Raw genomic sequence first — 56,835 nt, forward strand, 5'->3', positions numbered from 1 at the left:
AACACGGCGGCCACGGCGTGGCGCGCCCTGGTCAGCCGTCGCTTGTCGTAGGCCACCTCTGTCGGCATCGGCGCCGTCCTCCCCGGGGATCGTGGTCTGCGCGTAAACTATCAGGAACCCTGCCTGATAAATACCCTGCAGTGAGGCAGGCATCTGGAAGGATTCCGGCATGCCCGCATCCCCGAGCACCGCCCGGGCCATCAACGACCGGCTCGCGCTGCGACTGCTGCAGCAGCAGGGCCCGTTGACGGCAGGCCAGCTGAAGACGCTCACCGGACTCTCCCGGCCGTCCGTCGCGGACCTGGTGGAACGGCTCCAGGTGTCGGGACTGGTCCGGGTCGTGGGAGAGGCCGGCGAGCAGCGCCGCGGGCCCAACGCCCGGCTGTACGGGATCGTCGCCGACCGCGCCCACCTCGCGGCCCTCGACGTCCGCACCCAGGGCCTCTCCGTCGTGGTCGCGGACCTGGTGGGCACCACACTGGCCGAGGCGACGCTGCCCATCGGAAGCGACACGGGCACGGAACCGGCCGTCGAGCGGGCCGTGGCCCTGCTGGAGGGCGCTGCCCGCGAGGCCGGCGTCCGGCGTCTGCACAGCGTCGGCATCGGCGCGCCGGGGCTGGTCGACCCGGTCACGGGAGAGCTGCGGAACTCCGGCAAGCTGCCCGCCTGGCACCGCAGACTCGTCGCCGCCCTCCAGCAACGGCTCCCGGCGGCCGTGCTCGTGGAGAACGAGACCAATCTCGCCGCCGTCGCCGAACAGCGCCTCGGGTCCGCCCGCGGCCTGGACGACTTCGTGCTGCTCTGGCTCGGCCAGGGGGTCGGCGCGGCCGTCGTCCTCGGCGGAGCGCTGCGGCGGGGCGCGTCGGGCGGTGCGGGTGAGATCGGCTTCCTGCCGGTGCCCGGCACCGGAGGACTGCCGTCCGCGACGGGCTGCGACGCCGGTTTCCACGCGCTGGCCGGCGCGGCCGCAGTCCGGGAACTCGCCGTGCGCCACGGCATCGACGCGCCGGCCGAGGAGGCGGTACGGGCCGCGGCGGCGGGGGAGTGCCCCGACGGGCGGGGTGACGCCTTCCTCGACGCGCTCGCCGGGCAGTTGGCGGTGGGGGCCGCCGCGGTCGCCGCCGTGCTCGACCCCGGCTGTGTGGTCCTCGGCGGGGAGATCGGGTACGCCGGTGGCGCGGCCCTCGCCGGACGGGTGGAGGCGCGCCTGGCGGCCCTGTCGCCGCTGCGCACGGGCATTCGGCCGACGGAGCTCGGCGGTGAGGCCGTGCTGCGGGGTGCCCTGCTCGCGGCCCGGGACGCGGCCCAGGCGGAGCTCTTCGCGCCGGCGCCCTGAGGGCCTGCCTCTCCGCGGGCGTCCGCTGTGCCGCTGCCTCGACGGGTACGCGTGCCGGCGGGGAAGCCGTACCGCGTGAGGTGGTCGCCGACGACGCCGCGCTCCAGGTTCTCGGCGTGCCGCATCGGGCTGGAGCCGGCGGGCGGCTCCCCGCCCGCGGTGTCTCCGTCGTGCCAGAGGTCGTCGATCCCGACCGCGCCGTCACCGCCCCTGTTCAGTCCCGTGCCGGCGCTCATGGGGAGGGTGGAGTCACAACTGGCACCGGGGTGGGTCGTGTTGGCCCCGTGTGCGCACACCGGGCGGCTTTCTCCGCGGAAGTGACGCAGAGCCCGACAGGACTGGATCATTGCGGTCGATGGGTCTGGACCATTCCGGGGCGAGGGGCTCCTGTGAGCCAGCACACAGAGGGTCACCCGTATGGCCCGCGGTCGCCCGTGGCACACTGGGCCTGTATCAGCAGCAGCGCACTCCGGGGTCGGTGCAATTCCGAACCGGCGGTTACAGTCCGCGACCCGTCCGCAGCCAGCGGCCGGTTGACCAGGTGAAATTCCTGGACCGACGGTGAAAGTCCGGATGGGAGGCAGTGCGCGGCGGGCGGCTCTCGCGGTCCGCCGGCCGTAGCGGCTGATCGCCTTCGAAGGACACCTCCGGGGGCGATCGGAACCGTTGACGCCGGCGTTTCCCGAGGTGTTGTTCGCTCTCTGTCGACATCGACAGCCCCGGAGTCCGTGCCCGAAGAGGCAGGAGGACCCGGTGGCCACCGCAGCCGACACGCACGCCATGCGCCGAGCCGTCGCGCTCGCCGCCCGCGGTCTCGGCTCCACCAGCCCCAACCCGGTCGTCGGGTGCGTCGTCACCGACGCGTCCGGGCGCCGGGTCGGCGAGGGCTTCCACCAGCGCGCCGGCGGCCCCCACGCGGAGATCCACGCCCTCCGGGAAGCGGGCGAGCACGCCCGCGGCGGCACCGCGTACGTCACCCTCGAGCCCTGCAACCACACCGGCCGCACCGGCCCCTGTGCCCAGGCCCTGGTCGAGGCCGGGGTCGCCCGTGTCGTGTACGCGGTCGCCGACCCGAACCCGCAGGCCACCGGAGGCGCCGACACCCTGCGCGCGGCCGGTGTCCGGGTCGAGCAGGGCCTTCTCGAGGAGGAGGCGGAGGCAGGGAACACCGCTTGGCTCACCGCGGTGCGGCTGCGCCGCCCCTACGTCGTGTGGAAGTACGCCGCCACCCTCGACGGCCGGATCGCCGCCGCCGACGGAACCAGCCGCTGGATCAGCTCGGCCGAGTCCCGTGCCGACGTCCACAGGCTGCGCGCCGAGGCCGACGCCGTGGTCGTCGGCTCCGGCACCGCCCGGGCCGACGACCCGCACCTCGCGGTCCGCGGCATCGACGGCGCCACCCAGCCGCTGCGGGTGGTGCTCGACACCGACGCCCGGGCCGTGAAGCCGGGCGCCCGGGTCCTCGACGACGCCGCGCCCACCCTGGTCGCCGTCGCCGAGGACGCCGAGACCGCCCTCCCCGGCGTGCTGCGGCTGCCCCGGGAAGGCCGCGGCCTGTCCGTCCCCGCCCTCCTCGAAGCGCTGTACGCGCGGGGCGTCCGCGCCGTGCTCCTCGAAGGCGGCCCCACACTCGCCGGATCCTTCGTCGCCGCGGGCAGCGTCGACCGAGTCGTCGGCTACCTCGCGCCCGTACTCCTCGGCGACGGCCCCGCGGCCCTCGCGGGCGCCGGAATCACCACCATCACCGAAGCGTTGCGGCTCGACGTGGCCGAGACCGTGCGTCTCGGCCCCGATCTGCGCATCACCGCGACCGTCCCCAAGGGAGCCTGACAGTGTTCACCGGAATCGTCGAAGAGCTGGGCGAGGTCACCGCCGTGGAGAACCTCGGCGACGCCTCCCGCTTCCGAGTGCGCGGACCCGTCGTCACCGAGGGGGCCACGCACGGCGACTCCATCGCCGTCAACGGCGTCTGCCTCACCGTCGTGGAGACCGTCGACGGCGAGTTCACCGCCGATGTGATGGCCGAGACGCTGAAGCGCTCCGGCCTCGGCGCACTGGAGGCCGGCTCCCGGGTCAACCTGGAGCGGCCCATGGTCGCCGACGGACGCTTCGGCGGGCACATCGTCCAGGGCCACGTCGACGGCACCGGCACGATCGTCGAGCGCACCCCGTCCGAGCACTGGGAGATCGTCAAGGTCTCCCTCCCTGCCGAGCTCTCCCGCTACGTCGTGGAGAAGGGCTCCATCACGGTCGACGGCGTCAGCCTCACCGTCGTGGACGCGGCCCGGGACCACTTCACCGTCAGCCTGATCCCCACCACCCTCGCGCTGACCACGCTCGGCACCAAGGAGCCAGGCGACCCGGTCAACCTCGAGGTCGACATCGTCGCCAAGTACGTCGAGCGGATGCTCGGCGACCGCTCCCACCGTGCGGGGGGGACCGCCGAGTGAGCGCCGTCGACTGGCTGAACTCCGAGGCGTTCACCGCCTTCGGCCAGCACATCAAGTGGTCCGACATGACCGGCAACGTGATCGGGCTGATCGCGCTCGCACTTGGCTGGCGCCGCTCCATATGGACCTGGCCCGCCCAGTTCCTGTCCGGACTCATCCTCTTCGTCGCGTTCGCCCCGCATCTGACCGGCAGCGCCGGCAAGCAGGTGGTCGTGATGGCCGTGGCCGGCTGGGGCTGGTGGCAGTGGACCCGGGGCCGGGAACAGGCCCGGGACGGCTCCATCGCAGTCCGCTTCGCCACCTGGCCCGAGCGCGGCCTCATGCTCGCCGTGGCCGCCCTCGGCACCGTCGCCGTCGCCCTGCTCTTCACGGCCTACCCCACGCTGTCGTGGGACCCCTGGCCGGACGCCTACATCTTCGTCGGCACGCTCGTCGCCATGTACGCCCAGGCCCGCGGCATGGTCGAGTTCTGGTTCGCCTGGCTCCTGGTCGACCTCGTCGGCGTGCCGCTGAACTTCGCCAACGACTACGCCTTCTCCGGTTTCGTCTACGTCATCTACGGCGCGCTCGTCCTGTGGGGCCTGCGCGACTGGTGGCTCCGGTCCCGTACGACCACTGCTCTGGAAGGAGCGGCAGCATGAGCGTCCGCCCGTCTCCCACCACCGCCCTGCCCGACGCGGCGGGTCCCGTCGCCCCTTCGCCCTGGTTCCCGGCCGACGGCGGCGAGGAGGACCTCCGCCTCGACCCCGTCGAGCAGGCGGTTCGCGACATCGCCGCCGGCCGGCCCGTCGTGGTCGTCGACGACGAGGACCGCGAGAACGAGGGCGACCTCGTCATCGCCGCCGAGATGGCCACCCCGGAGATCGTCGCCTTCATGATGAGCGAGTGCCGCGGACTGATCTGCGCGCCCATGGAGAGCGAGGAGCTGGAGCGGCTCGAGCTGCCCCAGATGGTGGCGCACAACACCGAGTCGATGAGCACGGCCTTCACCGTCTCCGTCGACGCCGGGCCCGCGCACGGCGTGACCACCGGCATCTCGGCCGCCGACCGTGCCACCACCCTGCGGCTGCTGGCGGGCGGCGCGGCGGACGCGACCGACTTCGTCCGCCCCGGCCACATCTTCCCGCTGCGCGCCCGGCCCGGCGGTGTCCTGGTGCGCCCGGGCCACACCGAGGCCGCCGTGGACCTCGCCCGGCTCGCCGGGCTGCGCCCCGCCGGCGCGATCGTCGAGATCGCCGGCGAGGACGGGGTGATGCTGCGGCTGCCCGAACTCGTGCCGTTCGCCCGCAAGCACGGGCTCACGATCATCTCCATCGAGGACCTGATCGCCTACCGCCGCAGCGCGGAGCCGACCGTCCGCCGCGAGGCCGAGGTCGACCTGCCCACCGCGCACGGCGCGTTCACGGCCTACGGCTACCGCTCCACCGTGGACGGCGTCGAGCACATCGCGCTCGTCCACGGCGACATCGGTGACGGCGAGGACGTCCTGGTCCGCGTCCACTCCGAGTGCCTCACCGGCGACATCTTCCACTCGCTGCGCTGCGACTGCGGCCCCCAGCTGCGGGAGTCCATGGAGCGCATCACCGAGCACGGCCGCGGTGTGGTCGTCTACCTCCGCGGTCACGAGGGCCGGGGCATCGGACTGGTCTCCAAGCTCCGCGCGTACGAGCTGCAGGAACAGGGCCGTGACACGCTGGACGCCAATCTCGAGCTCGGGCTGCCCGCGGACGCCCGCGACTACGCCGCCGGCGCCCGGATCCTGGACGACCTCGGCGTACGCAGCCTGCGGCTGATGACCAACAACCCCGACAAGACCGCCGCCCTGGTGCGGCACGGGCTGAAGGTCGTCGACCGCGTGGCCATGCCCGTGCAGGCGGGCGAGCACAACCTGCGGTACCTGCGCACCAAGCGCGACCGCATGGGGCACGACCTGCCCTGGCTCGACTCCGTGACGGCGTCGACCTGCGGCAACCAGTAAGACCTGCGGTAACCAGTAGGAACAGGAACGAGGAGACACGTGAGCGGCAAGGGCGCACCCGAACTGTCCGTACGCAACTGCGGAGACCTCCGCGTGGCCGTCATCGCGGCCCAGTGGCACGAGAAGATCATGGACGGACTCGTCGACGGCGCCCTGCGTGCCCTGCACGAGCTGGGCATCGACGAGCCGACCCTGCTGCGGGTCCCCGGCAGCTTCGAGCTCCCCGTCGTCGCCAAGGTGCTGGCCGGCCGCGGCTACGACGCCGTCGTGGCGCTCGGAGTCGTGATCCGCGGCGGCACGCCCCACTTCGACTACGTGTGCCAGGGCGTCACCCAGGGCCTGACCCAGGTCTCCGTCGACACCGGCGTCCCCGTCGGCTTCGGCGTGCTCACCTGCGACACGGAGGAGCAGGCGCTCGACCGGGCCGGTCTGGAGGGCTCGAACGAGGACAAGGGACACGAGGCGGTCACCGCCGCGGTGGCGACCGCGGCGACGCTGCGTTCAGTATCCGAACCCTGGCGCTGAGGAGAGCCCACTTCCGCGTAGGGTGGGACCACCATGTCCAAGAAGACGTTCGAGGAGCTCTTCGCCGAGCTCCAGCACAAGGCCGCCAACGGCGACCCCGCGACCTCCCGCACCGCCGAGCTGGTGGACAAGGGCGTCCATGCCATCGGCAAGAAGGTCGTCGAGGAGGCCGCCGAAGTGTGGATGGCCGCCGAGTACGAGGGCAAGGAAGCCGCCGCCGAGGAGATCTCGCAGCTGCTGTACCACGTCCAGGTGATGATGGTCGCGCGCGGGATCAGCCTCGACGACGTCTACGCCCATCTCTGAGCACACTCGTCCCGTACACCCGAACACTCCCCGCACAAGCACCTACGCACCCGAAGGAAGCCCGTCTCATGCTGCGCATCGCCGTCCCCAACAAGGGTTCACTCGCCGGACCTGCGGGGGAGATGCTCCATGAGGCGGGCTACCTCCAGCGCAAGGACTCCAAGGAACTCGTGCTCGTCGACCCCGAGAACGAGGTCGAGTTCTTCTACCTCCGCCCGCGCGACATCGCGATCTACGTCAGCTCGGGCCGCCTCGACATCGGGATCACCGGGCGGGACCTGCTCCTCGACTCCGGCGCCAACGCCGAGGAGATCCTCCAGCTCGGCTTCGCCCGCTCCACGTTCCGCTACGCCACCAAGCCCGGAACGGCCTCCGGCGTCGAGGAGTTCGGCGGGCTGACGATCGCCACCTCGTACGAGGGCATCGTCGCCAAGCACCTCGCGGACAAGGGCATCGACGCGTCCGTCGTCCACCTCGACGGAGCCGTGGAGACCGCGATCGAGCTGGGCGTCGCCCAGGTCATCGCCGACGTCGTGGAGACCGGCACGAGCCTGCGCAACGCCGGCCTCGGGGTCATCGGCGAGCCGATCCTCACCTCCGAGGCCGTCGTGATCCGCCGTACGGGCGCCGAGGCCGACGACCCCAAGGTGCAGCAGTTCCTCCGCCGCCTCCAGGGCGTCCTGGTCGCCCGCTCCTACGTGATGATGGACTACGACTGCCGGGTCGAGCACCTGGAGAAGGCCGTCGCCCTCACCCCGGGCCTGGAGTCGCCGACCGTCTCACCGCTCCACCACGAGGGCTGGGTGGCCGTCCGCGCGATGGTCCCGGCCAAGGAGGCGCAGCGGATCATGGACGACCTCTACGACCTGGGTGCGCGCGCGATCCTGACGACGGCGATCCACGCCTGCCGACTCTGAGGACCGGGACGGCACGGAGCATGCACATGGACCAACAGGAGCTGCCCACGCTCCCGGTGACCTTCCGGCCCACCCGCACGCGGGCGGTCCTGCTGTCCGTCGGGACCGTGATGTTCGCGGTGATCACCGCGGTCGCCGTCGCGCTGGAGAAACTCAGTCCGGGGGAGCGGATCAGCTTCGTCCTGACCGCGGTGCTGTTCTTCGCCGTGCTGGCGCTGCTCAGCCGCCCCAAGGTCGTCGCCGACGACCGGGGCGTCACGGTCGTCAACCTGACCCGGACCCGCCGGCTCGACTGGGCGGAGATCCTCCGTGTCAACCTCCGTCCGGGTGACCCCTGGGTGTTCCTCGATCTGAGTGACGGCACCAGCTTGCCGGTCCTGGGGATCCAGCCCGGAATCGCCCGCCACCACGCCATCCGCGACGCCCGGGCGCTCCGGATGCTCGCCGAATCGCGAGGCACCGGCACGGACGACCGCTGAGCCCCTGCCCCTCGGGGCGGACTCGTGATTACTCTTGACCCGGAGGCGCCGAGTGCGCCTCCGCCTCACACCTGTGGGCCGGCCACGGCCCGTGAGGCACCCCTGCGACCCGAGGAGTGACCCCCTCCGGCAATGGACGGATCGTCCGGTAGTACCTGCGCCGCCCCCTCCCAGGAGGCGGCGGCATGATCATCCCGCTACTGCTGCTCTTCGCGGCATTCCTGCTCATCCTCGCCAACGGGTTCTTCGTGGCCGCCGAGTTCGGCCTGGTCACCGTGGAGCGCGCGGACGCCGAACGCGCCGCCGCCGAGGGCGACCGCCGCGCCGGGACCGTCGTCCGGGCCCTGCGCGAGCTGTCGTTCCAACTGTCCGGCACCCAGCTCGGCATCACCATCACCTCCCTCGTCGTCGGCATGCTGGCCGAGCCGGCGCTCGCCCGGCTGCTCGGCGGCCCGCTCGCCGCGGCCGGGATTCCCGGCGGGGCCGTCCCCGGCGTCGCCGTCGTGATCGGCATGTTGCTCGCCTCCGCCGTCCAGATGGTGGTCGGCGAGCTCGTCCCGAAGAACTGGGCCGTGTCGCGGCCTCTGCAGGTCGCCCGGTTCGTGGCCGGTCCGCAGCACCGCTTCTCGGCGGTGTTCCGGCCGGTGATCGCGCTGCTCAACGCCGTGGCCAACCGTCTCGTGCGGGCGTTCGGCGTGGAGCCCGCCGAGGAGCTGGCCTCCGCCCGTACCCCCGGTGAACTGGTCTCCCTGGCCCGTCACTCGGCCCGGGCCGGTGCCCTGGAGGAGGACACGGCGGACCTGTTCGTCAGGACCCTGTCGCTCGGCGGGCTCACCGCCCAGCACGTGATGACCCCGCGGGTGAAGATGAGCGCCCTGCAGTCCGACGCGACCGCGGCTGACGTCCTCAATCTGACCCGGGCCACCGGCCTCTCCCGGTTCCCCGTCTACCGGGACCGCATCGACGAGATCGTCGGCATGGTCCACCTCAAGAACGCCCTGGCGGTGCCGGCGCACGCGCGGCTGCGCACCCCGGTCGGCCGTATCGCCGTGCCCCCGCTGCTCGTGCCCGAGACCCTGCCGGTGCGGCAGTTGCTCGGGCGGCTGCGCAACGAGCAGCCCATCGCCGTGGTCGTCGACGAGTACGGCGGCACCGCCGGCGTCGTCACCCTGGAGGACATCGTCGAGGAGATCGTCGGCGAGGTCCGCGACGAGCACGACGCCGAGGCCGACGGCGTGCCCGAGCTGGCCCCGGCCCCGCCCGAGGACGGCAGCCCGGCCTGGGAGGCCGACGGCAGCTGCCGCGTCCTCACGCTGCGGCGGATAGGCCTCGACGTGCCCGACGGCCCGTACGAGACCGTCGCCGGCCTGGTGGCCGACATCCTCGGCCGGATCCCGGCGCCCGGCGACCGCGCGGAGCTGCCCGGCTGGCGGCTCTCGGTCCGCCAGGTCGACCGCTACCGCGCCGAACGGGTCAGGCTCGTCCGCACGGCGAACGCCAAGGCCATGGCGGAGGCCGCCCGGTGAGCGTCCTCCAGCTGCTGTTCGCGCTGCTCCTCGTGCTCGCGAACGGCTTCTTCGTCGGCGCGGAGTTCGCTCTCGTGTCGGTGCGCCGCAGCCAGGTGGAACCGCTCGCAGCCCAGGGCTCCTCCCGGGCCCGGCAGGTCCTGCACGGGCTCGAGAACCTGCCGCAGATGATGGCGGCGGCCCAGTTCGGCATCACCGTCTGCTCGCTGACCCTGGGCGCGGTCGCCGAGCCGACCGTGGCGCACCTGCTGGAGCCGGTGTTCCACGCCCTGCGGGTGCCCGAGGCGCTGGTCCACCCCCTCGGTTACGTGATCGCCCTCGCCGTCGTGGTCTTCCTGCACCTCGTCGTCGGCGAGATGCTGCCGAAGAACCTGGCCATGGCCGCACCGGAGAGGACCGCGCTCTGGCTCAGCCCCGCGCTGGTCGGGTTCGCCCGGCTGTGCCGCCCGGTGACCGCGGCGTTCGGCGCCTGTTCCCGGCTGGTGCTGAGGCTGTTCGGGGTCGAGCCGAAGGACGAGGTCGAGGCGGTCTTCACCAGCGACCAGCTGGGCCGGCTGGTCGAGGACGCCGGTCAGGCCGGACTGCTCGACCCGGAGGAGCAGGAGCGTCTCGGGGACGCCCTGGAGCTGGGCAGCCGCCCCGTCACGGACGTCCTGATCGCCCGGTCCTCCCTGGTCACGGTGCCGCCCTCGGTGACGCCGAGACAGATCGAGGAGCTGACCGTCCGTACGGGCTACTCCCGGTTCCCCGTGCGCGGCGAGGGCAGCGGGAGGTTCATGGGCTACCTCCACGTCAAGGACGTCCTGGACCTGGAGGACGACGAGCGGGCCGTACCGCAGCACATCTGGCGCCCCATGGCCACGCTGCGGTCGGAACTGCCGCTCGACGACGCGCTCACCGTGATGCGCCGCGCGGCCACGCATCTGGCCCAGGTCGCCGACGCTTCGGGACGCGTCCTGGGCCTCGTCGCCCTGGAGGACGTCCTCGAGATGCTGGTGGGAGAGGTGCGCGACCCGGCCCACCGTCCGGTGCCGCCCCCCGCGCCCGTCCGCGGCTCCCACGCGACGGTCCTGCGGGGCGGTCTGCGGACGGATCCGCCGCACCAGCAGGACGTGCGCTCCCAGCAGCCGAGCCCGAGCGGAGTGTGACGCCTCCGGCTCCGTCCGTCCGTCCGGAGCCGGAGGCGCCGCGACGGTGCCTCCGGCCACGGGCCGTTCCGGTCGCGTGATCCGGAGGGTTCACGGCCCGGTGGGGTCCTGGGGGCCGCGGTCCCGCGGACCGCGGCCCGAGAGCACCTCCCCGTACGCCTGCATCAGATCGGGCAGCCGCAGCGTCGCCAGGTCCTCGCGCGTCGGCGTGCCCGCGTACCCCGAGAGGCGCAGGTCCCGGTAGGCACAGCTCTTCTCGTACAGCGTGCGCAGGAAGCGGCCGTTGCCCAGTTCGTCGATCCAGCTCTGGTCCACCACATGGCCGCTGATCGACCGCAGCTCGTCCAGCGCCTCCTCGTCCCACAGGTCACCGTTGGCCGCCGCGAGCACCTCGCCGATCGCCGTCAGCTCCAGCGGCCGGTACGAGGGGAAGTCGACCCGGGTGGTGAACCGCGAGGACAGCCCGGGGTTGGTGGCCAGCAGCCGGTCCATGCCCTCCGGGTATCCGGCGAGGATGACCACCAGATGGTCCCGGTTGTCCTCGGCCCGCTTCAGCAGCACCTGCAGTGCCTCGTCCCCGTAGGCGTCGCCCTTGCTGTAGCCGGTGTTGGAGAGCGCGTACGCCTCGTCCACGAACAGCACGCCGCCGAGCGCGGAGTCGATCAGCTCATTGGCCTTCACCGCGGTCTGGCCCAGGAACTCCCCGACCAGGTCGGAGCGCTGCGCCTCCACCAGGTGGTCGCCGCCCAGCAGCCCGAGCGCGTAGAAGACCCGGCCCAGGATGCGGGCCACGGTCGTCTTGCCGGTGCCGGACGGGCCGGAGAAGACGAAGTGCCGCTTCGGGGGCTGGACGGGAAGGCCCTGCCCGGCCCGCAGCCGGGCCATGTGCAGCTGTGCGGAGAGGGCCTTCACCTGCCGTTTCACCGGCTCCAGGCCCACCATCCGCTCCAGCTCCGCGAGCGCCTCGGCGAGCAGCACCGGATCGGTGGGCCCGGACGGGAACGGCGGCGCCGACCGGCGCGGAGCCCCCGACTTCTCCCGCACCCGGTCGGCCGGGCCCGCGGCGGCCGCGGACCCGAGCGGAGGCTGGGGCTCGCTCCCGTAGCGCGGTTCGGGTACGAAGGGCGCCTCGGCCTCGGCCGGCTGGGCGTCCGCCGCGTCCTGCCCCGCACCCGCTCCCGCGCCCGCCAGCGACACGGTGGCCAGGCCGGCGACCTCGTCCGTCCCGTCGAACCCGTCGATGCCGTCGTAGTCGGCGATCGCGGTGAGCCGGGCCGAGGTGTCCATGAAGGCCGGGTCCACCCGGTGCACGGCCCGGTACAGCGGCAGCGCGGCAGCGCTTCGGCCGGTGCCCTCGTGGGCCCGGGCAAGCCAGTAGCGGAGTTCCTTGCGCTGGGGCTGCTCGCTGCGGCAGCGCATCAGCGCCGCGGACAGCAGCGGCTCCGCCTGCCCGTACATCTCCAGTCGCACCCGCGCCATGCCGGCGAACAGGCCGGCCTCGATCCCGAGCAGCGGATCGTCCACGAGCGGTTCGGTGTGCCGCACCAGCTGCTCCCAGTCCTTGACCAGGTAGGCGCGGCAGGCGTGCAGAAACCGGACCTGCGGATCGGCGTCGACCGGCGGCAGCCCCGCGAGCGCCCGGTCCAGCTCGGGCACATGGCGTCCGTCCAGCCAGTGGGAGGCGTGCGCGAGCAGGAGGTCGCGCGGGCTCTCCAGCACGGGTTGCACCCACCAGCCGAGCCAGTACCAGGAGTTCAGCGTGCGGCGGTGACGGCCCCGCTGCTCGCCGAAGCGCTCCCGGTTCCGGTACATCCTCAGCAGCGCGGTGGTGGTGTCCACACGCAGGGCGTGCAGTCCGAGCCAGCCGTCGGCCATCCCGGGGTCGAGCCGCACCGCGCTCCTGAACTCCTCCTCCGCCTGCGGGTACGCGCCCATGGTGTAGGCGTCCACGCCGCGCACCCAGGCGAGGTCGGCCGGGGCCGGTGAGCCCTGCGTGCCGATGTCCATCGGGTCCCCCACATACCTGCCCCCGTGCTGTCCCACCGGGCGGACGCCCGGCGGAGCGTGCCGAACCACCGTGTCGCGGACGGGAATTGACCGCACCGGGGTGCATCGTACCTGCGCAGGGGGCGGCTGATTAAGGGCGCGAGAGCAGGGCGCGTACGGTCACCCTGGGTGAGCGTGGAATGCCCGAGGAGTGCCGGGGGAACGTGCCGAGGGGCAGAACGAAGCCCCCGATCACGGGGGAACAACCGGGGGCTTCGCGTCCGGGCGACTCCGAAAAGCCGCACATTGAGAACGTAAGACCTGTAAGGGCCCTGGGTCAAGCGGAGTTGGGGCACCCGGCAGGGTGGATTTCCGACTGCTCAGTACGGTGGTCGGAGGTGGTCACATTCCGTGAGGGGATGGTTCACCCCTGCGGTCGCACCCGGCCCTGGCAGCCACTCGTACCCCTCGGGCAACTCGCGTACCAGGGTGTCGGCGAACGGGCGCGAGGGGTCGTCCGCGAAATGGCGGCTCTCCGCCACGGTCCAGCCGTCCCAGAAGCCGGAGAGCTCCGGTCCGTCGCGGCGCCGGCCGCGTATCCACGACTCCCGCGGGCCCCGCTCCATCCACAGCAGGGCGGCCAGATGGGGCCGCAGCGCCCGGCGGCCCGCGCCCACGCCCTCGACCAGGACGACCGGCGCCGCGGGCAGGGCGCGTGGCGCCCCGAAGCGGCGGAGGTTCCAGTCGTACGGGCGATACATCCCGCTCTCGCCACGCGACCACGGGTCGATCACCTGTTCAACCAATCGGCCGGTCCAGGAGAAGAGTTCGTCGTGGGTGGCGACGTCGTCGAGGCGCAGCACCGGCGCTCCACCGAGTGCCTCCGCGAGCCCGGCGGCGAACGTGCTCTTGCCGGAGCCCGCGTGGCCGTCGACCGCGATCAGCCGGACCGGGCCGCAGGAGGGCGGCAGTGCGCGCAGACCCGCGGCGGCGCGTTCGAGGGACAGGGGGCGGCTCATGGGGATCACCCTAAGGGGACGGCCGGGTCGGCCACCGGGCCGTCGCAGGACATGCCGCTGGTCGAGACCAATATTGGTCGGGGTGACGCCGTGCGAGTCACTGGCAGAAGTCTTTCCGGAACCGCGATAGTTGGCCCACCGACGCACCCCCGAGACCGCTTCCGGAGGTCCGATGACCACGTCTGCCTCGCGCAGATCCGTACTCACCGCGGCACTCGCGGCCGCGGCCGGGGGAAGCGCCCTGACCTCCGCCGCCACCGCGGCCGCCACCGGTGTTCCGGCGCCAGGCGCGGCCCCCCGTCCACTCGTGGACAACCGTTTCTGGAACTCCTGCACGGACTGGCGCAGCGGTGAGGGCGCGGGCACCCGCGCCGTCGCGGGCAGCCGCCCGGGACTGGTGATCGGCGCCCCGGCGGGCCGCACGCGGTACGCCGACCCCCACACCGGTCGCACCACGGCCTGGGAGTACGCGCGCTGGACCTCGCCGGAACACCGCCCCCGGGTGGCCGCCACCGAGGTCATCGCCTCCTGGAACGCCCGCACCCCGGCCGGAACCTGGCTGCAGACGGAACTGTCCGGCACCTACAGCGACGGCAGCACGACCCCGTGGTTCGTCATGGGCCGCTGGGCGGCCGGCGACGGGGACATCCTGCGCACCTCGGTCGACGGCCAGACCGACGGCAGGGGCCGTGTCTGGACCGACACCTTCTCGGTGAACGACCCGGCGAGCGGGCTGCGGCTGGTCTCCCACCGGATCCGGCTGACCCTCTACCGCAGGCCGGGGACGGCCCTCACTCCGACCGTGTGGCGCGTCGGTGCCATGGCCTCGGACGTCCCGGACCGCTTCACCGTGCCGGCCTCCCCGCCCCGGGTGGCCCGTGAGCTGGTGGTGCCTCGCTACTCGCAGAACACCCACCTCGGCCAGTACCCCGAGTACGACAACGGCGGCGAGGCCTGGTGCAGCCCCACGTCCTCGCAGATGATCGTCGAGTACTGGGGCCGCAGGCCGACGGCCGGGGAGCTGGCCTGGGTCGACCCGGACTTCGCCGACCCCCAGGTCTGCCACGCGGCCCGCCACACCTACGACCACCAGTACGAGGGCTGCGGGAACTGGCCGTTCAACGCCGCCTACGCGGCCACCTACCGCGAGATGAACGCCGTGGTCACCAGGCTGGAGTCGCTCGGACAGCTCGAGACACTGGTCGGTGCCGGCATCCCCGCCGTCACCTCCCAGTCCTTCGTGAAGGGGGAGCTGACCGGCGCGGGCTACGGCACCTCCGGCCATCTGATGACCGTGATCGGCTTCACCGCCGGCGGGGACGTGATCGCGAACGACCCCGCCTCGCCCAGCAACGAGGCCGTGCGCCGGGTGTACCGGCGGGCGGAGTGGGAGACGATCTGGCTCCGCACCAAGCGGTACGACGCGAACGGGAAAGTGGCGTCCGGCACAGGCGGCGTCTGCTACCTCTTCTGGCCCGAACGCCCGACGGCCGCCCAGCGCAAGGCCCTCGCCGCCCTCGGTATCGACTGACGAGCCACCGGCCGCGCCCGGGGCCGTGACCGGTGTCACTGCCCGCGGGCGGCGCGCCTGGCACTGTGGTCGGGGCAGGTCGCCCGCACCCCCGTGAGGGCGCGGCCGGGGCTGCCGGGGGCGACCGGAACCACAAGGACGACCGAGCGAGCCGACATGACCACGACCACCGCCGACACCACCGTCGCCCGGGCCCGCACCGGAGGCCCACAGGACGACGGCCCCAAGATCGTCGAGCACATCATGGGATGGGTGCTCGTGGTGGTCCTGGCGATGCTCGTCACCCAGGCAGGGCTCCTCTGACGGCCCGCACGCGCGTATGGGGGGCGGGGGGCCCGAACGGCTCCAACGCTCCGCCCCGGTGCCTGCCGCTCAGCCGGTCGACCGCGGGGACCCGCCGGTGCCCGGGGCGAGTCCGGTAGCCGTGCCGCTACGGAACGCCGGTGCACGGGGTGCACGCGGTGAGCGGGGGAGTGCGGCGCGGTCGGGCGCTCGTCCGCCCAGGCCCCACGAGGTGAATTCCGCCCGTGACGGACGGCGTCCGATGGGGCATACTCAAGCCGCCACAGCCGCTGGTCAGCCACTTCCGTGATCCGGGAGGGCAGCATCGGCGCACCAGTGACATCCGGCGGCGCCGCCCAACCCTTCGCGCGCGACCGCCGCAGCGCCCGACAGGGAGGAGAGCGCCGCCATGCCCGACCGCGCCCCGCAGCCGGTGGACCGCACACTGCCCACCGAGGAGGCCAGGGATCTGATCACCCTGGTCCGAGAGATCGTCCAGCGGGAGATCGCTCCACGCGCGGCCGAGGAGGAGGAAGCGGGCCGCTTCCCGCGCGAGCTGTTCTCCCTGCTCTCCGAGTCGGGACTGCTCGGTCTCCCCTACGATTCCGAGTACGGCGGTGGCGACCAGCCGTACGAGGTCTACCTGCAGGTCCTCGAGGAACTGGCCGCGGCCCGCCTCACCGTGGGCCTGGGCGTCAGCGTGCACTCCCTGGCCTGCCACGCGCTCGCCGGCTACGGGACCAAGGAGCAGCGCGGAGAACACCTCGCCGCGATGCTCGGCGGCGGGCTGCTGGGCGCCTACTGCCTCTCCGAGCCGTCGTCCGGTTCGGACGCGGCCTCCCTGCGCACGAAGGCCGAGCGCGACGGCGACGCCTGGGTCATCACCGGAACCAAGGCCTGGATCACCCATGGTGGGGTCGCCGACTTCTACACCGTGCTGGCCCGCACCGGCGGCGAGGGCGCCCGCGGCATCTCGGCGTTCCTCGTGCCGGGCGACGCCGAGGGGCTGAGCGCGGCGGCCCCCGAGAAGAAGATGGGCATGAAGGGCTCGCCCACCGCCCAGCTCCACTTCGACGGCGTACGCGTTGCCGACGCCCGCCGGATCGGTGACGAGGGGCAGGGCTTCGCGATCGCGCTCTCCGCGCTCGACTCGGGACGCCTCGGCATCGCCGCCTGCGCGATCGGCGTCGCTCAGGCCGCGCTCGACGAGTCCCTCGCCTACGCCACCGGCAGGAAGCAGTTCGGCCGCCCCATCGCCGACTTCCAGGGCCTGCGTTTCATGCTCGCGGACATGGCCACGAAGGTCGAGGCCGGCCGTGCGCTGTACCTCGCCGCCGCGCGGCTGCGCGACCGGGGCCTGCCGTTCTCGAAGGAGGCGGCGATGGCCAAGCTGTTCTGCACGGACACCGCGATGCAGGTCGCCACCGACGCCGTGCAGATCCTCGGCGGCTACGGCTACACCGCGGACTTCCCGGTGGAGCGGCTGATGCGCGAGGCCAAGGTGCTCCAGATCGTCGAGGGCACCAACCAGATCCAGCGGATGGTCATCGCCCGTCACCTCGCCGGGCCAGAGTCCCGCTGACCCAGCCGGTCCGCCCGCTCCACACCGGTGCCGCCGTGAGCCTGTTCCACTCCTGGTCACGGCGGCCCGGCAGGGTCCGTCCGGCGCTGGCCCAGCGGTGCAGCAGTTCGCGGTAGATCGGCGGATCGGGCGTATGCGGAACCGATTCTTCTTGATGTGACGTCATCAGCCAGCGGCGGCCCTGGCCGCCCTTGGGGTGCTGCGCGGTCATGCCCGTCCAAACGGCCTCCGGCCGCGCGGAGTCACCCTCGACGTCATTCGAGCACCGGTTCGCCCGCTCACCGGGGCGGGCGGGCCCGGCCCCGGCCGGGTGCCCTCCGGCGCGCACGCGCCGCAGGGCGAGATGTACGCGCCCCGCGGACGACCGTCGTACGCCCCGGACGTGACGTGCCGTCACATGTCCTTCGGTCGACGGGAGACGACGGAGGAACCGGACCGGACGATCCCGCACCGCGACAGCGGCGCCGTCGAGGGGCGGGGGAGATCCGGGGTGGCCGGGGAGCCGCCGCTCAGGCGGCCCGCCGCATCGGGGGCACCTTCAGGGGCCGCGAACCCGGGCCGCCCACGTGCGAGAAGGGTTGCGTCCGCCAGTCCAGCCCCTGAGGGAGCGTCAACAGCAGTGCCGTGTCCTGTTCCTGGACCTCGAGGGTGTCGTCCGCGGGGCGGGCCTCCACCGCCGCCCGGCCCGTCCCGGCGCAGACCGAGAGGACGAACGGGTTCCACGGCGTCGGGCACAGTGCGTGCTCGGGGAGCACGTGCTCGTCCGCGAGCAGCGCGATCGGCTGCGCGCAGTCCGGGCAGACGACCCGGTACATCTCGAAGGTCTCGTAGGAGTCGAGCTCGTCGTCCTCGTGGGACACGACGGAATCAGCAGGCTCCGGTTCGTGACGTCCGGTGCGCTTCAGGCTCTGCATGGAGAATCTCCCCCTCGGGTGGGCCGACCAGGCGCTTGCGGCCTCGACCACAGCAAGCACTTCCCTCCCGGCGCGCGGGGTAACCGCGCGGCCCCGGCGGACACGGCCCCATGCCTGTGGTGTTCGTCACATGCCTGCCGCAGGTGCCCTCCCGGGGGGCGGTCGACTGTGCCGGAGGGCGCCCGGGGCAATAGGTTGACCTGCATGGAGGAGCTGGATCGTCAGATCGTCGAGTTGCTCGTCAGGGACGGGCGCATGAGCTACACCGATCTGGGCAAGGCCACGGGCCTGTCCACCTCGGCGGTGCACCAGCGCGTGCGCCGGCTCGAGCAGCGGGGCGTCATCCGGGGGTACGCCGCCGTCGTCGACCCCGAGGAGGTCGGACTGCCGCTCACCGCGTTTATCTCGGTGAAACCCTTCGACCCCAGTGCTCCCGACGACATCGCCGAGCGGCTGGCCGGCGTTCCCGAGATCGAGGCCTGCCACAGCGTCGCCGGGGACGAGAACTACATCCTCAAGGTCCGGGTCGGTACCCCGCTGGAGCTGGAGGAGCTGCTGGGGCAGATCCGCTCGCTGGCCGGTGTCTCCACGCGCACGACGGTGGTGCTCTCCACACCGTACGAGGCACGGCCGCCGCGAATCTAGGCTGTTCCCATGAGTGAGAGCGCGACCCCGGCCGAACACCGCACCGTGCTGCTGCGCGGTGGCGAAGTCCACAGCCCCGCCGACCCCTTCGCCACGGCGATGGTGGTCGAACGCGGGCACATCGCCTGGGTGGGCTCCGAAGGGGCCGCGGACGCCTTCGCCGGGGGGGTGGACGAGGTGATCGACCTGGAGGGCGCCCTCGTCACCCCGGCCTTCGTGGACGCGCACGTGCACACGACGGCGACGGGCCTGTCACTCACCGGACTCGACCTCTCGTCCGCCGCCTCGCTCGCCGAGGCGGCGGAACGCATCCGGGCGTACGCCGGGACCAGGCCCGCCGACCGGGTCCTCATCGGACACGGCTGGGACGCCTCGCGCTGGCCCGAGCGGCGTCCGCTCAGCCGCGAGGAGCTGGACGGGCTCACAGGCGGCCGCCCCCTCTACCTCACCCGGATCGACGTCCATTCGGCGCTGGTCACCACCGCGATGCTCGACCTCGTGCCCGCGGTCCGCGGCACGGACGGCTTCCGCGACGGCGAGCCGCTCACCGGCGAGGCGCACCACGTCGTCCGGGCGGCCGCGTACGCCTCGGTCTCGCCAGGGCAGCGGGCAGGGGCCCAGCGTGCCGCGCTGCGGCACGCCGCGTCCCTCGGCATCGGCACCGTCCACGAGTGCGGCGGGCCCGACATCTCCTCCGAGGACGACTTCACGGGGCTGCTCAAGACGGCGGCCGACGAGCCGGGGCCGCGCGTCGTGGGCTACTGGGCCGACACGGACGTGGAGCGGGCCCGCGCCGTCGGGGCCGCCGGAGCGGCCGGAGACCTCTTCGCCGACGGTTCGCTCGGCTCGCACACCGCCTGCCTGAACGAGCCGTACGCCGACGCCCCGCACACCGGTGCCGCCCACCTCGACGCGGCCGCCGTCACCGCGCATGTCACCGCGTGCACCGAGGCCGGGCTCCAGGCCGGCTTCCACGCAATCGGCGACCGCGCGATCGGCGACGTCGTGGCCGGAGTGAGGGCCGCCGCGGACGCCCTCGGGCTCGCCCGGATCCGCGCCGCCCGCCACCGGGTCGAACACGCCGAGATGCTCACCCCCGAAACGGTCGCCGCGTTCGCCGAGCTCGGTCTGACCGCCTCGGTGCAGCCCGCGTTCGACGCGGCCTGGGGCGGCGACACCGGTATGTACGCGCAGCGCCTGGGCGTCGAGCGGGCCCGCACCCTCAACCCGTACGCCGCCCTGCTGCGCGCCGGGGTCCCGCTGGCCTTCGGCTCGGACAGCCCGGTCACCCCCGTCGACCCGTGGGGGACCGTCAGGGCCGCGGCCTTCCACCGCACGCCCGAGCACCGGATCTCCGTACGCGCCGCCTTCACCGCCCACACCCGCGGCGGCTGGCGCGCCGTCGGACGCGACGACGCGGGGACGCTGGTGCCCGGGGCCCCCGCGGACTACGCGGTCTGGCGCACCGGTGAGCTCGTCGTCCAGGCGCCCGACGACCGGGTCGCCCGCTGGTCCACCGACCCCCGTTCCGGGACGCCCGGCCTGCCCGATCTCACCCCCGGAAACACGCTCCCGGAGTGCCTGCGGACCGTGGTCTTCGGACAAACGGTCTACGTACGGCCGGGCGAGTGACATCGGGACGAATCCTCCCGGAGGTCGCCGCCGTGCGGGTTCCTCCACGACCTGCGGATCTTCGTCGCTGACCAGCCCGAACGGTCAATCGCCGCAGATCGCACGACTGTTGACAGAGTGCGCCCGTGGGCCGGTAGGTTCGGCAGGTCCACCACAGGACATCCGACCGGCCGGCTTCCACGCAGTCGTCGAACGCCGCTGGGCCAGGGGGTGGAGCGCCGCACCGGCACTCCACCACTGGGAGCCAGGTCCAGCGCCCGCGCCTCGGGGCGAGGGAAGGCCGCGGCCGGTGGGGGTCCCCCCTGCTCCCACGGAGCTCGGGGGAAGGTGCGACCCGGGTGGGGCCCGGCGTTCAGTAGACAACGGCTCTCGGTCGACCCGCAGCCAGCGGTTCCCAGGCCGGCCCGAAGGACGCCGGGCCCCACCCTTCGCCCCGCACCGTGCCGTCGTCGCCCCACCGGCGGCGCTCGCTATGGTGGGTCCCTGCGTACGGACGTTAAGGGGCAGCATGAAAGACGGCGGTCAGAGGCGGTACGGCCCGCTCGGCAGAGCCTTGGTGATCATTCCGACCTACAACGAGGCGGAGAACATCGAGCCGATCGTCTCCCGGGTGCGTGCCGCCGTGCCGGAGGCCGACATCCTGGTCGCCGACGACAACAGCCCCGACGGCACGGGAAAGATCGCCGACGAGCTCTCGGCCGAGGACGGCCAGGTCCACGTACTGCACCGCAAGGGCAAGGAGGGCCTCGGAGCCGCCTACCTCGCGGGCTTCCGCTGGGGCATCGACAACGGCTACGGCGTCCTGGTCGAGATGGACGCCGACGGCTCCCACCAGCCGGAGGAGCTGCCCAGGCTCCTCACCGCGCTCAAGGGTGCCGACCTCGTGCTCGGCTCGCGGTGGGTGCCCGGCGGGCGCGTCGTGAACTGGCCCAAGTCCCGGGAGTTCCTCTCGCGCGGCGGCAGCACCTACTCGCGACTGTTGCTCGGTGTCCCGATCCGTGATGTCACGGGCGGCTTCCGCGCCTTCCGCAAGGAGACCCTCGAAGGGCTGGGGCTGGACGGTGTGGCCTCGCAGGGCTACTGCTTCCAGGTGGACCTCGCCCGGCGGGCCGTGGAGGCGGGGTTCCACGTGGTGGAGGTGCCGATCACCTTCGTCGAGCGCGAACTGGGCGACTCCAAGATGAGCCGAGACATCGTCGTCGAGGCGCTGTGGCGGGTCACCGCCTGGGGCGTCGGCGCCCGGGCCGGCAAGATCATCGGCCGTAGGCCGTTCTGACGGGTCCCGGCCGCACGAGCCCCTGAGCCCTTGACCGCCGCTCCCGGCCCCGCGGCAGGTCCCCGGTACCGGGCCGGGCGTCGGTCCGGCAGACCCGGCGCGGTCGGTCGGACCGCCCCGACACCGGCCGCGGCCCCGGCCCGGCGTTCCCAGCCCGCCGGCCGGATTGCCGACCGGCCTTACGTCACTCCTGCCGCGACCCAGGCACACTGGGAGCATGACGACCGGCGCAACGACACCGACGGCCCCCAGGCGCTCGCGCGCCCGCACCTTCGTTCCCCTCGGCATCGCCGCCTGGCTCGTGCTGGAGATCTGGCTGCTGACCGTCGTGGCCGGCGCCGCGGGCGGGCTCACCGTCTTCGCGCTGCTCGTGGCCGGAGGCGTGCTCGGCGCCGTGGTGATCAAACGGGCCGGGCGTCGTGCCTTCCGCAGTCTGTCGGAGACCATCCAGCGGCAGCAGTCGGGCACGGCGAGCACCGCCGGCGCCGAGGACGCACGGAGCACCGGGAACGGCTTCCTGATGCTCGGCGGACTGCTCCTCATGCTGCCCGGCCTGGTGTCGGACGCGGCCGGTCTCCTGCTGCTCGTGCCGGCGGTCCGCACGGCGCTCGGGCGGAGGACCGAGCGGTCGCTGGAGCGCCGGATGCGGCAGGCGGGTCCCGGTTCCCTCGGTGACGCATTCCAGCAGGCCCGTATTCACCGCCCGGACGGAAAGATCGTGCAGGGTGAGGTCGTCCGGGAGGACACACCCGCGGGACCCCGACCCGAGCCGGGTCCGCGCCCGCCGCTGATGTCGTAGCCCCGCGGTCCCGCACGGTCTGCGGCCCCTCGGGACCGCGCCTGCGCGACGAAGCTGACAGGAATCCCTGGTGCCGGGCCGTCGCCGCCGGGCCCCGTGGACCCGTAGGGCAGGTGCCCGAGCCGTGTGCCCGGCGTACGGGAGCGCATACGAAGGAGCCGCGGGCTGCGGCACACGATGTGTGTGCGGCAGCCCGCGGCTCCTGCGCTATGCGCGAGTCGATGGTGCGCCCTTACGCGGACTTCCGGCTGTCGCGCGGGTGCACCGCGATGTTCATGGCTCCGGAGCGGAGGACGGCCAGCCGTTCGGCCAGCACCTCCTCGAGCTCCTCACGCGTGCGCCGTTCCATGAGCATGTCCCAGTGCGTACGCGCGGGCTTCCCCTTCTTCTCCTCGGGGCCGTCCCCGTCCACCAGGAGTGCCTGGGCGCCGCACGCCTTGCACTCCCACTCCGGCGGAATCTCCGCCTCGACCGAGAACGGCATCTCGAAACGATGTCCGTTCTGGCATGCGTACTCCACCGCCTGGCGCGGGGCCAGATCGATGCCGCGGTCGGTCTCGTAGCTGGTCACCACGAGGCGCGTGCCGCGAAGAGCTCGCTCACTCATGAATCGTGCCTCCCGGGCTTGTCGCCCACAGGACAGGTGTCGCTGTCGTCGTCATCCGGTCAACGTCCGGTCGGCGGTAAAGATTCCCGTTGCCGGTCATGCGTCGTCGCCCGTCGTGCCGCTGCTTTTCCAGGGTTTGGGTACCCACCAGTGCCCGGTTTGTCACATCTGGCAGAAAGTGTCACCCAGCGTTTGGAGCTTTTCAGCGCGCAGTAACGGTCCGCCTGGCAGGCCAAAGGCGTACACTACCGGCCCTTCGCTTCAACGTCTAAATCCGCTCCGGTACCGGGTTCCCCGCCGCGGCCACCGCACGCCTCACCGGGACGCGCGCCAGGAGCACGAATCCCAGTGCGAAGAAGATCACCAGGGAGATGATGGCAGTCCGGTAGCTTCCCGTCAGCTGGAACGCCAGACCGAACACCAGCGGCCCCAGCCAGCTCAGCCCCCGGTCGCTCATCTCGTACGCGGAGAAGTACTCCGCCTCCTTGCCGCGTGGGACGAGATGGGAGAACAGCGAGCGGGACAGCGCCTGGCTCCCGCCGAGCACCAGGCCGATCGCGGCGGCGAGTGCGTAGAACCACACCGGCGTCCGCGCGGGCAGGAAGTATCCGGCGGCGAGGATCGACGTCCACACGGCGAGCGAGCCCAGGATCGTGCGCTTGGCCCCGTGGACGCGGGCCAGCCGGCCCATGCCCAGTGCGCCGGCCACCGCCAGCACCTGCACCAGCAGCACCGCCGTGATCAAGGTGGTCTGGTCGAGGCCCAGCTCCTCGGAGCCGTACACCGACGCCTGGGAGATCACCGTCTGCACCCCGTCGTTGTAGACGAGGTACGCCAGCAGGAAGGACAGCGTCAGCGGATGGCGGCGCATGTCCTTCAGGGTCGCGACCAGTTGGCGCCAGCCCGCTCCGACCGCGCCCTCCGTGAGGCCGGGCGTCCCGTCCGCGGCCGTCCGGCGGTCCCGCAGGCGCCGCAGCGGCACCAGCGCGAAGGCGCCCCACCACACCCCTGCCGAGGCCAGGCAGACGCGGACCGCTTCCGACTCGGAGAGCCCGAAGGACTCGTGGCCGGTGTAGAGGACGAGGTTCATCACCAGGACCAACGCCCCCGAGGTGTAGCCGAAGGCCCAGCCGCGCGAGGAGACCGTGTCCCGCTCCTCCGGCCCGGCGATCTGGGGCAGGTACGCGTTGTAGAGGACCATCGAGACCGACAGCGAGGCGTTGGCGACGATCAGCAGGAACGCGCCGAGGAGATAGCGGTCCCCGTCGAGGAGGAACATGGCCGTCGTCGCCGTCGCCCCCAGATACGCGGCGACCGCCAGGAGCGGCTTCTTGCGGCCGGTGCGGTCGGCGATGGCACCCGCCATCGGCATCACCAGCACCGCCAGCACCACCGAGACGGACACCGCGTAGGGGAACACGGAACCGGCGCGGACCGGGATGCCGAGCGGGTGGACGAAACCGTCGGCGTCCGCCGCCGCCTTCGCCACCGCGGTGAGGTACGGACCGAGGAACACCGTCAGGACGCTCGTCGAGTAGACGGAGCAGGCGAAGTCGTAGAAGTACCAGCCACGCTGTTCGCGGCGGCGATCGGCGTCGTCCGCACCGGTGGTCCGGTCCGCGGTGTCGGCGGTCATGACCCGCCCCCCTCACTCGTCCCCGTGGGGAGACGTCACGACGCTCAGACCCAGACCCCCCGGTCGGTCATCACCGTACGCAGCATCTCCAGATGATCGGTCATGATGCCATCCACTCCCAGGTCCAGGAGAGCGGCCGTACGGTCCGGATCGTTCACCGTCCACACGTGCACCTGGAGCCCGCGGGCGTGGGCCTCGCGGACGAAGCGCCGGTCCACCACACGCATCCCGCCCTGCGACTCCGGTACCTGTGCGCACACCGCGCCGGGGCGCATCACCGCCGGGATCCCGAGCGAGCGAAGCCGCAGGCCGAGCACCCCGCGCACGCCGTACGAGGTCGCCAGCCCCGGGCCGGCGAGCCGCGCCGCACGCGACACCCGGCTCTCCGAGAACGAGCCCACGCAGACCCGGTCCCAGGCGTTCGTCCGCCGCACGAGGTCGACCAGTGGCGCCAGCGCGCCCTCGGCCTTGATGTCCACGTTCCAGCGGGCCTCCGGGAACTCCTCTAGCAGGTCCTCGAAGAGCGGCAGGGGTTCCTTCCCGGCCACCCGTGCCCGTTCCACCTCGGCCCACGGCAGCCGGTCGATCCGGCCGCGGGCGTCGGTCACCCGGTCCAGAGTCGGGTCGTGGAACGCGACGAGCCTGCCGTCCGCGGTGGTGTGCACGTCCGTCTCGAAGTAGCGGTAGCCGAGCGCGGCCGCGCGCCGGAACGCCGCCGCCGTGTTCTCCAGGCCGTCGGCCGTGCCGCCGCGGTGGGCGAACGGTATGGGGGCGGGGTGGTCGAGATACGGGTGCCTGGGGCGCGGTGCGGAAGTCACGAACGCAGTATCGCTCGTTCGGGTGACGATCCGGCGACGACCGTGCTTCCTCCACCGTCGGACGGGATGGCGAACACGCGCAGGAACAGCTGCGCCAGCGGGCCGATGGACAGGGCGTAGAGGACCGTGCCCGCGCCCACCGTGCCGCCGAGGAGGAACCCGGTGGCCACGACCGCGACCTCGATCGCCGTCCGGACCAGCCGGATCGAACGCCCCGTCAGCCGGTGCAGCCCGGTCATCAGCCCGTCGCGCGGACCGGGGCCGAAGCGGGCGGAGATGTAGAGGCCGGTGGCCGCGCCGTTGAGGACGATCCCGGCGGCCATCACCGGGATCCGCACGGCCAGGCCGTGGGCGTCCGGCACGACGGCGAGGGTGCCGTCCATGGCGATGCCGATGACGAAGACGTTGGAGACGGTTCCGAGTCCGGGCCTCTGGCGGATCGGTATCCACAGCAGCAGGACGACGGCGCCGACGACGATCGAGACGGCGCCGATGGTGAGACCCGTCCGCTCGGCCAGGCCCTGGTGCAGCACACCCCAGGGTTCGAGGCCGAGTCCCCCGCGGACCAGGAGCGCGGAGCTCGCCCCGTAGAGCGCCAGGCCGAAGTAGAGCTGCAGCAGTCTGCGGGGCAGATGCCTGCCCCGCAGACCGGACGTGATGGACAAGGTTCTGCCCCCGGTGGTGGAAGTGGACTGATGCATGACACTCTGTGGCGGGGACGGAGAGGTCAACCATGGCCAATCCGAGGAAGGTGGACTGATTGCGATGGCTCAGTGGACTTCGGCGGTGGGGGCGCCCGCGCTGGCCCGGCAACTGCAGGCACAGCAGCCGCGCCCGGCGGGCCCCGGCACCCGCAGACCGCCCGCGTACCGTGCCCTCGCGGACGGTATCCGGCTGCTCGTCCTGGAGGGCCGGGTCCCCGTCGCCGCACGGCTGCCCGCCGAGCGCGAACTGGCACTGGCCCTGGCCGTCAGTCGCACCACCGTGGCGGCGGCCTACGAGGCCCTGCGGAACGAGGGCTTCCTGGAGTCCCGCAGAGGGGCCGGCAGCTGGACGGCCGTGCCCGCCGGCAACCCGCTGCCGGCACGGGGGCTCGAACCGCTGCCCCCGGAGTCCCTCGGGTCGATGATCGACCTCGGCTGCGCGGCGCTGCCCGCCCCCGAGCCCTGGCTGACCCGGAGCATCCAGGGCGCGCTGGAGGAACTGCCGCCGTACGCGCACACCCACGGCGACTACCCGGCCGGCCTGCCCGCGCTGCGCCGGACGCTCGCCGACCGGTACACCGAGCGCGGCATCCCCACCATGCCCGAACAGATCATGGTGACCACCGGTGCCATGGGCGCCATCGACGCGATCTGCCACCTCTTCGCGGGACGGGGCGAGCGCATCGCCGTCGAGTCGCCGTCGTACGCCAACATCCTCCAGCTGATGCGCGAGGCCGGCGCCCGGCTGGTACCGGTCGCGATGGCCGAGGGGCTCGCGGGCTGGGACCTGCCCCGCTGGCGTCAGGTCCTGCGCGACGCCGCACCCCGGCTCGCCTACGTCGTCGCCGACTTCCACAACCCCACCGGGGCGCTCGCGGACGAGGACCAGCGGCGCCGGCTCGTCGACGCCGCCCGGTCCGCCGGCACGGTGCTCGTCGTCGACGAGACGATGGCCGAACTCCGCCTCGACGACGAGACCGGGATGCCCCGGCCCGTCTGTGCCTTCGACCCGGCGGGCTCGACCGTCCTGACGGTCGGCTCGGCGAGCAAGGCCTTCTGGGCGGGCATGCGGATCGGCTGGGTACGGGCCGCCCCGGACGTGATCCGCTCCCTCGTCGCCGCGCGTGCCTACGCCGACCTGGGCACCCCGGTCCTGGAGCAGCTCGGGGTCAACTGGCTGATGGGCACCGGCGGTTGGGACGAGGCAGTGGCCCTGCGCCGTGAGCAGGCCCGCCGCAACCGGGACGAGATGGTGACGGCGCTGCGCCGGGAGCTGCCCGACTGGGAGTTCGAGGTCCCGCACGGCGGGCTGACGCTGTGGGTCCGCGCCGGCGGTCTGTCCGGTTCCCGTCTGGCGGAGGTCGGTGAACGGGTCGGCGTGCGCGTCCCCTCCGGGCCGCGGTTCGGCGTGGACGGTGCGTTCGAGGGTTACGTCCGGCTGCCGTTCACCGTCGGCGGACCCGTCGCCGAGGAGGCGGCGACCCGGCTGGCGGCGGCGGCCCGGCTGGTGAGGACGGGCGTGACCACGGGCACGGAGGCACCGAGGACGTTCGTGGCGTAGGGGGGTCTTCCCGGCGTTCGGTTCTTCGCGGTACGGGCCGGTGGGCCCGACGGCCGGGGGACCCGCGTGGCGCCGTGACGAGGACGATCCGGGAGGGGCTCTCCGTCGACGCTGCCGCGGCCGGGCGCGAGGGCTGCGCCCGGCCGCGGCGGGAGCCGATGCGCTGGGGAGGGCCGGCGGGGCGGCGGCGTGAGCGTGGGGGCGGGGTGGGCCGGGAGACGGAGGGCCGGCCCGCGCCCCCTGCCGGGCGTGGTCCCGGCGGCGCGTTCAGCCCTCCGCGGGCACCGGTGCCGAGGAGGCGCGTACGGGCGCGCTCGCCGCCGGTTCCGGGACGGGACCGGTGCGCGGACCTCCCGCAGCGCCGTTTGGGAGTTCCTCGTGCGGCCCGGTCGGCGTCTCGCCGTGACCCGCCGGCTCGGTCTCCCGCTCCGTGCCCCGCCCGCCCCCGGGCATGTCCGTCGCCCCGGTGTTCTGCCTCTCCGGGAGCAGACGCAGCACGGCCTGCCGGTGTGCCTCGCTCGCCGCCTCGTCGTACGGGTCGGGCGTCGCGGGCACCTGGAGCCTGAGCACCGCTCCCGTTCCCATCCGGGCGTAACCCCGGCCGGGCGGCACGTCGGAGGTGGGGGTGGTGTGCGGGGGAGCGCCGAGCACGCCCTTCACCTGCTCCGGCGTGGTCGGGCCGAGCACGAGCCGGGCGCGTGTGTGCGTGCGCACCGTCTCGTTCAGGAACTCGAGGCTGTCGAACTGTTCGGCGACCACCACGGTCACGTGCGCGGCCCGGCCGTGCCTGAGCGGGACCTGCAGGAGCTGCTGGGGGTCGGGCCGGTCGTCCGCGGCCGCCAGATGCCCGAAGACGCTGGGCCTGTCCACCAGGATGCACAGCGGGCGCCGGGTGTCCTCGGGCGCGGGGTGACCCGCCTGCCGCGCCCGGTTGGCCGCGATGAGCCGGCGCTCCGTCTCATGGGCCGCCCACTCCAGACCGGCCAGTGCCCCGGCCAGTCCGCACTCGACGGCGAGCACGCCTTCGCGGCCCGTCAGACAGGCGTACTCGCCGGTGCCACTGCCCTCCACGACGAGGACGTCCCCGTGCGGCAGCGCCTGCAGGGCGAGGGAGCGCAGCAGGGAGGTGGTGCCGCTGCCGGGGTGTCCGACGGCCAGCAGATGCGGCTCCGTCGAGCGCGGGCCGGTGCGCCACACCACGGGGGGCGCGTCCCTCGTGGCGTCGCCGTCGAGGACGGGCACGGTCCGCTGGACGGAGTCCGGGTCGGTGAAGCCGAGGACCAGTTCGCCGGGAGCGGTCACGAAGCGCTGGGCGGCGATGGTGGTCGGCAGCGGGGGAAGGACGCTCATCAGCAGCTGGTTGGCCTCCTCGTCCCAGGCGAACAGGTACTCGCGGCCGCGGCCCGACTTGGCGTGGAGCAACTGCTCGATCCGGGCACGGGCCTCTGCCTCGCCGTCGGGGAAGTACGCCGGGTACTTCACCCGCAGCCGGGTCAGCCTGCCGTCCCCGTCGAACTCGTGGTCGCTGAGCGCCTTCGACCACTCGCCGCCGTGGGCGAAGAGCGGACTCGGATCCTCCGGGACGGAGAAGTACGGCACCAGGGCGTCGTGGAGCGCCTGGAGTCGCGCGACCTGCGACTCGTCGGGTCCGGTGCGCACCGGCGTGCGCTCCCGTCCCTTCCAGGCCGCGACTCCCATCAGGCCGATCAGCCCGAGCAGCGGCCCGTACGGGAGGAGGGCGACGGCCAGGACGCAGACCGCCGCCAGGAACAGCGCGGGGCCACGCCGGTCCTTGGGCGTGTCGGCCCACTTGCGCAGTCCGGCGGCGGCCAGCAGCCGTAGCCCGCGGCTGATCGTGATGAGCGGATGGAGGACGTCGGTGGCGTTGTCGGCGGCCGTCCGCGCCAGCTCACGGCTGCGAGCGATCCGGTCGTTGGCGCTGATCGGAATGCGGGGGAGTGGTCGCCGGGCCACGTGGTTCTCCTGCTCCTCAGAAGTGTGGGAGGGGTGGTGCGGGGAGGTCAGAACTTGATCCCGCCCAGGAGGCTGGCCAGGCTCGCGCCTCCCGCGGTGATGCTCGGGGCGATGGCCGTGCCCGCGAGGTAGAAGCCGAAGAGCGCGGAGACCAGCGCGTGCGACGCCTTCAGTCCGTCCTTCTTGAAGAACAGGAAGACGATGATGCCCAGCAGCACGACGCCTGAGATGGACAGAATCATGAGCGGTTCTCCTGGTTGAGGGGACAGTCACCATGAGTCCTTCCATCCTCACAGAAGGTATCTATACGACAAAAGGTGCATTCGGGTGAAAGTTCGCCTCTTTCACTGGACCGGCGGATGACGGATCATTGCCGAACGGGTGTTGATCTTCGCGGTGCCACTTCGCGTGATCTTCGCCAGGTGCCGCGGGATCTTCCTCACGGGTCCTGGGGAGTGATGCCCCGTGGGTGGCGCAGTACCCTGTCGGTTCGCTCGTGCGGCGCCGCCCCGCCCTACGAAGCAGCAGGTCAAGCCCCTATCGGGGGTCCGGGACGCACCGGGCGCCCGTTGTCAGCGCAGTGAAAGGCGGTCCTTCGGATGAGTGAAGCCCCGGATCCCGAGGTGGTCGAGCTGGCCTCCAGGATCTTCGACCTGGCACGCCAGGGAGACGCCGAGGCCCTCGCCGCCTACGTGGACGCGGGCGTCCCGGCGAACCTCGCCAACGACAAGGGCGACTCGCTCGTCATGCTCGCCGCCTACCACGGCCACGCAGGCGCGGTGACCGCTCTCCTGGCGCGCGGTGCCGACGCGGACCGCGCCAACGACCGCGGCCAGACACCTCTCGCCGGTGCCGTCTTCAAGGGCGAGGACGGGGTGATCCGGGCTCTGCTGGACGGTGGAGCCGACCCGGAGGCGGGAACTCCGTCCGCGGTGGATACCGCGCGGATGTTTGGGAAGACAGACCTCCTGGAGCTGTTCGGCGCCCGGTGAACGGGAGTTGAACGCGAGGCGGAACAGTCGCCCTAAATGTGGTCGCGGCGACGAAATGGCTGGGTCATCATGACGTCGGGCCCGCAGGGGGCCACCGACGAGAGGCAGAGGAAGATGGTTTGCACCAAGCGGAAGACGACGGGCAGCCGATCATGTTGCCGCGTGGCCTAGGCGAACACACCCCCGGTCGCGTCGACAGCTTGATGTGAGGCACTTTCCATGTTCGAACCAGTCATAGCGCCGAGCGGCACCTTGCTCGGCCTGCTGCAGAGGGGCCGCGGCGACGGCACGCTGCACGCGCTCGCCGCGCCACGCGCCGAAGCCCTCGCTGCCCTCAACCACTGCGTGCTCCACGACCCCCGCCACGACTGGCAGGTGGAGAACCGCTCCCTCTACTACGCCCGCCTCTTCCTGGACCTGGGCGGGGGCCTCGACGAGATCGAGGCCCACCTCTTCGCCGCCGAGGACCACCTCGACACCGAGGACACCCGGACCGGGCTCGCGCTCTCCGTGCTGGGCCACCTGGCCTCGTACGGACGCGACGACTCGCTGGTGCTGCTGCGCAGGTACGCGGCGACCGGCGCCAACTGGGCCTGGGCCCTCGACGAGCTCGCCCTGCGCGACGACGACTCCGGGCTCCGCTCACTCGCGGGAGCCGTGCTCGGCCGCTTCCCGGCCACCCCGGCAGGCGACGCCGAGCTGGCCGCCGCCGTGCGCGACGCGTTCGAGCCGAGGCCGTGGCGGCTCTGGGCCGAGGACCGCCGGGAGGCGGTCGGCGCCCGGGTGCGCGCCGCCCGGGAACGCGGGTCCTTCGACCGCTGGCAGCGCCAGATGCGGCCCACGGGGCCGCGCCCCGGCTGGAGTGTCGAGTCGGTCCTCGACTGGGCCCAGCAGAGCCTGGAGCGCGGCAGCGCTCTGCACGTGCCCGCGGCGCGCTGTCTCGGCGCCGTCGCCGGACCCGACGACCGGCCGCTGATCGCCGAGGCCGCACGCGGTGGGCCCGACGGCGCACGCTGCGCCGCCCTGCACTACCTGGCGGAGATGCGCGATCCCGCCGTCCTCGATCTCATCGAGGCCGCGGCCGCCGACCCTTCCCGTACCGTCGCCGAAGCCGCCGTCGCCGCGTTCGAGCGGATGTGCGGCGGCGACGCCGTCGACCGGGCGCGTGGCTGGATCCACCGTCCCGACGCGCTCGGCGCCTCCGCCGCAGGCGTCCTCGCCTGTCGGGGCGGCGCCCAGGACAGCGAGCTCGTCCTCGGCGCACTCCGCGAGACCGTCCGCGCCGAAGGACCCGACGCCCCCCTGCTGTGGGTCCTCGTCGACGGCACCGGCCGGCTGGGCATCGGCTGCGCCGCACCCGTGCTGCGCCACGTCTACCGCGAGACCGCCTCCTCCCAGTTGCGCGGCCGCACGGCCCGCGCCCTGGCCGCCACCGACCCCTCCTTCGCGACCGGCTTCGCCGTCGAATGCCTGTGGGACTGCGAGGAGACCACGAGAGAGGTCGCCGCACTGCACGCCGAGACCGGTGACGCACGCGTCGCCGAGCGTCTCCGCCGGCTCGCCGCCGACCCGGCGGAGGAGGCCGAGGTGCAGACGGCCGTCCGCAGCCGTATCGCGCCGGAAGCCCCTCCACGCTGACCTGACGCGCCGCGGTGCCCGCTGACCGGCGCACCGCGGCGCGTGGAGCGGAGCAACCGGCGAACCGGTCCGCGCCGGGCCACCACCGTGCGGTGCGCTGACGGGCCGCGGGGCGGGCCGAGCGAGGGCCGGTCCGGGCGAGCGGGCCAGGTCGGCTCGCCCGGCTCGGCGGCGGTTCGGGCTCCCTTGCCCCTCGGCTCGTCGGCGACGCGCGCCTCCCGCCGCTGCCGAGGAGACCGGCGGCCGAAAACACTGTGGGATCGTGGCCGGAACGGGCACGCCGGGGCAACGGGGGGCAGGTCCGGTGGGTACACGCCGGTCGGGGTCAAACGCTCATGGGACGTTCGACGCGCGGAAAGATCCACGTTGGCCGCGCCACCCCCGGCGGGACGAGAACACGATTATGCGTGTCGTCATCGTCACCGAATCCTTTCCACCCGACGTCAACGGTGTGGCGCACTGCGCCCTGCAGACCGCCCGGCATCTCGCCGCGCGCGGCCACGACCCCCTCGTCATCGCCCCGGCCGTGGCCGGACCCGACGCCGCCGCCCCCTGCCCGGTCGTGCGCGTGCCGTCCCTGCCCCTGCCCGGCTACCCCCAGGTCCGGGTCGCGCTGCCCAGCCGGCGGCTGGCCGCGGCGCTCACCGCGCACCGGGCCGATGTCGTCCACCTCGCCAGCCCGTTCGTGCTCGGCGTGCGCGGCATGGGCGTCGCCGCCAGGCTCGGGCTCCCCGCCGTCGCCGTCTACCAGACCGACCTCGCCGGCTACGCCCGTACGTACATGGGCGCGGGGGAGAACACGGCCTGGCGGCGCATCCGCACCGTCCACACGGCCGCGGACCGGACCCTGGCACCGTCCAGTGCCGCCGTCCGCGACCTGGAGGAGCACGGCGTGCCGCGGGTGCGGCTGTGGCCGCGCGGGGTGGACACCGTACGGTTCCGGCCCGAGCTGAGGGACGAGTCGCTGCGAAGGGAACTCGCCCCGCGCGGCGAGACGATCGTCGGCTACGTCGGCCGGCTCGCACCGGAGAAGTGCGTCGAGCTGCTCTCCGGGGTCTGCGCGCTCCCGGGTGTCAAGGTCGTCGTCGTGGGCGACGGGCCCAGCGGCGCCACGCTGCAGAGCTCACTGCCGGGGGCCGTGTTCCTCGGCCGTCGCACGGGCGACGACCTGGCGAGGATCTTCGCCTCGCTCGACGTGTTCGCCCACACCGGCCCGTACGAGACGTTCTGCCAGACCGTGCAGGAGGCCATGGCCAGCGGCCTGCCGGTCGTCGCGCCCGCGGCCGGCGGCCCGCTCGACCTCGTCGACCACGGCCGGACCGGTTTCCTCGTACCCCCGCACGACGCGGTTGAGGTGCGGGACGCGGTGGCGGCCCTCGTGGCCGACCCGGCGCGGAGACGGGCGTACGGCCGCGCCGCCCGGGCCACCGTGGAGGGCAGGACCTGGGCCGCCGTCGGCGACCAGCTCCTGGGCCACTACGCCGAGGTGCTCCGCGAGCGCACGGCGGTGGCGGCATGAGCGCGGCGGGCGGCACGAGCGGCGCCGGCCGCGCGGTCCGAACCCACGGCGCACACCGCGCGGACGACGCGCGCGGGCTGCGGATCGTACGGCTCGCCAACTTCGTCACACCGTCCTCCGGCGGGCTGCGCACCGCGCTGCACGAGCTGGGACGCGGCTATCTGGCGGCCGGCCACGAGCCGGTGCTGGTGATCCCCGGCGACACCGAGAGCGACGAACGCACGGCGCAGGGGCGGGTCGTCACCGTGCCCGGGCCCGAGCTGCCGGGCACCGGCGGGTACCGGGTCCTCGCCGGCCGGACCCGGCTGCGCACCCTCCTGGAGGAGCTGGCCCCCGACCGGCTGGAGGTCTGCGACCGGACCACGCTGCGCTGGACCGGGGAGTGGGCACGGCGCCGCCGCGTTCCCTCGGTCATGGTGTCCCACGAGACCGCCGACGGCGTGCTGCGCACCTGGGGTGTCCCCGGGGCGTTCGCCGAGGGCGCCGCCGACCGGCTGAACAGGCGCAGTGCCTGGTCGTACTCGCGGATCGTCTGCACCACGGAGTGGGCCGAGCGCGAGTTCGTCCGGATCGGCGCGCGGAACGTGGTGCGCGCGCCCCTCGGCGTCGAACTCGACCGCTGCCGGCCGGGACGCCGCAGCCGGGTGCTCCGCGCCCGCTACACGGAGGGCGCCGACGTCCTGCTGATGCTCTGCTCCCGGCTCTCCGTGGAGAAGCGTCCCGGCATGGCCCTGGACGCACTCGCCGGGCTGCGCGGGAGCGGGGTGCGGGCGGCCCTCGTGGTGGCGGGGGAGGGCCCGCTGCGCGCCGGACTGGTCCGGCGCGCGCGCGAGGAGCGGCTGCCCGTGCACTTCCTCGGCCATGTCTCCGACCGCGAGGCCCTGGCCGACCTCCAGGCCGCGGCGGACATCTGCCTGGCGCCCGGTCCCGCCGAGACCTTCGGGCTGTCCGCGCTGGAGGCGCTCGCCTGCGGCACACCGGTCGTCGCCAGCGCGTCCTCGGCCCTGCCCGAGGTCGTCGGCGACGCGGGGATCGCCGCCCACGACAGACCGGAGGCCTTCGCCGACGCGGTCCGGGAACTCCTCGCCCGCGCCGAGGGCCCGCGCCGCGCCGCCGCCCGCGCCAGGGCTGAACTCTTCGGCTGGAACCGTGCGGTCGCGGCCTTCCTCGCCGCCCACGACGCCCCCACCGGGGTCGCGGGCCGCCCGGGTACGGCGACATGACCACCGAGCTGGTCCCACCCCTCCGCGCTGCGGCGGCGGACGTCGGGCGCGGTACGGACATGCCCGCCCGGGACGACGGGCACACGCCGGCCGGGCCCGGTGCGGGCGATGCGGCTGTGGGAGTGGGGACCTCGCCCGGCGCCGGGGAGACGCCAGTCGGCCTGGTGGCCGTCGCCGGTTCCGCGGGCGTGACCCTTGCCGAGGACCCGGTGGCCGTTCCTCCCGGCTCCGAGGACCGGGCGGCCGCGGTGCTGACGCCACCCGTGGCGGGCGGCTCGGTCCGTCGCGGACGCTCCGGCGGCGAACCGGCCGCCGGCCCCGTACCCGGGCCGTGTGCCGGTGCCCGCGCGGGCGACCTGTCCCGGGCACTCGTCCCCGCGTCCGGAGCGGGTTCGGTGTCTGCGGCTGTGGGTGTGGTGTCCGGTGCGGGTTCGGTGCCCGGAGTCGTGGGCGTTGTGCCCGGTGCGGCGATCGCGCACGCGGCCATGACCGCCGGGCGTGTTCCGCGCTTCGCCGCCCTCGGCGATTCGCTCACCGAAGGCGTCGGCGACCGCGTCGACGGGGCGTGGCGCGGCTGGGCCGCGCTGCTGGCCGAGGGGCTCGGCACGACCGGTGAGCCCGCGGAGTTCCGCAACTTCGCGGTCAGCGGTGCCCTCGCCCGCGATGTACGAGAGACCCAGGTCCCGGCCGCCCTTGCGTACGCGCCCGACCTCGCCTCCGTCATCGTCGGCGTGAACGACACCCTCCGGCACACCTTCGACATCCGTGACCTCGCCGTACGCCTCGACGAGGTCTGCGCCGCCCTCAGCGCAAGAGGCAGCCGGCTGCTGACGGCCTGCCTGCCCGACCCGGGTGCGATGCTGGCCCTGCCCGCCCCCCTCGCCCGCCCGCTCGCTCGGCGGCAGCGCGCCGTGAACGCGGTCGTCCACGCGCTGTCCGAGCGGTACGGCGCCGTCCATCTGCATCTGGCCGACGGCTCCTGGGTCGAGGACCGCTCGATGTGGAGCGCCGACCGGCTCCACCCCGGCGAACGCGGTCACCGGGCGATCGCCCGCCGGTTCCACGAACTGCTCGCCGCCGGAGGGCTCGCCCTGGGCGCCGCGCCGGGCGGCGAACCCGAACAGCCCGCGCCCAGCCGCACGGCCAAGGCCGTATGGCTCGCCACGGCCGGTACCGCGTGGGTGGCGCGCCGGTGCACCGACCTGCTGCCCCAGCTGCTCGGCCTCGCCGGCGCCGAGCTGGGGCACTGGGCCCGGGGCACCAGCGCCCGACTGGACCACATCGCCGAAAACGCCCTCGCCTCCGCCCTCGCCTCGCTGTCCCCGGTCCCGCCGCTTGCCAGAATGGGGGAATGAGCGGGCGCTGGGAGTTCTGGATCGATCGTGGCGGGACGTTCACCGACATCGTCGGCAGACGGCCCGACGGACGTCTCGTCACCCGCAAGCTGCTGTCCCACAGCCCCGAGCACTACGCCGACGCGGCCGTCGCCGGCATCAGGCTCCTTCTCGGCCTCGGACCGGACGTTCCGGTGCCGGCGGACCGCGTCGAGGTCGTGAAGATGGGCACGACCGTCGCCACCAACGCGCTGCTGGAGCGCCGCGGCGAACCCACCGTGCTCCTGGTCACGGAGGGTTTCCGGGACGCGCTGCGCATCGCGTACCAGAACCGCCCCCGGCTCTTCGACCGCCACATCGTCCTTCCCGAGGCCGTGTACGACCGCGTCATCGAGGTGCCCGAGCGGATCTCCGCCCATGGCGAGGTGGTACGACCGCTGGATCTCGCCCCGGTGCGGGAGCGGTTGGGGCAGGCCCGCAGGGACGGCTTCGCGAGCGCGGCCGTCGTGTTCATGCACGGCTACCGCCACCCGGACCACGAGTCGGCCGTCGCCGCCGCGGCGCGTGAGCTGGGCTTCACCCAGGTGAGCTGCTCCCACGAGGTCAGCCCGCTCATCAAGCTCGTACCCCGCGGCGACACGACCGTCGTGGACGCGTACCTCTCACCGATCCTGCGCCGCTACGTCGACGAGGTCGCGAAGGAGCTCCGTTCCATCCGCCTGATGTTCATGCAGTCCAACGGCGGACTGCGGGAAGCCGCCCACTTCCGGGGCAAGGACGCCGTGCTGTCCGGTCCCGCCGGTGGGGTCGTCGGCATGGCACGCACCTCCGAACAGGCGGGCCACCGCCGGGTCATCGGCTTCGACATGGGCGGGACGTCGACCGATGTGTCCCACTACGCGGGCGAGTTCGAACGGGAGCTGGGTACCCAGGTCGCCGGTGTGCGGATGCGCGCGCCGATGATGAACATCCACACCGTCGCCGCCGGCGGCGGCTCGATCCTCCACTTCGACGGCCGGCGCTACCGCGTCGGCCCCGACTCGGCGGGCGCCGTACCGGGCCCCGCCTGCTACCGGCGCGGTGGTCCGCTCACCGTCACCGACGCCAATGTGATGCTGGGGAGGATCCAGCCGCGACACTTCCCCGCCGTCTTCGGACCGGACGGCGACCAGCCGCTCGACGCCGACGCCGTACGGGAGGGGTTCGAGCGGCTGGCCGAGGAGGTACGCGAGGCCACGGGCACCGAACGCAGCCCGGAGGAGGTCGCGGCGGGTTTCCTCGAGATCGCGGTCCTCAACATGGCCAACGCCGTCAAGAAGATCTCCGTCCAGCGCGGCCACGACGTGACCCGCTACGCCCTGACCTGTTTCGGCGGCGCCGGCGGCCAGCACGCCTGCGGGGTCGCCGACGCACTCGGCATCGACACCGTCATCGTGCCTCCGCTCGCCGGAGTGCTCTCCGCGTACGGCATCGGCCTGGCCGACGCCACCGCCATGCGCGAGCAGTCCGTGGAAGCGGAACTCGGCGAGGACACCCTGGCCCGGGTGCGTGAGCTCTGCGACGAGCTGGCCGGACGCACCCGGGCGGAACTGCGGGACGACGCCGTCCCCGACGAGGCGATCGTGACCCGCGCCCGCGTGCTCGTCCGCTACGCCGGCACGGATGCCGGGATGTCCGTGCCCCTCGGCACGGAGAGCGAGATGCGCGGGGCGTTCACCGCGGCGCACCGCGCACGGTACGCCTTCACCATGGACAAGCCGCTGGTCGTGGAGGCGGTTTCGGTCGAGGCGGTGGGTACGGCCGGGCCCCATGGGACGGTCGTCGTCGAGGAGGCCACCGGCGGCACGGGGCCGCGGGTGCGGGACACCGTGCGGATGTTCCTGGACGGCCGTTCCGCCGACGCGCCGCTCCTCCGGCGGGTGGATCTCTCACCGGGCGACACGGTCGAAGGGCCCGCGATCGTCGCCGAGGCCGACGCCACCACCGTGGTGGACCCCGGCTGGCAGGCCGCCGTCGGCGAGGGAGGACATCTGCTGCTGACCCGTGTCCGGCCGCGGCCCGGCCGTACCGCCGTCGGCACCGACGTCGACCCGGTGCTGCTGGAGGTCTTCAACAACCTCTTCATGGCGATCGCCGAACAGATGGGCCTGCGGCTGGAGAACACCGCCCACTCGGTCAACATCAAGGAACGGCTCGACTTCTCCTGCGCCCTGTTCGACGCCGACGGCAACCTCATCGCCAACGCGCCCCACATCCCGGTGCACCTGGGCTCGATGGGCGAGTCCATCAAGGAGGTCCTGCGGCGCAACGCCGGCGAACTGCGGCCCGGTGACGTGTACGCCATCAACGACCCGTACCACGGGGGCACCCACCTCCCCGATGTGACGGTCGTGACGCCGGTCTTCGACGAGGCCGGCCGTGAGCTCCGCTTCCTCGTGGCCTCACGGGGGCACCACGCGGAGATCGGCGGGATCACACCGGGCTCGATGCCGGCGTTCAGCCGCACGATCGACGAGGAAGGCGTGCTCTTCGACAACTGGCTGCTCGTACGGGACGGGCGGCTGCGCGAGGCGGAGACCCGGGCCCTGCTCACCGGTGCCCGCCATCCGTCCCGCGACCCCGACACCAACCTCGCCGACCTGCGGGCCCAGATCGCCGCCAACGAGAAGGGGATCAGCGAACTGGACCGGATGGTCGAGGAGTTCGGCCTCGACGTCGTCCAGGCGTACATGGGGCACGTGCGCGACAACGCCGAGGAGTCAGTGCGCCGGATCGTCGCGGGGCTCGGCGACGGCTCCTGCCGCTACGAGACCGACAACGGCGCGGTCATCGAGGTCACGCTGACGGTGGACCGGGAGGCCCGCCGCGCCGTCCTGGACTTCTCCGGCACCTCCGGTCAGCAGCCGGGCAACTTCAACGCCCCCAGGTCGGTGGTGATGGCCGCCGTGCTGTACGTCTTCCGCACGCTCGTCGCCGACGACATCCCGCTGAACAGCGGCTGCCTGGAACCGCTGGACGTACGCGTGCCGGACGGCTCGATGCTCTCGCCGGCCTACCCCGCGGCGACGGTCGCGGGCAACGTCGAGACCTCGCAGGCGGTCACGGGCGCCCTGTACGCGGCGCTCGGGGTCCAGGCGGAGGGGTCGGGCACGATGAACAACGTCACCTTCGGAAACGACCGCGTCCAGTACTACGAGACCGTGGCCAGTGGTTCCGGCGCCGGCGACGGCTTCCGCGGCGCCGATGCCGTGCAGACCCACATGACCAACTCCCGGCTCACCGACCCCGAGGTGCTGGAATGGCGCTACCCGGTACGGGTGGACGCCTTCTCGGTGCGGGACGGCAGCGGGGGAGCGGGGCGCTGGCCCGGCGGCCGCGGTGCCGTCCGCCGCATCCGCTTCCTGGAGCCGATGACCGTCACCCTGCTGACCGGTCACCGGCGGGTGAGGCCGTACGGCATGGCCGGTGGCGAGCCCGGGGCAGCGGGATCGAACGCCGTCGAGCGCTCGGACGGGACGATCGAGGAACTGCGCGGCGTGGACTCGGTGGAGGTCGGAGCCGGCGACGTCCTCGTCGTCAGGACTCCGGGCGGCGGTGGCTACGGGCCCCCGGCCGGCTGAATCGGACCGCCGGACCGGGGGCGGTCCGGCGGCCCGGACCGGAAGCGGCCGGTAGGGCGCCCGAGGAGCGGGCGGCCGGTGCGCGTCGCCCGGTCAGCCGGGGCGGAGGGACCGGTGCGTCCGCGGACCCGCAGAGGGAACGGCCCCCGGTCGCCGGGCAGTGGGCCGCGGAGCGCTGTGGCGGAGTGCTCGTGCGGTTCGGCCGGGCCATCGTGTCGCCCGGCCCCCCGGGGGACTGGTGCGGCCGAGGGCGTCGTCCTGCCCGCGGCTCACCCGGTGGGCACGAATCGCACGGGTGTGCCAGGGGCCGCCTGGGCCGCCGCCGCGAGGTCGTGCTCGCGGACGACGGCCACCACCGGATAGCCGCCGGTGGTGGGGTGGTCGGCGAGGAAGACCACGGGCCGGCCGTCCGGCGGGACCTGCACCGCGCCGAGCACCATGCCCTCGCTGGGGAGTTCGTCGTGGACGGTCCGCTCCAGCGCAGGCCCCTCCGTCCGCAGGCCGATGCGGTTGCTCGCCGCCGACACCCGGTGGCCGCCGGCGGCCAGCGTCCGGAGCGCCCCTTCCGTGAACCAGTCGTGACGCGGGCCGAACCGTACCCGCAGCACCAGCCCGGTCGGCGGGCCGGGCCAGGGCGACCCGTCCACGCGCGGGGGCGGGCCGGCGGGCCGGCCCAGCGGAAGGACCGCTCCGTCGCGGAGCGGCGCCGGACCCAGACCGGAGAGCAGATCCGTCGAGCGGCTGCCCAGAACCGGCTCCGCCGCGATGCCCCCGGCGAACCCCAGGTAGCTCCGCACACCCCGGGTCGCGGCGCCCACCTCCAGCAGCGCCCCTGCCGCCACGCGCACGGGCGACCCCCAGGCCACGGGCCGTCCCCCGACCCGCACCGCGCACGGGGCGCCGCCGACGGCCACGGTCACCTCGCTCCGCGGCCGTACCGCGCAGCCGGTGAGGGTGGTCTCGAGCACCGCCGCGTCCTCGGGGTTGCCCACGAGACGGTTGACCAGGCGCAGCGCGAACGGGTCCAGCGCCCCGGAACGGGGTACGCCGAGATGCGCGTACCCCGGGCGGCCGAGGTCCTGAACGGTCGTCAGCGCCCCGGCCCGCACCACGAGCAGGGCCAGATCGGTCACGGGCCGGCCTCCGTCCCGACCACGAACCGCACCCGGGAGCCCGGGGAGAGCAGTGCCGCCGGTTCCCTCGCGGAGTCCCACAGGACCGCGTCCGTCGTCCCTATCAGCTGCCAGCCGCCGGGCGAGGCACGGGGGTACACGCCCGTGTACGCCCCGGCCAGGGCGACGGCCCCCGCGGGCACCGCCGTCCGCGGTGTGGCGCGCCGTGGCACCGTGAACTCCTCACCGAGTCCGGTGAGATAGGCGAAGCCCGGTGCGAAGCCGCAGAAGGCGACGCGGAACTCGGCCGCCGAATGGATGGCGGCGACATCCGTCACGCAGACGCCCCACAGGGCGGCGACCTCCGCGAGGTCCGGGCCGTCGTAGCGGACCGGTATCTCCGTCACCGAGCTGCTGCTCGGGGCGAGCGGCGGGACGGTCCACCGGGGAAGTTCGCAGGCCAGCCGCTCCGGCTCGTCGACGCCGTCGAGGAGGACGGTCCGTGCCGCCGGGACGATCTCCCGTACCGGGGGCAGCGTGCCCGCGGCGCGGCGGCGCAGCAACTCGGCGTGGAGCGCCCCGGCCTCCTCGCCGCTGCCGAGCTCCACCAGCAGTGCCCGTTCGCCGACGGGCAACAGCCTCATACGAACGCCTCCACCCGGACGCCCGACTCCTCCAGTTGTCCCCGCACCCGGCGGGCGAGGGCCACCGCGCCCTCGGTGTCGCCGTGGAGGCACAACGAGCGGGCCCGGACGCCGACGGACCGGCCGCAGTGCGAGGTGACGACCCCGAACCGGGCCATCGACACGGAGCGTTCGACGACCGCGTCCGCGTCGGTGAGGACGGAGCCCGCCCGCCCCCGTGGCACGAGGGTGCCGTCCGCCGCGTAGGCGCGGTCCGCGAACGCCTCGGTGACCACCGGGAGTCCGGCCTTCTCGGCCATCGTGTGGAGGACCGAGCCGGGCAGCCCCAGCAGCGGCAGCCGTTCTCCGGTCAGCACCACTCCCTCGACCACGGCCCCGGCCTGCTGCTCGTCGTGGACGACGCGGTTGTACAACGCCCCGTGCGGTTTGACGTACGAGACCCGTGCGCCGGCGGCGCGGGCGAAGACCTCCAGCGCGCCGATCTGGTACGCCACCTCGGCGGCCAACTCGTCCGCGGGGACGTCCATGGAGCGCCGGCCGAAGCCGGCCAGATCGCGGTACGAGACCTGGGCGCCGATCCGCACCCCCCGCTCGGCCGCAAGCGCGCACACCCGCCGCATGGTGGCCGCGTCCCCGGCGTGGAAGCCGCAGGCCACATTGGCGCTGGTGACGACGGAGAGCAGTTCCTCGTCGTCGGTGAGCCGCCAGCGGCCGAAGCCCTCGCCGAGGTCGGCGTTGAGGTCGATCGAGGCCCAGGTCATGGGGAAGTTCCTTTCACACGAGCTCTCGGCCGCGGGTCTCCGGCAGTCCCAGCAGCGCGACGACGGCCAGTCCGTAACCCACGGCGCCGAAGACCAGGGCGCCGCCGACGCCCCAGCTGCCGGCCAGGAAGCCGACCAGTGTGGGGAAGAACGCCCCCACCGCACGGCCGGTGTTGTACGTGAAGCCCTGGCCGGTGCCGCGCACGGCCGTCGGGTAGAGCTCCGCCAGGAACGATCCGAAGCCGCTGAAGATGGCCGACATGCAGAACCCGAGCGGGAACCCGAGCACCAGCAGCAGCCCGTCCGCGCCGGAGGGGATGTTCGTGTACGCCAGGATGCAGCCCGCGGAGAGCACGGCGAACAGCGCGATGTTCTTCTTGCGGCCGAGGACGTCGGTGAGGTACCCGCCCGTCAGATAGCCGATGAACGCCCCGGATATGAGGAAGGCCAGATAGCCACCGGTACCGACGACCGTGAGGCCCCGTTCCGACTTGAGGTACGTCGGCACCCAGGTCGCCAGTGTGTAGTAGCCGCCCTGGACCCCGGTGGACAGCAGCACGGCGAAGACCGTCGTCCGGGTCAGGTCCTTGCGGAATATCGCGGTGAACGATCCGCGGTCGCGGCTCGTCCTGCGGCGCTCGGCGGCCTCGGGCGCGTCCGTCACGTTCCGGCGGACGTACACGACGAGGAGGGCCGGCAGGGCGCCCGTCCAGAACATGACGCGCCATGCCGTGTCGGCGTCGAGGAACTGGAAGACCAACGTGTAGACGATCACGGCGAGGGCCCAGCCGGCGGCCCACGCGCTCTGGATCGCGCCGAGCGTGCGGCCGCGGTGCTTCGCCGTGGCGTACTCGGCCACCAGGATCGCGCCGACGGCCCACTCGCCGCCGAACCCGAGGCCCTGGAGCGCCCGGAACACCAGCAGGGTCTCGTAGTTGGGCGCGAATCCGCACAGCACCGTGAACAGGGCGTAGGTGATCACCGTGATCATCAGGGCCCGGACCCGGCCTATGCGGTCCGCGAGGATTCCGGCGAGCGCTCCGCCTATCGCGGAGACGACCAGGGTGACGGTGGTCAGCAGCCCGGTCTGGCCGCTGTCCAGGCTGAAGTAGGCGGCGATGGCCACCATGCCGAGCGGCAGCGTGAAGAAGTCGTAGGAGTCCAGCGCATAGCCGCCGAACGCGCCGCCGAAGGCCCGGCGGCCCCGCGGGCCGAGAGCGCGCAGCCAGGCGAACGCGCCGGTGTCCTCGGGTAGTTCGCCTTGCTCGGGTTGGGTCCTGGTCGTGCTCATCGGCACCTCGCAGAGGGGGAGAGGGTGCGGCGAGTGGTGATGCTGCGTGACGAACCGGTCCTGCAGAGTGACACTGCGCATACCGTAGAGGATCGTTCAACGATCCGACAAGAGTCTTGTCGTCTTCCGTTCGGGGCGGATCCTGCTCCTACGATGGGTGGCGGACGCCGACGGGGCCGCCGGCGGTGACGGAGAGCGGAATAGAGGGCGCTGTGGGCACGACGGGGTCCGAGCTCGGTGAACTGGCCGGTGACCGCCGGCTCCTGGGGCGCACGAGCACGGCGGAGCGGGTGGCGGACATTCTGCGCACCCGGATCGCGGAGGGCTTCTTCCCGCCTGGGGCGCGGCTCTCGGAGGACGGCATCGGCAGGGCGCTCGGCGTCTCGCGCAACACCCTGCGCGAGGCGTTCCGGCTGCTGACGCACGAACGGCTGCTGGTGCACGAGCTCAACCGCGGGGTGTTCGTCCGGGTGCTCACGGTCGAGGACGTCGACGACATCTACCGCACCCGGCGGCTGATCGAGTGCGCCGTCGTCCGCGGCCTCGGTGAGCCGCCGTTCGCGCTCGACGGGCTGCGCTTCGCGGTGGTGGGCGGTGAGCAGGCGGCCCGCGAGCAGAACTGGCCGGGCGTGTCCACCGCGAACATCCACTTCCATCGCGAACTGGTCGCGCTCGCCCGCAGCGCCCGCACCGACGAACTGATGCGCGGCGTCCTCGCCGAACTCCGCCTCGTCTTCCATGTCGTGGACGACCCCCGCGGGCTCCATGAGCCGTATCTCGTGCGAAACCGGGAGATTCTGGAGGCGCTGAAGGCGGGCAGGCGTGACGACGCCGAGCGGCTTCTCGCCCGCTACCTCGACGACTCCCGGGCCCGGCTCGTCGCGGTCTACGGAGGGATCGTGGCGGACGGGGACGCGGGGGAGCGCTGAGGACCGGGGCGCCCGCGCCGCGCACGGGGTTTCTGCGCCGTTTCGACCGGTGTCAGTGCGAGGACCTAGTCTGTGCACCGTGACTTCGCCCGCCCCGACGGAATCCGTTCCGCCCCAGCTCAGCGCGGGGCCGCGTCCCGCGCAGGGCCCGGCCGCCGACGAAGGGCTCGCGCGGCGGCTCCGTGCGCTCGCGTGCACCGCCCCGCTGCACGATCTCGACACCCGCAAGGCGAACCTCGCGGGCGAGTACTCGGTCTACGCGATGGCGGAGGTCGCCCTCGCCGCCATCGACCTCGTCACGCTCAACATGGACTTCGACACCGGAGCCGACCACGAGCAGATAGTGGCCAGGCTCCTGCCGCGGATCGCGGCCCAGGCCCCGCGGCGCCCCGCCGGCGAGCACGAGCGAGTGGCGCGCTGGGTGCTGGAGAACCTGATCAACGTCGGCAGCGTCGACCGCGGCTTTCGCGCCGTGTACGGCACTTTCGGCCCGGACGGGGTGTACGTCCGGCGGGACTACGACTTCAAACTCATCGAGGAAGTCCCGGGATACGGCGGCGGTGTCTATCTGCGCACCACGGACGAGGCGGTGAACGTCCTCGTCGGCGCCCTCGACACGGACGTCACCAGCGCCCAGATCGCCGCGGAGGTGAAGCTGGAGGTGCTGATCAGCCGCGGGCGCCTCGCCGACGCCCAGCTGGCCGCGGAGCAGGCCCGCTACCGGACCGTGCAGTACGCCGAGACCCTGCGCAGGACGCTGGAGGCCACCCGGCGCAATGTGCGCGCCGTCGACTGGCTCAACGCCGTGCCCGACATGATCGCCGAAGCGCTCGACCACGTCGCCGACCGCTACCGCCACGAGAACGCGATCCTCACGAACATCCGCAAGGCGCGCGACGAGGCCGAGGACCCCGAGCACAAGCGCCGGGCCGCCGAGCTCGTCGACATCGTCAAGGACTGCATCCGCCGCCACACCCAGCTCCAGTCCCGGCTCCTGGAGGCCGGCCCGCTCTTCCGGGCCGAGCAGGACCGCCAGGCGTTCGCCGCGCCGGCGGCGCGCTCCGGCGTCGATCTGTACGGCCATCTCGTCGCGCCACTGCTGCCCCTGCCCGTCGACCGGGCCATCCGCGTCACCGACGCGTACTTCGCACACGGCACGGGCCTGCGCACTCCCGCGTCCGTCCGGGTCGCGGACCTCGTCGAACTGCTGCTCAGCCCTCCCGTCGAGCGCGAGCACCTGGGCGCCGAACTGCCCGAGCCCGATCTGATCGCGACCCCGGACGACAGCCGCTTCAGCGAGGAGCAGCTGGCGAGCGCCATGGAACTGCTGGACCTGGAGCACGACGCCCCGCGCCGGCTCTCCGGTCTCCTCGCCGACGCCCGCCGCCGCGATCCGGACCTGCCCTATCTCGTCGCCCTCCTCGCCGTCCACGCGGCCAGCCCGCCGGTCGGCACGGCCTACCGCCAGGGCGAGGAGCGGCTGCTGTTCGCCGTCGACGACGGCACCGAGCTCGACGACCCCGAGTTCGGCGGCGCGGACCTGATCGTGGGCACGGCCCTGCTGGACGCGGCCGGCATGGCCGCGGACCGCACGGAGGCCGCGTGAGGCCGCGGCCGGGGCCCGGTCTCCCCGCGTCCCCGTCTCCGCCCGTCCGCCGCGCGCACCGCACGCCCGCCCGGGAGGCCCGCGCGGCCGACGGCGCGGCGCGCCGCGCAACCGCCCGGCACCGCACACCAGCGCCCCACCACCGCACAGAGGAGCCCCAGCCGTGAGCGACCAGCACGCAGAGCACGCCGGGCCCCGGCGTGAGCCGGACGTGCCGCTCGGGCCGCCGTCCGGGCCGATGTCCGCCTCCACCGGCGTGACCCCCGCCGACGCGGCCGACGCGGCGCGGCTCGTCTCCTTCGGGCTGCAGCCCAAACTGCCGCCCGCCCGCGACGCCGAGTACGCCGACCTGCTGCGGCGCTATCGCGAGGAGCCCGCCTTCGCCCGCCTCGCCGACGCCGTCGCCACCGGGCTCGGCCTGGTCGTCCTCGAGGTGTCGCCCCGCGCGGGAATGGCCGTGACCGCGGCCGAGGACTCGGTCTTCGCCGTCCGTATGGGCGACTACGCCCGACGGGCCTCCGCCGACTCGGCCGACCGGTTCCTCCACGGCCTCGCCCATCTCGCCGTCGCCGCGCTGGCGTTCCCCCGCCCCGAGGACCTCGCCGACGACGGCTACATCGGGCGGATCACCGTCAACGGCGTCGACGCGTTCGTGCGGCAGGCCTGCCGCCGTCTGGAGGAGCGGGCCGACGAACAGGGGGAGAACACCGACCCGGCGTCCGACGCCCCGGGACTCGAAGCCGCGTGGCGCGTCTACGCACGGCGCAGCGCCACCGGAGCCACCAAGGACGCCCGCCGCCTCGCCGGCTCCACCACCGGCATCATCGCCAAGGCGGTCGCCTTCCTCACCGATTCCGGCTTCCTGCAGCGCACCGGGGAGGACTCCGGCGGCGCGTACCGGACCACCGCCCGCTACCAGTTGCAGGTCCGCGACATGGCGGGCAGCGCCGCCCTGACCGAGCTGCTGGAGCTCGGAGTCGTCCCCGTCACCGACGGCTCCGCCACGCTCGTGCCGGCGCCGGACGCTGACGACCTGGAGCTGGCCGCCGACGCCGGCCTTCCCTTCCACCCATGACCTCGCGGCGGGCCGCCCGCCGCCGTCCACCTCGCCCAAGCCGCCTCAACACCCCTGAGAACGACGAGAGTCCGCCGCCATGTACGAGCTGTCCCGGGTACGCCTCTACTCCATCGGGCCCGCCGGTGCGCGCTATGCCGACACCGTGCTGGACCTGCGCGGAGTCGGTGCGCCCGTGCCCGACCCGGCCCCGACGCAGGCCGAGTTCTTCGAGGAGGAGCCGGTCGGGCCGCCCCGCCGGCCCGCCCCCGCGGGCGTGCTCTTCCTGGAGAACGGCGGCGGCAAGTCCGTCCTCCTCAAGCTGATCTTCTCGGTGATGCTGCCCGGTCACCGCAACACCCTCGGCGGAGCCAGCTCCGGTGTGCTGCGCAAGTTCCTGCTCGCCGACGACTGCGGCCACGTCGCCCTGGAGTGGCAGCACACCCTCACCGGCGAACTGGTCGTCGTCGGCAAGGCCAGTGAATGGCGCGGCCGCCAGGTCTCCAACGACCCCCGCAAGTTCGCCGAGGCCTGGTACTCCTTCCGGCCCGGACCCGGTCTCAGCCTGGACTCGCTGCCCGTCGCCGAGTCCACCGCCGTCCGCCCGCCCGTCGAGGGCACCTCGGGCGCGCATGGCCGCCGGCGCACCATGAAGGGCTTCCGCGACGCCATCACCGAGGCGGGCAAGGCGTATCCGCACCTGGAGGTGTACTGGGAGGAGATCCACGACCGCTGGAACGAGCACCTCGGAGACCTGGGCCTCGATCCCGAACTCTTCCGCTACCAGCGGGAGATGAACGCGGACGAGGGAGAGGCCGCCGGGCTGTTCGCGGTCAAGAAGGACTCCGACTTCACCGACCTGCTGCTGCGCGCCGTCACCGACACCCGTGACACGGACGGGCTCGCCGACCTCGTCAGCGGCTTCGGCAGCAAGCTGGGCCGCCGCGCCGAGCTCATCGCCGAACGCGACTTCACCGCGGGCTCCGTCGACCTCCTCGGCCGCATCGTGGAGGCCGCAGACACCCGGACCAGGGCCCGCGACATCCATCTCGGGGCCGAGCGCCGCACCCGTACTCTCGCGCACCGGCTCTCCGCCAGGGCCGGCGAGGAGCGCGCCCGCACCGCCGAACTCGCCCAGCAGGTCACCGCCGCCGCGCACACCGTCACCGAGGCGGAGCGGACCCGCAGCCACAGCTCTCTCGTCGCGGCCGAACTGGCCTACCGGCACGCGTCGCTGGCCCTCACCGCGGCGGAGAAGTCCGCCGCCGCACAGCGCCGAGAGCTGACCGACGCACGCACCCTCCACGCCGCCTGGCAGGCCGCCGAGGCAGTGCTCCGCCACCGGGCCGCTGCGGACCGCTCCGCACGGGTGGCCGCCGCCATCCGCGAGGCCGAGCGGGACGCCGCGCCCGCGCTCGCGGCCCGCGCCGAGGCCGCCGCCGACCTCGTGCGCGCGCTCCACTCCGCGGCCGAGGACGGCGAGCGCCTGGCCAACGAGGAGGAGGAGCGCTCCGCCGGGCTCCAGGAAGCAGGCGAGGCCGCCCACCGCGACGCCACCGCCGCCGCCACTGACGCCCAGCGGGCCCGCAGTGAGGCGGGCCATCTGCGCCAGCGCCTCGCCGAGGTCGAACAGGAGACCGCGGAGGCCGTCCGCGCCGGCTGGCTCGACGACACCGCGCCCGACGCCGACCCGGCGAGGGCCGCCCTCGCGGCCAGCGACGCGGAGAAGTCCGCGGTCGCCGCCTGGGACGCGGCCCGCGATGCCGCCCGCACGGCCGCGGAACGCGCCCGTGAGGCGGCGGCAGCCGAGACCCGGGCCGAACTGACCGCGGCCCGCGCCGCGGACGCCGCCGAGGCGGCCGCCCACGCCCATGAGGCCGAGCGGCTCGCCGCCGCCTCCCTCGCCGGGTCCGAGCGCCTCGGCGAACTGCTCGGTCTGCCGGCGACAGCCGGGCCGGCGGAGGTCCCCGGACCCCGGCGCGAGCCGTCCGGTCCCGCCGCGACGGATCCGCGAGCGGTGTTCCCGGCACAGGCGACCGGCTCCGGGGAAGGCCGCCCCGCGCCCACTCCCGCGGGGACCGCGGCCGCCGACCGCCCCGAGGGCGTCCGGCGCGAAGACCGCACCGAAGTCCCCCTCACCGCCGAGGAGTTCGACCGCCACGCCGACGAACTGCGAGAGCTGCTCGATCAGGGCGTCGCGGCCGCCGAACGCCAGCTGTTCGAGCTGAGGACCGCGGCCGCGGACGACTCCCGCATCCTCGGGGCGCTCGGCGACGGCGGGCTGCTGCCTCCCGGTCCCGACGTCCTCGCGACCGTCGAGTTCCTCGGTGAGCACGGCATCCCCGCACTGCCCGGCTGGCGCTACCTCGCCCAGGCCGTCGCCCCCGCCGACCACGCCGCCGTGCTCGCGGCGCGGCCCGAGCTGGTCGACGGTGTCGTGATCACCGACCCCGTGTCGTACGCCCGCGCCCGCGAGGTGCTGACCGGCGCGGCACTGCTGCCGCGTTCCGCCGTCGCCGTGGGAACCGCGGCAGCCCTGCTCGCCCCCGTGCCGGGGCCCGCCGCCGGCACGGGCCCGGACGTGTTCCTCGTGCCGCCGAACCCGGCCATGCACGACGAGCACGCCGCGGACGAGGAGCGGCAGGCACTCCGGGCCCGCGCCGCGGAGCGGGACGAGGAGATCAGGACCCTCGCGGCGCGGTTGGCGGGCGACCGCGCCCTCGCCGCCCGTATCGGCTCCTGGCGCGCCGACTGCCCGCCCGGCATGCTCACCGAACTCGCCGGGGCCGCGCGTACCGCCCGGGAGTCGGCCGATGCCGCCGAGAAGGTGCTCGCCGAGGCCCGCACCGCCCGGGCCGAGGCCGAGGAGGCCGCCGCCGACACCGCCCGGGTGCGCGACGAACGGCAGGACACCGCCCAGCGGGCCCGCCGTGCCGCGGACGCGCTCGCCGGACTCGCCTTCCGCCTCCGCGAGCGCGCCGGGTGGCAGGCGAAGCTGCGTGAACTCGCCGACGAGGCGGCCGAGTCCGACGCCCGCGCCGGCTCCTGCCTCGAGCGGGCGAGAGTCGCCGACCAGGACCGCCGGGCGGCCCAGCGCGCGGCGGACGACGCCCGGCGCACCGCACGCGCCCTCCGCGCCGAGCGCGCGGAGATCGCGGGCGCGCCCGAGCAGTTGCCCGACGCGGACGGGACTCACGACACCCCCCGCCCTTCGCTGCCCGCCCTGCGGGAGGCGTACCGCGCCGCGTCCCAGCTGTACGAGAAGGTCGGCGTCGGGGCAGACCTCCGTGCCGAACAGGCCCACGCCGAGAGTGACGAGAGCGCCGGGCTCGCCGCACTCGACCGGCTCACCAACAAGGTCCGCACGCGCGCCGCCCAGTTGCTGGAGGGCACCGACGGGGCCGACGGACCCTCCCGCCAGGCCGCCGCGGCCCGCGCCGAGTCGCATGTGCAGATGCTGGAGACCCGCGCCTCCGAGGCCAGCGAGAAACTCGGCCGGCTGCGCGGGGAGGCCGAACGCCTCGCGCCCGTGGACGGTGACGCACACATCGCGCTTCCCGAGGAGATGGAGCCCTCGGACGCCCAGCACGCCCAGGCACTGCTGCGGACGGCCACCGGCGAGCTGGCCGCCCGTACGGAGGCGCTGGACACCGCCCGGGCGAGGCACGCCGAACTGCTGCGCGCGCACCGCACCGCCGAGGACTCGGCGAGCGGTTTCGACGAGACGGCGGCCCTCCTGCGCGATCTGCTCAGGGACCACACCGACGAGGACCAGGAACGTCCCCAGCCGTACGCGGGCGGTCTCGAGGAGGCCAGGCAGTCGGCGGCCGAGGCCCGCCGCTCCCTGCGCGGCTGCGCGGCCGATCTGTCCTCCGCCGAGTCGGCTGTGCGCGAGGCGAGCGATGTGCTCGTGCGCCATGCCAACTCCACCCGCTACGAGGCGGTGCGCACACCGGCCCGTCTGCAGATCCGCGAGCTGCCCGCGTCCTCCCTGCCGGAGCACTCGGCGCGCTGGGCCGAGGCGTTCGCACCACGGCTGCGCGTACTCACCGACGAGTTGGCGCAGTTGGAGCGCAACCGCGACTCCATCGTGGACCGGCTCCGCGGACTGGTGGAGTCGGCCCTGACCACGCTCCGCTCGGCCCAGCGGCTCTCCCGGCTGCCCGAGGGACTGGGTGAGTGGTCGGGCCAGGAGTTCCTGCGCATCCGCTTCGAGGAGCCCGACCAGGCGACCCTCACCGAGCGGCTCGGCGAGGTCATCGACGAGGCCACCCGCGCCGCGGTGAGGAAGAACTCCGATCTGCGGCGCGACGGGATGTCCCTGCTGCTCCGCGGCGTCCGGGCGGCTCTCGAACCGAAGGGCGTCGCCGTCGAGATCCTCAAGCCGGACGCGGTGCTGCGCGCCGAGCGGGTACCGGTCGGGCAGATGGGCGACGTCTTCTCCGGCGGCCAGTTGCTCACCGCGGCGATCGCGCTGTACTGCACCATGGCCGCGCTCCGCAGCAACGACCGGGGGCGGGACAGGCACCGGCACGCGGGCACGCTGTTCCTGGACAACCCCATCGGCCGGGCCAACGCCACCTATCTGCTGGAGCTGCAGCGTGCCGTGTCGAATGCCCTCGGCGTCCAGCTGCTCTACACCACGGGCCTGTTCGACACCACCGCCCTCGCGGAGTTCCCGCTGGTCATCCGGCTGCGCAACGACGCGGACCTACGAGCGGGCCTCAAGTACATCAGCGTCGAGGAGCATCTGCGCCCCGGCCTGCCGCAGCAGCGCACCGAGGGCGAGACCGTGCACGGGGAGATCACCGCGACCCGGATGTTCAAGAGGGCCGCGGACGAGCCGTCGCCCGCGCCGGTCGAGAGCCCGAGGGGGATCTCGACCGAGGCGGGGGCCGCGCCCCCGACGGGTGCCGTGCCGCGGTCAACGAGGCCGGCAGCCGCTTCCGAGGACGCCGGCACCGACTCCCGGCCGGGGTCCGGCTCGCCAGAACCCCCCGTCCGTCGCGAGGAGTAGCCGGCGACCCGCCCCCGAGGGGCCGCACGGTTCAGGGATCCCGGCATCTGAGGCTCCCGGCCCGGACGAACCCGGGCCGGGAATCCCCCGGACCTCGGAGGTCCTCAGGCCTGGGACAGCCGGCCCGCACCCGTTCGTCGTATCCGCGCGGACTCACGCGCCTCCGTGCGGGCGATCCGCCGTGCCTTCCTCCGCTCACGCCGCAGTTGCCGCGCTGTGCTGCTCGGCATCGACACCACGCCGTGCCGCTGGTTCCACACCTGGCGCGTCACCCACACGTCCAGCACCGCCCAGGTCGCACCGACCGTGCTCGCCACACTGCTCAGGACCAGGGGGAAGGCCAGCCATGATCCCGTCACCGAGAAGAAGAAGGCCATCAACGCCTGAGTGATCGTCACTGCCGTCACGATCACGGCCCGCACGGCCGCCGTGCGCACCGGGTCGGGCAGCCGCCGTCGTCCCACCGGTTCCTCGACCCAGAGCCGCCGCGGTGCTCCCACCTCGTCCGCCGTCGCCATGGTCTGCGCTCACTCCCCACGAATGTCCGACTGCAGGGTTGGCTACCCGCTTCCGGTCCGTGCACGCGCCGGCGCGGCCCGTCGGTCGACCCGTAGGCCGATTCCCCCGCAACTCCTGTTCCCCGTACACAAAGACGCACGGAAGCAACCGAAGATTCCCGTTGGAGCGAAGATATCCGGCCATACGTCCATGAAGGGTTTGTGACGTCCGTCCAGGTGTCATCGGCCACAGTTCCGAGTGGCAAGTCCGCGAATACCAGGACAACCCCTGATCAACGACTCGACGCCCGGCCGAAAAACGTCCGGACGAGCCTTCGAGTTGTCACTCCGTCAGTAGTAGGCTCGCGCCGTTTGTTGACGCAGGACGAGCGACTCCTGGCACAACTCGGCACCACTCACGACAGACAACGGCACCACACACCAAGCGGACATCACCACCCGCGCCGTCCGCGCGGGTCGAGCTGGGGGAGGCCATGCGCTTTCGCGGGAAGTCGATCCGCCGGAAGATCGTGGCGTTGCTGCTCGTGCCGCTCGTCTCCCTGACCGCGCTGTGGGGGTTCGCGACCGCACTGACCGGCCGTGAGGCAAAGCAACTGCTGGACGCCGGGTACATCTTCGAGAAGGTCGGCCTGCCCCTCGAGGAAACGGTCCGCGTCATCCAGAAGGAACGCCGCCAGACCCTCGTCCACCTCGCCGACCCCCGCGCCGCCGACTCCCTGATCGCCCTGCGCGGACAGCGGTCGCAGACCGACAGGGCCGTGGCCGAAATCCGCGCCAGCGCACAGGACTCCGGGGTCAGGAGCTCCCTCAGCCCGGACGCGTCCCGGCGCCTCGACCGGCTCGTCGACGCACTCGACGGCCTCGGTTCCCTGCGGCGGAACGTCGAGCAGAGCGCCATCACCCGTGCCCAGGCCATGGAGTTCTACAACCGCCTCGTGGATCCCTGCTACGGCTTCCTCATGTCCCTCAACGGCCTGGAGAGCGTCGAACTGGAGAGGCAGGGCCGCGCTCTCGTCGGTATCGTGCGCGCACGCGAACTGCTCTCCCGCGAGGACGCGCTCGTGACCTCGTCGCTGGTCGCGGGCAAGATCACGCCCGGGGAGATCCGCGCCGTCACCGATCTCGCCGCCAACCGCAAGCTGCTGTACGAGATCAACCTCGAGGTCCTGCCGGCCTCCGAGCGCGAGATCGTCGAGCGGTACTGGGGCAGTCCCGACACCCAGCCCCTGCGCGAGACCGAGGAGAAACTGATCGCCGCGGGCCCCACCGGCAAGCCGCGCGTGGTGGACGCCGAGCGGTGGCAGCAGCTCGCCGGGCCCGTCCTGGACGACCTGGCCCGCCAGTCCAGCGAGGCCGGCGACCGCTACCGGGACCGCGTGGAGCCGGCCGCGTACGGCGTGCTCGTCAAGGCCGGCATCGCCGGTGTCCTCGGCTTCCTCGCCCTCCTGGTGTCCCTCGTCGTCTCCGTGCGCATCGGCCGCGACCTCGCGCGTGCGCTGTCCCGGCTGCGCAAGGAGGCCCACGAGGTGTCCGGCGTCCGCCTCCCCAGCGTGATGCGCCGGCTCGCCGCGGGCGAGAACGTCGACGTGGAGACCGAGGCGCCCCACCTCGAGTACGACAAGGACGAGATCGGCCAGGTCGGCCAGGCGCTCAACACCCTCCAGCGGGCCGCCGTCGAGGCCGCCGTCAAGCAGGCCGGCATGCGCCGCGGCGTATCCGAGGTCTTCGTGAACCTCGCCCGCCGCAACCAGGTCCTCCTCCACCGCCAGCTCACCCTCCTCGACACGATGGAGCGCCGCACCGAGGACGCGGAGGAACTGGCGGACCTGTTCCGGCTGGACCACCTCACCACCCGTATGCGTCGGCACGCGGAGGGCCTGGTGATCCTCTCCGGCGCGGCCCCCTCCCGGCAGTGGCGCAAGCCGATCCAGCTCATGGACGTCGTACGGGCGGCCGTCGCCGAGGTGGAGGACTACGAGCGGATCGAGGTCCGGAGGCTGGCCCGCGTCGGCGTGGCGGGACCCGCGGTCTCCGACCTCACCCACCTCATCGCCGAACTGCTGGAGAACGCCACGGTGTTCTCGCCCCCGCACACCGGTGTGCAGGTGCACGGCGAGCGCGTCGCCAACGGCTTCACCCTGGAGATCCACGACCGGGGCCTCGGGATGGCCCCCGAGGCACTGCTCGACGCCAACCTCCGGCTGGCGGAGACGCCCGAGTTCGAGCTCTCCGACACCGACAGGCTCGGCCTGTTCGTCGTCAGCCGGCTCGCCCAGCGGCAGAACGTGCGCGTCTCCCTGCAGCAGTCGCCGTACGGAGGGACCACCGCGGTCGTCTTCGTACCGGCGGCGCTGCTCACCGACGCCCCCGACACCGAGGGCACCGGCTTCCGCCTCGACCGCAAGAACTCCCCGGGCGGACGCGACGGCTCCGCCCGCCGCTCCGAGGCCGGCCGTCTCACGGCCCTCTCCCAGGTTCCCGCGGGGCTCACGGTCCCCGCCGTCCTCGACGGCCCCGTCGAACTCGAGGCGCCCGTAGGAAGTATGGGGTTCGAGGACCGCCAGGCCCTGGGCGCCCGGACGGAGCGCATCGACACGGCCGAGCCGATCAACGCCGTGCCCGACTCCGCGGCGGACATCGAGGACACCGAGAGCGAGCGCGGCGGACTGTTCCGGGCCCGGGACTTCCTCCGCACCCCTGACGAGCAGCACCAGCAGGCCTCCGACCAGACGCCGGAGCGACCGGGGAACGGCCCGCGCCGGGCGTCCCCCAGCCCCGTTCCCCTGCCTCGCCGCAAGCCTCCGACCCTGGTCGCCGACAACGGGCGCCGGATCGCCGAGCGGGGCCGGCCACACCCGTTGCCCGGACCCGGCAGGGACGAACCGGAGGCCTCCGGCGCGCGCCGGGACTCCGACTCCGCGAGCCCGGCGCCGGGCCGTCCGCCCTCCGCTCCGGTGCCGCTGCGGAGCAGGCCGCCTCGTGGAACCGGCGGCCCCGAGCGTTCCGGCGGTGCCGCGCGGGCGGACGGCCCGAGGAGCGGCGCAGGCGCCGGCACGGGCGCCGCCCGCCCGGTGCGCGGCTCCTCGGGACCGACGGCCGGCGGGCTGCCCCGCCGGGTGCGCCAGGCCAGCCTCGCGCCGCAGTTGCGCGAGACCTCCGGCGCCCGCGCCAGGCCCACCGCGGCGGAGGACGCCCAGGACTTCGAACGCGACGCGGAACAAGTACGCGACCGCATGGCCTCGCTGCAACGCGGCTGGCAGCGCGGACGTCGCCAGAACGCCGAGGATGCCACGGGCCCCGGCGAGACAGCACCAGGAACGACACCGGAGGGGGACGGTCGATGACCGCACCGAACGCCGCAGCAACCGACACGACCAAGAACGGCGAGCTCAACTGGCTCCTCGACGAACTGGTCGAGCGCGTCGGTTCCATTCGCAAGGCCCTCGTCCTCTCCGGCGACGGTCTCGCCACCGGCGCCTCGAAGGACCTCACCCGTGAGGACGGAGAGCATCTCGCGGCTGTGGCCTCCGGGTTCCACAGCCTCGCCAAGGGCGTGGGCCGCCACTTCGACGCCGGCCGGGTGCGCCAGACCGTCGTCGAGCTCGAGGACGCCTTCCTCTTCGTCACCGCCGCCGGGGACGGCAGTTGTCTCGCCGTCCTGTCCGACGCCGACTCCGACGTCGGTCTCGTCGCCTACGAGATGACGCTGATGGTCAAGCGCGTCGGAGCCCACCTCGCGACGGCACCCCGGACCGGGCTCTCCGCCGGAGGGTGAGTGGACCGGCCATGACTGACGGCAGACAGCAGGTCCGGCACGCCCCCCGGTGGTACGACGACGACGCGGGTCCGGTGGTCCGTCCGTACGCGATGACCCGTGGCCGGACCACGAGTACCACGGAGCACCGGCTCGACCTGATCGCGCTCGTCGTGCCCGAACCGGCCGCCC

Annotated in this window: 48 protein-coding genes, 1 pseudogene and 1 riboswitch (2 of these 50 running past the window's edge); of the genes and pseudogenes, 32 read left to right on the top strand and 17 right to left on the bottom strand. The window is 73.5% G+C overall.

Going from position 1 to position 56,835, the window contains the following annotated elements; all coding sequences use genetic code 11:
- Nucleotides 1-68 carry the beginning of an MFS transporter gene (locus O7595_RS28635; protein ID WP_269731468.1) on the bottom strand. 1,171 nt of this gene lie to the left of the window's left edge, so 68 of the gene's 1,239 nt are visible here — the first part of the coding sequence; it begins with the start codon at nt 66-68; its stop codon lies off the left edge, out of view.
- A 101-nt stretch (nt 69-169) separates the two neighbouring features.
- On the opposite strand from O7595_RS28635, the gene O7595_RS28640 reads away from it, so the two are divergent.
- Nucleotides 170-1,336 (top strand): ROK family transcriptional regulator, encoded by a 1,167-nt coding sequence (locus tag O7595_RS28640; RefSeq protein WP_269731469.1) that lies wholly within the window; start codon nt 170-172, stop codon nt 1,334-1,336.
- 47 nt (nt 1,337-1,383) lie between these two features.
- On the opposite strand, the pseudogene O7595_RS28645 reads toward O7595_RS28640, so the two are convergent.
- Nucleotides 1,384-1,566 (bottom strand): annotated as a pseudogene (locus O7595_RS28645) (hypothetical protein); the annotation flags it as partial.
- Between the two features lie 230 nt (nt 1,567-1,796).
- Nucleotides 1,797-1,927, top strand: a riboswitch (FMN riboswitch).
- A 162-nt stretch (nt 1,928-2,089) separates the two neighbouring features.
- Between O7595_RS28645 and ribD the strand changes: the two are divergent.
- From ribD to O7595_RS28695, 10 genes are all read left to right on the top strand, one after another.
- Nucleotides 2,090-3,166: a bifunctional diaminohydroxyphosphoribosylaminopyrimidine deaminase/5-amino-6-(5-phosphoribosylamino)uracil reductase RibD gene (gene ribD, locus O7595_RS28650; protein ID WP_269731470.1), complete on the top strand. Its 1,077-nt coding sequence runs from the start codon at nt 2,090-2,092 to the stop codon at nt 3,164-3,166.
- 2 nt (nt 3,167-3,168) lie between these two features.
- Nucleotides 3,169-3,786 (top strand): riboflavin synthase, encoded by a 618-nt coding sequence (locus tag O7595_RS28655; RefSeq protein WP_269731471.1) that lies wholly within the window; start codon nt 3,169-3,171, stop codon nt 3,784-3,786.
- A complete protein-coding gene (locus tag O7595_RS28660; RefSeq protein ID WP_269731472.1) occupies nt 3,783-4,427 on the top strand; it encodes a nicotinamide mononucleotide transporter family protein in 645 nt (214 codons plus the stop codon). Before O7595_RS28655 ends, O7595_RS28660 begins: the two co-directional genes overlap by 4 nt.
- Nucleotides 4,424-5,764, top strand: a complete 1,341-nt coding sequence (locus O7595_RS28665) for a bifunctional 3,4-dihydroxy-2-butanone-4-phosphate synthase/GTP cyclohydrolase II (protein WP_269731473.1) — start codon at nt 4,424-4,426, stop codon at nt 5,762-5,764. Before O7595_RS28660 ends, O7595_RS28665 begins: the two co-directional genes overlap by 4 nt.
- Nucleotides 5,765-5,803: 39 nt before the next feature.
- Nucleotides 5,804-6,289 (top strand): 6,7-dimethyl-8-ribityllumazine synthase, encoded by a 486-nt coding sequence (ribH, locus tag O7595_RS28670; protein ID WP_269731474.1) that lies wholly within the window; start codon nt 5,804-5,806, stop codon nt 6,287-6,289.
- A gap of 33 nt (nt 6,290-6,322) precedes the next feature.
- Nucleotides 6,323-6,595, top strand: coding sequence for a phosphoribosyl-ATP diphosphatase (locus O7595_RS28675; RefSeq protein ID WP_093658196.1), 273 nt, complete (start codon nt 6,323-6,325; stop codon nt 6,593-6,595).
- A 68-nt stretch (nt 6,596-6,663) separates the two neighbouring features.
- A complete protein-coding gene (gene hisG, locus O7595_RS28680; protein WP_269731475.1) occupies nt 6,664-7,512 on the top strand; it encodes an ATP phosphoribosyltransferase in 849 nt (282 codons plus the stop codon).
- A 26-nt stretch (nt 7,513-7,538) separates the two neighbouring features.
- Nucleotides 7,539-7,991 carry a PH domain-containing protein gene (locus tag O7595_RS28685; RefSeq protein WP_269731476.1) on the top strand — a complete coding sequence of 151 codons (453 nt, stop codon included), beginning with the start codon at nt 7,539-7,541 and terminating at the stop codon, nt 7,989-7,991.
- A 185-nt stretch (nt 7,992-8,176) separates the two neighbouring features.
- Entirely contained in the window at nt 8,177-9,517 is a 1,341-nt protein-coding gene (locus O7595_RS28690) for a hemolysin family protein (protein WP_269731477.1), read from the top strand.
- Entirely contained in the window at nt 9,514-10,665 is a 1,152-nt protein-coding gene (locus O7595_RS28695) for a hemolysin family protein (protein WP_269731478.1), read from the top strand. Before O7595_RS28690 ends, O7595_RS28695 begins: the two co-directional genes overlap by 4 nt.
- 90 nt (nt 10,666-10,755) lie before the next feature.
- Here O7595_RS28695 and O7595_RS28700 read toward each other — a convergent pair whose 3' ends face one another.
- Both O7595_RS28700 and O7595_RS28705 read right to left on the bottom strand, forming a co-directional pair.
- The gene (locus tag O7595_RS28700; RefSeq protein ID WP_269731479.1) at nt 10,756-12,672 is read right to left on the bottom strand and encodes an AAA family ATPase; all 1,917 of its coding nucleotides are present in this window, start codon (nt 12,670-12,672) and stop codon (nt 10,756-10,758) included.
- A 359-nt stretch (nt 12,673-13,031) separates the two neighbouring features.
- Nucleotides 13,032-13,670 (bottom strand): uridine kinase family protein, encoded by a 639-nt coding sequence (locus O7595_RS28705; protein ID WP_269731480.1) that lies wholly within the window; start codon nt 13,668-13,670, stop codon nt 13,032-13,034.
- A gap of 172 nt (nt 13,671-13,842) precedes the next feature.
- Between O7595_RS28705 and O7595_RS28710 the strand changes: the two genes are divergently transcribed.
- From O7595_RS28710 to O7595_RS28720, 3 genes are all read left to right on the top strand, one after another.
- Nucleotides 13,843-15,201, top strand: a complete 1,359-nt coding sequence (locus O7595_RS28710) for a peptidase C39 family protein (RefSeq protein WP_269731481.1) — start codon at nt 13,843-13,845, stop codon at nt 15,199-15,201.
- A gap of 156 nt (nt 15,202-15,357) precedes the next feature.
- Complete coding sequence (locus O7595_RS28715) at nt 15,358-15,504, top strand: SCO1431 family membrane protein (protein ID WP_269731482.1); 147 nt, start codon at nt 15,358-15,360, stop codon at nt 15,502-15,504.
- 388 nt (nt 15,505-15,892) lie between these two features.
- The gene (locus tag O7595_RS28720) at nt 15,893-17,065 is read left to right on the top strand and encodes an acyl-CoA dehydrogenase family protein (RefSeq protein ID WP_269731483.1); all 1,173 of its coding nucleotides are present in this window, start codon (nt 15,893-15,895) and stop codon (nt 17,063-17,065) included.
- Here the strand turns inward: O7595_RS28720 and O7595_RS28725 are convergent.
- Both O7595_RS28725 and O7595_RS28730 read right to left on the bottom strand, forming a co-directional pair.
- On the bottom strand, nt 17,028-17,276 hold the full coding sequence (locus O7595_RS28725; protein WP_443071756.1) for a hypothetical protein: 249 nt from the start codon (nt 17,274-17,276) through the stop codon (nt 17,028-17,030). The two genes, O7595_RS28720 and O7595_RS28725, sit on opposite strands and share 38 nt — an antisense overlap.
- Before the next feature lie 298 nt (nt 17,277-17,574).
- A complete protein-coding gene (locus tag O7595_RS28730) occupies nt 17,575-17,979 on the bottom strand; it encodes a hypothetical protein (protein WP_269731484.1) in 405 nt (134 codons plus the stop codon).
- A 204-nt stretch (nt 17,980-18,183) separates the two neighbouring features.
- Here O7595_RS28730 and O7595_RS28735 point away from each other — a divergent pair, with 204 nt between their 5' ends.
- From O7595_RS28735 to fxsA, 4 genes are all read left to right on the top strand, one after another.
- Nucleotides 18,184-18,624: an Lrp/AsnC family transcriptional regulator gene (locus tag O7595_RS28735; RefSeq protein WP_269731485.1), complete on the top strand. Its 441-nt coding sequence runs from the start codon at nt 18,184-18,186 to the stop codon at nt 18,622-18,624.
- A 9-nt stretch (nt 18,625-18,633) separates the two neighbouring features.
- On the top strand, nt 18,634-20,256 hold the full coding sequence (locus O7595_RS28740) for an amidohydrolase (RefSeq protein WP_269731486.1): 1,623 nt from the start codon (nt 18,634-18,636) through the stop codon (nt 20,254-20,256).
- 508 nt (nt 20,257-20,764) lie between these two features.
- Nucleotides 20,765-21,532: a polyprenol monophosphomannose synthase gene (locus tag O7595_RS28745; protein WP_269731487.1), complete on the top strand. Its 768-nt coding sequence runs from the start codon at nt 20,765-20,767 to the stop codon at nt 21,530-21,532.
- A 217-nt stretch (nt 21,533-21,749) separates the two neighbouring features.
- Nucleotides 21,750-22,331 (top strand): FxsA family membrane protein, encoded by a 582-nt coding sequence (gene fxsA / locus O7595_RS28750; protein WP_269731488.1) that lies wholly within the window; start codon nt 21,750-21,752, stop codon nt 22,329-22,331.
- Between the two features lie 232 nt (nt 22,332-22,563).
- Here fxsA and O7595_RS28755 read toward each other — a convergent pair whose 3' ends face one another.
- From O7595_RS28755 to yczE, 4 genes are all read right to left on the bottom strand, one after another.
- Nucleotides 22,564-22,938: an RNA polymerase-binding protein RbpA gene (locus O7595_RS28755; protein WP_003959706.1), complete on the bottom strand. Its 375-nt coding sequence runs from the start codon at nt 22,936-22,938 to the stop codon at nt 22,564-22,566.
- Between the two features lie 268 nt (nt 22,939-23,206).
- Nucleotides 23,207-24,574: an MFS transporter gene (locus tag O7595_RS28760; RefSeq protein WP_269731489.1), complete on the bottom strand. Its 1,368-nt coding sequence runs from the start codon at nt 24,572-24,574 to the stop codon at nt 23,207-23,209.
- A 44-nt stretch (nt 24,575-24,618) separates the two neighbouring features.
- Complete coding sequence (locus O7595_RS28765; RefSeq protein WP_269731490.1) at nt 24,619-25,392, bottom strand: glycerophosphodiester phosphodiesterase; 774 nt, start codon at nt 25,390-25,392, stop codon at nt 24,619-24,621.
- Complete coding sequence (gene yczE, locus O7595_RS28770) at nt 25,389-26,093, bottom strand: membrane protein YczE (protein WP_269731491.1); 705 nt, start codon at nt 26,091-26,093, stop codon at nt 25,389-25,391. The genes O7595_RS28765 and yczE overlap by 4 nt, the downstream gene beginning before the upstream one ends.
- A gap of 64 nt (nt 26,094-26,157) precedes the next feature.
- On the opposite strand from yczE, the gene O7595_RS28775 reads away from it, so the two are divergent.
- A complete protein-coding gene (locus tag O7595_RS28775) occupies nt 26,158-27,657 on the top strand; it encodes an SCO1417 family MocR-like transcription factor (RefSeq protein WP_269731492.1) in 1,500 nt (499 codons plus the stop codon).
- A gap of 267 nt (nt 27,658-27,924) precedes the next feature.
- Here the strand turns inward: O7595_RS28775 and O7595_RS28780 are convergent, their stop codons facing one another.
- Both O7595_RS28780 and O7595_RS28785 read right to left on the bottom strand, forming a co-directional pair.
- Nucleotides 27,925-29,631 (bottom strand): hypothetical protein, encoded by a 1,707-nt coding sequence (locus tag O7595_RS28780; RefSeq protein WP_269731493.1) that lies wholly within the window; start codon nt 29,629-29,631, stop codon nt 27,925-27,927.
- Between the two features lie 47 nt (nt 29,632-29,678).
- Complete coding sequence (locus tag O7595_RS28785; RefSeq protein ID WP_093658158.1) at nt 29,679-29,873, bottom strand: hypothetical protein; 195 nt, start codon at nt 29,871-29,873, stop codon at nt 29,679-29,681.
- A gap of 357 nt (nt 29,874-30,230) precedes the next feature.
- Here O7595_RS28785 and O7595_RS28790 point away from each other — a divergent pair, with 357 nt between their 5' ends.
- The 6 genes from O7595_RS28790 to O7595_RS28815 all read left to right on the top strand — a co-directional run bounded on the left by O7595_RS28790 (nt 30,231) and on the right by O7595_RS28815 (nt 39,957).
- Nucleotides 30,231-30,623, top strand: coding sequence for an ankyrin repeat domain-containing protein (locus O7595_RS28790; RefSeq protein WP_269731494.1), 393 nt, complete (start codon nt 30,231-30,233; stop codon nt 30,621-30,623).
- A 219-nt stretch (nt 30,624-30,842) separates the two neighbouring features.
- Nucleotides 30,843-32,261, top strand: coding sequence for a HEAT repeat domain-containing protein (locus O7595_RS28795; RefSeq protein WP_269731495.1), 1,419 nt, complete (start codon nt 30,843-30,845; stop codon nt 32,259-32,261).
- A 403-nt stretch (nt 32,262-32,664) separates the two neighbouring features.
- A complete protein-coding gene (locus O7595_RS28800; protein WP_269731496.1) occupies nt 32,665-33,780 on the top strand; it encodes a glycosyltransferase family 4 protein in 1,116 nt (371 codons plus the stop codon).
- Nucleotides 33,777-35,003: a glycosyltransferase gene (locus tag O7595_RS28805; RefSeq protein ID WP_269731497.1), complete on the top strand. Its 1,227-nt coding sequence runs from the start codon at nt 33,777-33,779 to the stop codon at nt 35,001-35,003. Before O7595_RS28800 ends, O7595_RS28805 begins: the two co-directional genes overlap by 4 nt.
- Nucleotides 35,004-35,488: 485 nt before the next feature.
- Nucleotides 35,489-36,358 carry an SGNH/GDSL hydrolase family protein gene (locus O7595_RS28810; RefSeq protein WP_269732666.1) on the top strand — a complete coding sequence of 290 codons (870 nt, stop codon included), beginning with the start codon at nt 35,489-35,491 and terminating at the stop codon, nt 36,356-36,358.
- The gene (locus tag O7595_RS28815; protein ID WP_269731498.1) at nt 36,355-39,957 is read left to right on the top strand and encodes a hydantoinase B/oxoprolinase family protein; all 3,603 of its coding nucleotides are present in this window, start codon (nt 36,355-36,357) and stop codon (nt 39,955-39,957) included. The genes O7595_RS28810 and O7595_RS28815 overlap by 4 nt, the downstream gene beginning before the upstream one ends.
- A 269-nt stretch (nt 39,958-40,226) precedes the next feature.
- On the opposite strand, the gene O7595_RS28820 is transcribed toward O7595_RS28815, so the two are convergent.
- From O7595_RS28820 to O7595_RS28835, 4 genes are read right to left on the bottom strand one after another with little or no spacing between them, the layout of a single operon-like run.
- The gene (locus O7595_RS28820; RefSeq protein ID WP_269731499.1) at nt 40,227-41,090 is read right to left on the bottom strand and encodes a biotin-dependent carboxyltransferase family protein; all 864 of its coding nucleotides are present in this window, start codon (nt 41,088-41,090) and stop codon (nt 40,227-40,229) included.
- Nucleotides 41,087-41,713 (bottom strand): 5-oxoprolinase subunit B family protein, encoded by a 627-nt coding sequence (locus tag O7595_RS28825; RefSeq protein ID WP_269731500.1) that lies wholly within the window; start codon nt 41,711-41,713, stop codon nt 41,087-41,089. Before O7595_RS28825 ends, O7595_RS28820 begins: the two co-directional genes overlap by 4 nt.
- Entirely contained in the window at nt 41,710-42,474 is a 765-nt protein-coding gene (locus O7595_RS28830) for a LamB/YcsF family protein (RefSeq protein WP_269731501.1), read from the bottom strand. Before O7595_RS28830 ends, O7595_RS28825 begins: the two co-directional genes overlap by 4 nt.
- A 13-nt stretch (nt 42,475-42,487) precedes the next feature.
- Nucleotides 42,488-43,765 carry an MFS transporter gene (locus tag O7595_RS28835; protein WP_269731502.1) on the bottom strand — a complete coding sequence of 426 codons (1,278 nt, stop codon included), beginning with the start codon at nt 43,763-43,765 and terminating at the stop codon, nt 42,488-42,490.
- A gap of 212 nt (nt 43,766-43,977) precedes the next feature.
- Here O7595_RS28835 and O7595_RS28840 point away from each other — a divergent pair, with 212 nt between their 5' ends.
- From O7595_RS28840 to O7595_RS28855, 4 genes are all read left to right on the top strand, one after another.
- Nucleotides 43,978-44,694, top strand: a complete 717-nt coding sequence (locus O7595_RS28840) for a GntR family transcriptional regulator (protein WP_269731503.1) — start codon at nt 43,978-43,980, stop codon at nt 44,692-44,694.
- 79 nt (nt 44,695-44,773) lie between these two features.
- Complete coding sequence (locus O7595_RS28845; RefSeq protein WP_269731504.1) at nt 44,774-46,300, top strand: hypothetical protein; 1,527 nt, start codon at nt 44,774-44,776, stop codon at nt 46,298-46,300.
- 163 nt (nt 46,301-46,463) lie between these two features.
- On the top strand, nt 46,464-47,375 hold the full coding sequence (locus O7595_RS28850) for a hypothetical protein (RefSeq protein WP_443071758.1): 912 nt from the start codon (nt 46,464-46,466) through the stop codon (nt 47,373-47,375).
- Between the two features lie 79 nt (nt 47,376-47,454).
- Nucleotides 47,455-52,371, top strand: a complete 4,917-nt coding sequence (locus O7595_RS28855; RefSeq protein WP_269731505.1) for a hypothetical protein — start codon at nt 47,455-47,457, stop codon at nt 52,369-52,371.
- A gap of 104 nt (nt 52,372-52,475) precedes the next feature.
- Here O7595_RS28855 and O7595_RS28860 read toward each other — a convergent pair whose 3' ends face one another.
- A complete protein-coding gene (locus tag O7595_RS28860; protein WP_269731506.1) occupies nt 52,476-52,889 on the bottom strand; it encodes a hypothetical protein in 414 nt (137 codons plus the stop codon).
- A gap of 473 nt (nt 52,890-53,362) precedes the next feature.
- Between O7595_RS28860 and O7595_RS28865 the strand changes: the two genes are divergently transcribed.
- The 3 genes in view from O7595_RS28865 to O7595_RS28875 are tightly spaced (at most 11 nt apart) and all read left to right on the top strand, a layout consistent with a single transcriptional unit that may run on beyond the window.
- On the top strand, nt 53,363-56,233 hold the full coding sequence (locus tag O7595_RS28865; protein ID WP_269731507.1) for a sensor histidine kinase: 2,871 nt from the start codon (nt 53,363-53,365) through the stop codon (nt 56,231-56,233).
- Entirely contained in the window at nt 56,230-56,664 is a 435-nt protein-coding gene (locus O7595_RS28870; RefSeq protein WP_093658130.1) for a roadblock/LC7 domain-containing protein, read from the top strand. Before O7595_RS28865 ends, O7595_RS28870 begins: the two co-directional genes overlap by 4 nt.
- Nucleotides 56,665-56,675: 11 nt before the next feature.
- Nucleotides 56,676-56,835, top strand: the start of a protein-coding gene (locus O7595_RS28875) for a DUF742 domain-containing protein (RefSeq protein ID WP_269731508.1). Its footprint extends 245 nt past the window's final position; only the first 160 of its 405 coding nucleotides appear in the window; its start codon is at nt 56,676-56,678; its stop codon lies off the right edge, out of view.

Origin of the sequence: Streptomyces sp. WMMC940 (assembly GCF_027460265.1) — a bacterium.
Taxonomy (GTDB): domain Bacteria; phylum Actinomycetota; class Actinomycetes; order Streptomycetales; family Streptomycetaceae; genus Streptomyces.

Bases quoted from the DNA above. Each gene is read 5' to 3' on its own strand.
- O7595_RS28640 (WP_269731469.1), top strand. From the start codon at position 170: ATGCCCGCATCCCCGAGCACCGCCCGGGCCATCAACGACCGGCTCGCG.
- O7595_RS28665 (WP_269731473.1), top strand. From the start codon at position 4,424: ATGAGCGTCCGCCCGTCTCCCACCACCGCCCTGCCCGACGCGGCGGGT.
- O7595_RS28675 (WP_093658196.1), top strand. From the start codon at position 6,323: ATGTCCAAGAAGACGTTCGAGGAGCTCTTCGCCGAGCTCCAGCACAAG.
- hisG (WP_269731475.1), top strand. From the start codon at position 6,664: ATGCTGCGCATCGCCGTCCCCAACAAGGGTTCACTCGCCGGACCTGCG.
- O7595_RS28685 (WP_269731476.1), top strand. From the start codon at position 7,539: ATGGACCAACAGGAGCTGCCCACGCTCCCGGTGACCTTCCGGCCCACC.
- O7595_RS28690 (WP_269731477.1), top strand. From the start codon at position 8,177: ATGATCATCCCGCTACTGCTGCTCTTCGCGGCATTCCTGCTCATCCTC.
- O7595_RS28700 (WP_269731479.1), bottom strand. From the start codon at position 12,672: ATGGACATCGGCACGCAGGGCTCACCGGCCCCGGCCGACCTCGCCTGG.
- O7595_RS28705 (WP_269731480.1), bottom strand. From the start codon at position 13,670: ATGAGCCGCCCCCTGTCCCTCGAACGCGCCGCCGCGGGTCTGCGCGCA.
- O7595_RS28710 (WP_269731481.1), top strand. From the start codon at position 13,843: ATGACCACGTCTGCCTCGCGCAGATCCGTACTCACCGCGGCACTCGCG.
- O7595_RS28715 (WP_269731482.1), top strand. From the start codon at position 15,358: ATGACCACGACCACCGCCGACACCACCGTCGCCCGGGCCCGCACCGGA.
- O7595_RS28720 (WP_269731483.1), top strand. From the start codon at position 15,893: ATGCCCGACCGCGCCCCGCAGCCGGTGGACCGCACACTGCCCACCGAG.
- O7595_RS28725 (WP_443071756.1), bottom strand. From the start codon at position 17,276: ATGACCGCGCAGCACCCCAAGGGCGGCCAGGGCCGCCGCTGGCTGATG.
- O7595_RS28730 (WP_269731484.1), bottom strand. From the start codon at position 17,979: ATGCAGAGCCTGAAGCGCACCGGACGTCACGAACCGGAGCCTGCTGAT.
- O7595_RS28735 (WP_269731485.1), top strand. From the start codon at position 18,184: ATGGAGGAGCTGGATCGTCAGATCGTCGAGTTGCTCGTCAGGGACGGG.
- O7595_RS28740 (WP_269731486.1), top strand. From the start codon at position 18,634: ATGAGTGAGAGCGCGACCCCGGCCGAACACCGCACCGTGCTGCTGCGC.
- O7595_RS28745 (WP_269731487.1), top strand. From the start codon at position 20,765: ATGAAAGACGGCGGTCAGAGGCGGTACGGCCCGCTCGGCAGAGCCTTG.
- fxsA (WP_269731488.1), top strand. From the start codon at position 21,750: ATGACGACCGGCGCAACGACACCGACGGCCCCCAGGCGCTCGCGCGCC.
- O7595_RS28755 (WP_003959706.1), bottom strand. From the start codon at position 22,938: ATGAGTGAGCGAGCTCTTCGCGGCACGCGCCTCGTGGTGACCAGCTAC.
- O7595_RS28760 (WP_269731489.1), bottom strand. From the start codon at position 24,574: ATGACCGCCGACACCGCGGACCGGACCACCGGTGCGGACGACGCCGAT.
- yczE (WP_269731491.1), bottom strand. From the start codon at position 26,093: ATGCATCAGTCCACTTCCACCACCGGGGGCAGAACCTTGTCCATCACG.
- O7595_RS28775 (WP_269731492.1), top strand. From the start codon at position 26,158: ATGGCTCAGTGGACTTCGGCGGTGGGGGCGCCCGCGCTGGCCCGGCAA.
- O7595_RS28785 (WP_093658158.1), bottom strand. From the start codon at position 29,873: ATGATTCTGTCCATCTCAGGCGTCGTGCTGCTGGGCATCATCGTCTTC.
- O7595_RS28790 (WP_269731494.1), top strand. From the start codon at position 30,231: ATGAGTGAAGCCCCGGATCCCGAGGTGGTCGAGCTGGCCTCCAGGATC.
- O7595_RS28795 (WP_269731495.1), top strand. From the start codon at position 30,843: ATGTTCGAACCAGTCATAGCGCCGAGCGGCACCTTGCTCGGCCTGCTG.
- O7595_RS28800 (WP_269731496.1), top strand. From the start codon at position 32,665: ATGCGTGTCGTCATCGTCACCGAATCCTTTCCACCCGACGTCAACGGT.
- O7595_RS28805 (WP_269731497.1), top strand. From the start codon at position 33,777: ATGAGCGCGGCGGGCGGCACGAGCGGCGCCGGCCGCGCGGTCCGAACC.
- O7595_RS28810 (WP_269732666.1), top strand. From the start codon at position 35,489: ATGACCGCCGGGCGTGTTCCGCGCTTCGCCGCCCTCGGCGATTCGCTC.
- O7595_RS28815 (WP_269731498.1), top strand. From the start codon at position 36,355: ATGAGCGGGCGCTGGGAGTTCTGGATCGATCGTGGCGGGACGTTCACC.
- O7595_RS28825 (WP_269731500.1), bottom strand. From the start codon at position 41,713: ATGAGGCTGTTGCCCGTCGGCGAACGGGCACTGCTGGTGGAGCTCGGC.
- O7595_RS28830 (WP_269731501.1), bottom strand. From the start codon at position 42,474: ATGACCTGGGCCTCGATCGACCTCAACGCCGACCTCGGCGAGGGCTTC.
- O7595_RS28835 (WP_269731502.1), bottom strand. From the start codon at position 43,765: ATGAGCACGACCAGGACCCAACCCGAGCAAGGCGAACTACCCGAGGAC.
- O7595_RS28855 (WP_269731505.1), top strand. From the start codon at position 47,455: ATGTACGAGCTGTCCCGGGTACGCCTCTACTCCATCGGGCCCGCCGGT.
- O7595_RS28860 (WP_269731506.1), bottom strand. From the start codon at position 52,889: ATGGCGACGGCGGACGAGGTGGGAGCACCGCGGCGGCTCTGGGTCGAG.
- O7595_RS28865 (WP_269731507.1), top strand. From the start codon at position 53,363: ATGCGCTTTCGCGGGAAGTCGATCCGCCGGAAGATCGTGGCGTTGCTG.
- O7595_RS28870 (WP_093658130.1), top strand. From the start codon at position 56,230: ATGACCGCACCGAACGCCGCAGCAACCGACACGACCAAGAACGGCGAG.